This window comes from Streptomyces sp. 4F14, assembly GCF_048159485.1.
Taxonomy (GTDB): domain Bacteria; phylum Actinomycetota; class Actinomycetes; order Streptomycetales; family Streptomycetaceae; genus Streptomyces.
Genome location: NZ_JBLRVY010000002.1, coordinates 282,467 through 340,137 on the forward strand (window position 1 = coordinate 282,467; position 57,671 = coordinate 340,137).

The following is a 57,671-nucleotide window of genomic DNA, read 5'->3' on the forward strand; positions in this document are numbered from 1 at the left end:
GGGGGAGGAGCGGGACACCAGGCGGGCGGTGCGTTCGAGGCGGGACCAGAGGGCGTCCTGGAAGACGGGGTCCAGGGCGCGGGGCGTCCAGTCGGGCTGGGCGCGGCGGACGTCTTCCGTGTGGACGTAGAACTCGACCGTGTTGGCGGCCTCGTCGAGTTGCTTGAGGGCGAAGGGCGAGAAGCGCGGCGGGCCGGTGCGGATGAGGTGGATGAGCTCCTCGTACGGCTTCGCGGCGTATTCGTCCATCACCTTGTCCAGGCGGGACGCGAGTTGCTTGATGAGGGTGCCGCCCGCCGCGTCGGGACGGCGTTCGCGCACCACCACGTGCGCGGCGAGATCGCGGGTCCGCCAGCCCTCGCAGAGCGTCGGGGCGTCCGGACCGCAGGTCTCCAAGAGGTCGGCGAGGAGGAGCCGTTCACGCTTGGCGAAGGTCGACATGCCGCCAGCCTACGACCGCCGCGGACGTCCGCACAGTGGACACCGGACCGTCACTGTCAGTGGCAGGCGGCACAATGGCAGGCATGACCAGCACGACCGGCGACCCCCGGCCCAGCAGCCTCGATCCCGAGATCGCGGCCCGCCTCAAGCGCAGCCCCGACGGCCTCGTCCCCGCCATCGCCCAGCAGTTCGACACCGGCGAGGTGCTGATGCTGGGCTGGATGGACGACGAGGCGCTGCACAGGACGCTGACGACCGGCAGGTGCACGTACTGGTCGCGCAGCCGCAGCGAGTACTGGGTGAAGGGCGACACCTCGGGCCACTTCCAGTGGGTGAAGTCGGTGGCGCTGGACTGCGACGCGGACACGCTGCTCGTGAAGGTCGACCAGGTCGGCGCCGCCTGCCACACGGGCGCGCGCACCTGCTTCGACAAGGATGTGCTCCCGATCGCCTCAGGTCAGTAGGGTCGGCCGCCATGGACCTCGACACGTTCCGCAAGCTGGCCGTCGACCGGCGGGTCATCCCGGTCACCCGCAAGCTCCTCGCCGACGGCGACACCCCGGTCGCGCTCTACCGCAAGCTCGCCGCCGAGCGCTCCGGCACGTTCCTGCTGGAGTCCGCGGAGAACGGCCGGTCCTGGGCGCGGTACTCGTTCGTGGGCGTCCGCAGCGCCGCCACCCTCACGGCCCGCGACGGCCAGGCGCACTGGCTGGGCACACCCCCCGTGGGCGTCCCCGTCGACGGCGACCCCCTCGCGGCCCTGAGGGCGACGATCGAGACGCTGCACACCCCGCACACGCAGGACCTCCCGCCGTTCACCGGCGGCATGGTCGGCTACCTGGGCTACGACATCGTCCGCCGCCTGGAGAAGGTCGGCCCCGGCGAGCGCGACGACCTCCGGCTGCCCGAGCTGACGATGCTCCTCACCAGCGACCTCGCGGTGATGGACCACTGGGAGGGCTCGGTCCTCCTGATCGCCAACGCGATCAACCACAACGACCTCGACACGGGCGTCGACGAGGCGTACGCGGACGCGGTCGCGCGGCTCGACGCGATGGAGGCGGACCTCTCGCGCGCGGTCGCCCAGCCGCCCGCCGTCCTGCCGCCCTCGGAGCTGCCCGAGTACACGGCCCTGTGGGGCGGCCCCGACTTCATGGACGCCGTCGAGGACATCAAGGAGCGCATCCGCGCGGGCGAGGCGTTCCAGGTCGTGCCCTCGCAGCGGTTCGAGACGCCGTGCACGGCGAGCGCGCTGGACGTCTACCGCGTCCTGCGGGCCACCAACCCGTCGCCGTACATGTACCTGTTCCGGTTCGACGGGTTCGACGTCGTCGGCTCGTCCCCCGAGGCGCTCGTCAAGGTCGAGGACGGGCACGCGATGGTCCACCCCATCGCCGGGACCCGGCACCGAGGGGCGACCCCGCAGGAGGACCAGGCCCTCGCTGATGAGCTGCTCGCCGACCCCAAGGAGCGCGCCGAGCACCTGATGCTCGTCGACCTCGGGCGCAACGACCTGGGGCGCGTGTGCGAGCCCGGTTCGGTGGAGGTCGTCGACTTCATGTCCGTCGAGCGGTACTCCCACGTGATGCACATCGTGTCCACGGTCACCGGGCGCGTCGCCCCCGGCCGTACCGCCTTCGACGTCCTGACCGCCTGCTTCCCCGCGGGCACCCTCTCGGGCGCCCCGAAGCCCCGCGCGATGCAGATCATCGACGAACTGGAGCCCTCCCGGCGCGGGCTGTACGGCGGCTGCGTCGGCTACCTCGACTTCGCGGGCGACTCCGACACGGCCATCGCGATCCGGACGGCCCTGCTGCGCGACGGCACCGCGTACGTCCAGGCGGGCGCGGGCATCGTCGCCGACTCCGACCCCGTCGCCGAGGACCAGGAGTGCCGCAACAAGGCGGCGGCGGTCCTGCGCGCGGTCCACACGGCGAACCGGCTCGGCCGGCAGACGGGAGCGCGGTAGGGCGAGTGCGCCGGAAATGAACCCCGGGTGACGGAACGCCCGGGGTTCAGGCGATAGTGGGGTACGTGACTGCTGTGCCTCACCCCCGTCCCGAAGCCGGACCCGCGCGCTCCGGCCGCCGTAGCCTCGCCCTCACCCTGCTCAGCGGGGCGCTCGGCGCGGCCGTCGCGCTGCTGGCGACCCGGCAGCGCTGGTCGGAGGGGACCGCGTCGGTCGCGGGCGGCGCCTTCCGGCTCACCGCGAAGGGCAGCGACGTCACGGGCGTGCCCGCGGCGCTCGCGATAGTGGGCCTCGCCGCGCTCGTCGCCGTCTTCGCGGTCCGCAGAGCGGGCCGCCTCGCCGTCTCCGCCGTCCTCGCGCTCTCCGGCGCCGGGATCCTCTTCGCGGCCCTCTCCGGCGCGAACGACAGCTCCGCGCTCGACGAACAGGCCGCGAAGGCGTCCGGCGACACGTCCGCGACGGTCGCCGCGCTCTCCCACACGGCCTGGCCGTACGTCGCCGCGGCGGGCGGCGCGCTGCTGCTGCTCGCCGGGCTCCTCGCCCTGCGCTACGGCCGTCTGTGGCCCGGGATGTCGGGCCGGTACGAGCGCGACGGCACGCCGCGGCCCCGCCGTACGGTCAAGCCGGTGGACCCGGACCGGCCGGAGGACATGTGGAAGGCGCTGGACCGGGGCGAGGACCCCACCGGGGCGGATCCGGCCTGAGAGCCTGGGGACCGCCGGGGCGGTCCCGTTGTGGTGAATCGGGCGTGGCCGGGGGCCACCCCGGCGTCCCGCGCACGCGCGCGTGCGGGACAATGAGCGTGAGCGTCCGGGTCGGGCGCCACCTGGACAGCATGAGGAGCAAGTCATGGCGGGCAGCAGCCACGGTCACACTTTGGCCGCTTGGACCGGTGCAACCATCTGTTTCATCGGGTTCTGCGTCGCGGGCGCGTTCATGGTGATGGCGGAGCCGCTGGGCTTCTGGGCCGGCATGGTGATCGCGGTCCTCGGCGGCGGCGTCGGCCTGGTCATGAAGGGCATGGGCCTCGGCCAGCCCAAGGGCTTCCGCGACTTCCCCGACCACGTCACGTACGGCACCCCGGCCAAGGCCGACAGCTGAGACGGCTCTTCGGAGCGGCTTTCCCGACGACGGCCCGGCGCGAGAGCGTTCCGGGCCGTCGTCGTGCGTGCACAATGCGAACATGACGAAGGCCGACGCACAGGAGACCGGTACGCCCCTCGCCCGCCTCGCCGTCCCCGCCGGGATCATGGCGGCCGTCGTGGGCGCGTTCGGATACGTCGCGACCGTCGACCCCAACGAACCGGGCCACTACCCCGTCTGCCCGCTCTTCCAGATCACCGGCGTGTACTGCCCCGGCTGCGGCGGCCTGCGCAGCGCGCACGCCTTCGCGCACGGGGACGTCCTGGCCGCCCTCCAGGACAACGCCGCCGCGGTCGTCGCCTATGTGGGGTTCGCCGTCGTGTGGACTGTCTGGGTGGTCCGTACGGTGCGGGGACGGCCCGCGCGGGTGGTGCTCGGGACCGCGCACCTGTGGGCGATCGGCGCGTTCCTGCTGGTCTTCACGGTTGTCCGGAACCTGCCGGTCGGTGGCTGGCTACGTCCTTGATCATCAAGGGAATGTCCAGGTAGTGGGACCGGCGGCGGGCTGATGCGAGCCATGTCCGATACGGCGGATACCATCGCAGTCAAGGAAATGTCACCGCCCGGAAGGGGGCCGCTCGCGTGAGTGTGCTCGACGAGATCATCGACGGAGTCCGTGCCGACCTCGCGGAGCGGCAGGCGCGCGTCAGCCTCGACGAGCTGAAGGAGCGCGCGGCCAAGGCTCCGGCGGCCAAGGACGGCGTCGCCGCCCTCAGGGGTGACGGCGTCAAGGTCATCTGCGAGGTCAAGCGCTCCAGCCCCTCCAAGGGCGCGCTGGCCGCGATCGCCGACCCGGCGGGCCTCGCCGCCGACTACGAGGCGGGCGGCGCCGCCGCGATCTCCGTCCTCACCGAACAGCGCCGCTTCGGCGGCTCCCTGGCCGACCTGGACGCCGTCCGCGCGCGCGTGGACATCCCCGTCCTGCGCAAGGACTTCATCGTCACCTCGTACCAGCTGTGGGAGGCCCGCGCGCACGGCGCGGACATCGCGCTGCTGATCGTCGCCGCCCTCGACCAGCCCGCTCTGGAGTCCCTCATCGAGCGCGCCGAGTCCATCGGCCTCACGGCGCTCGTCGAGGTCCACGACGAGGACGAGGTCGAGCGTGCGGTCGCCGCGGGCGCGAAGGTCATCGGCGTCAACGCCCGCAACCTCAAGACCCTTGAGGTCGACCGCTCCACGTTCGAGCGCGTCGCCCCCGAGATCCCCGACCACATCGTCAAGATCGCCGAGTCCGGCGTCCGGGGCCCCCACGACCTCATCGCGTACGCCAACGCGGGCGCCGACGCCGTACTCGTCGGCGAGTCCCTCGTCACCGGCAAGGACCCGAAGACGGCGGTCGCGGACCTGGTCGCGGCGGGCGAGCACCCGGCGATCCGCAACAGCCGCGGCTGATCACCCGTTAGGCTTACGGCGATGACTCCCACTCCGGCCTCCCAGGAACGGCACGCACGCCTCGCGCGCGGGTGCCGTCCGCGGGGCTGCCGCGCGCCCGCGCGCAAGGTGCACGGCCGGAGGGTGCGGTACGTCATCGGAGACGAGCCGGGACAGGTCAACGGCCGTCGATGGCAGCGCCCCTCCAGGGGCGCGGGGAACTGCGCGATCAGCCACACATGGCCCGCAGTCGACAACTGATCCCTGCCCCCACGGCGAATAGTGTCTTTTCCACGCACTCACCGTGAGGTTTCCGCATGCCCAGCGAGTTCTTCATTCCCGACCCCGAAGGTCAAGTCCCCACCCCTGAGGGGTACTTCGGGGCCTTCGGCGGCAAGTTCATCCCCGAGGCCCTCGTCGCCGCGGTCGACGAGGTCGCCGTCGAGTACGACAAGGCCAAGCACGACCCGGAGTTCGCCCGCGAACTCGACGACCTCCTGGTCAACTACACCGGCCGCCCCAGCTCCCTCACGGAGGTGCCCCGCTTCGCGGAGCACGCGGGTGGCGCCCGGATCTTCCTCAAGCGCGAGGACCTCAACCACACCGGCTCCCACAAGATCAACAACGTCCTCGGCCAGGCCCTGCTGACCAAGCGCATGGGCAAGACCAGGGTCATCGCGGAGACCGGCGCCGGCCAGCACGGCGTCGCGACGGCCACCGCGTGCGCGCTGTTCGGCCTCGACTGCACGATCTACATGGGCGAGATCGACACCCAGCGCCAGGCGCTGAACGTCGCGCGCATGCGCATGCTCGGCGCCGAGGTCATCGCCGTGAAGTCCGGCAGCCGCACGCTGAAGGACGCGATCAACGAGGCGTTCCGCGACTGGGTCGCCAACGTCGACCGCACGCACTACCTGTTCGGCACGGTCGCGGGCCCGCACCCGTTCCCGGCGATGGTCCGCGACTTCCACCGCGTCATCGGCGTCGAGGCCCGCCGCCAGATCCTGGAGCGCGCGGGCCGCCTCCCCGACGCGGCGATCGCCTGCGTCGGCGGCGGCTCCAACGCGATCGGCCTCTTCCACGCCTTCATCCCCGACAGCGGCGTACGCCTCATCGGCTGCGAGCCGGCGGGCCACGGCGTCGAGACGGGCGAGCACGCGGCGACCCTGACGGCCGGGGAGCCCGGCATCCTGCACGGCTCGCGGTCGTACGTCCTCCAGGACGACGAGGGGCAGATCACCGAGCCGTACTCGATCTCGGCGGGGCTCGACTACCCCGGCATCGGGCCCGAGCACTCCTACCTCAAGGACAGCGGGCGCGGCGAGTACCGCGCAGTCACCGACGACGCGGCGATGCAGGCCCTGCGCCTGCTCTCGCGCACCGAGGGCATCATCCCGGCCATCGAGTCGGCACACGCCCTCGCGGGCGCGCTGGAGGTCGGTCAGGAGCTGGGCACGGACGGGCTGATCATCGTCAACCTGTCCGGGCGCGGCGACAAGGACATGGACACGGCGGCTCGCTACTTCGGCCTGTACGACACCGAGGGGGACTCCAAGTGAGCGGGAACATCCAACTGTTGAGTGACACCCTCGCCGCCGCGAAGGCCGAGAACCGGTCCGCGCTGATCGCCTACCTCCCGGCCGGTTTCCCGACCGTGGACGGCGGCATCGACGCCATCAAGGCCGTCTTCGACGGTGGCGCGGACGTCGTCGAGGTGGGGCTCCCGCACAGCGACCCGGTGCTCGACGGGCCGGTCATCCAGACCGCCGACGACATCGCCCTGCGCGGGGGCGTACGGATCGCGGACGTCATGCGGACGGTCCGTGAGGCGTACGAGGCGACCGGCAAGCCGGTGCTCGTCATGACGTACTGGAACCCCATCGACCGCTACGGCGTCGAGCGGTTCACCGCCGAACTCGCCCAGGCGGGCGGCGCGGGGTGCATCCTGCCCGACCTGCCCGTCCAGGAGGCCGGGCTGTGGAGGGAGCACGCGGCCAAGCACGGGCTCGCGACGGTCTTCGTCGTCGCGCCCAGCAGCAGGGACGCGCGGCTCGCGGAGATCACGGCGGCCGGCAGCGGGTTCGTGTACGCCGCCTCGCTGATGGGCGTGACGGGGACGCGCGAGTCGGTCGGCGCGCAGGCGCAGGACCTGGTCGAGCGGACCCGGGCGACCCGGGACGACCTGCCCGTCTGTGTCGGCCTCGGGGTGTCGAACGCCGAGCAGGCCGCCGAGGTGGCCGTCTTCGCGGACGGCGTGATCGTCGGGTCGGCGTTCGTGAAGCGGATGCTGGACGCGCCGGACGCGGCGGCCGGGATCGAGGCCGTGCGGGAGCTGGCGGCCGACCTGGCGAAGGGTGTGCGCCGGACGGCGTAGCGCCTGGAATGCCCGGTAAGGCCGCGTATGGGGCTTCTGTTCGGGCGTAACGGGTGAATCGGTCACTCGATCGAGTGGTCCTGGGACGGGGGAGGCGCACTGCGTCTCCCCCGTTCGTTTGCGGGGTGTGAGCGAGAAGAATCGAGTGGGAAAGCTGTCGGCGCGGGAGCGGCTGGCGGTCGAGCGTGAGAAGCAGAAGTCCGCGGAGAAGCGGCGCAAGGTGCTGATCGTCGGGGCGAGCATCGTCGCCGTGCTGGGGATCGCGGCGGGCATCGGGGTCGTCGCGGCCAACGCCGGCAAGGACGGCGGGGACAGCGCCGGGCCGGTCGTCGCGCCGTCCGGGGCCAACGGGAAGGATGCGCTGGCCATCCCCGTCGGCAAGGAGAGCGCCAAGTCGACGCTGACGGTGTGGGAGGACTTCCGGTGCCCCGCCTGCAAGTCCTTCGAGACGGCGTACCGCTCGGTGATCCACGAGCTGACCGGGGCGGGCAAGCTCAAGGTCGAGTACCACCTGGCCACGCTCATCGACGGGAACCTGCGCGGCAGCGGCTCCCGCAAGGCGGCCAACGCGGCGGCCTGCGCGCAGGACGTCGGCAAGTTCCCGGCGTACCACGACGTCCTGTACGAGAACCAGCCGCAGGAGACCGTCGACGCGTACGCCAAGGAGGCCAAGCTGATCGAGCTGGCCGGGAAGGTGGACGGGCTGGACACGCCGGCGTTCCGGGTGTGCGTGGAGAACGGGACGCACAACGCGTGGGTGAAGAAGTCCGCCGAGGCGTTCAGCAGCGGGGGGTTCGGGGGGACGCCGACCGTGCTGTTCAACGGGAAGAACATCTACCAGGACCAGTCGATGACCCCGGCGAAGCTGAAGCAGATGGTCGAGGACGCGGACAAGGGGTGAGGCATGGGTCGACAGGGGATCGACAGGAGTTCCCCCGCGTTTGACCCGCCCGTTATGCAGCCGTTGCCGGGCCGCCCGCCGTCGGTCCGGTCCGGCAGGGTAGCGTCGACCCTGCCATGGAACTTGCCTACATTCCCAGCCCGTCGCACGGGGTCTACCACCTCGGACCCATTCCGCTGCGCGGCTACGCGTTCTGCATCATCGTCGGCGTCTTCGTCGCGGTCTGGCTCGGCAACAAGCGGTGGCTTGCGCGGGGCGGCCAGGCGGGGACCATCGCCGACATCGCCGTCTGGGCGGTGCCGTTCGGGCTCGTCGGGGGGCGGCTGTACCACGTCATCACCGACTACGAGCTGTACTTCAGCGAGGGCCGGGACTGGGTCGACTCCTTCAAGGTCTGGGAGGGCGGCCTCGGGATCTGGGGGGCCATCGCGCTCGGCGCGGTCGGGGCGTGGATCGGATGCCGACGGCGGGGGATCCCGTTGCCCGCGTACGCCGACGCCATCGCTCCGGGCATCGCGCTCGCGCAGGCCGTCGGGCGCTGGGGGAACTGGTTCAACCAGGAGCTGTACGGGAAGGCGACGGACCTTCCGTGGGCCCTGCACATCACGTCCTCCGCGGACGGCCGTGTGCCGGGGTACTACCACCCCACCTTCCTGTACGAGTCCCTGTGGTGCGTCGGCGTCGCGCTCCTCGTCATCTGGGCGGACCGGCGCTTCACCCTCGGGCACGGGCGGGCGTTCGCCCTCTACGTCGCCGCGTACTGTGTCGGCCGGTTCTGGATCGAGTACCTCCGCGTCGACGACGCGCACCACGTCCTGGGCCTGCGCCTCAACAACTGGACCGCGCTGGTCGTGTTCCTCCTCGCGGTGGCCTACCTGGTGATCTCCGCGAAGAAGAAGCCCGGCCGCGAAGAGGTCGTCGAGCCGGGGGCACTGGAGGAGAAGGCCGAGGCGGACGCCGAGTCGGGGGAGACCGACGAGGCCGAGAAGGCCGACGACTCTGCGAAGGCTGACGCCGAGAGCGAGTCGGCGAGCAAGAAGAGCTAGCCGGTTCTACGACGGTGAGGGCGCCCAGGGTTTCCCGGGCGCCCTTCGTCGTCGTGGATGTCAGCGGGCGACCAGGGACAGGGTTCTGCGGGCCGCCTCCAGGATCGCTCTGTCGATGAACGTGCCGTCGGGGAGGGCTTGGGCTCCCTCGGTCGCTTCTGCCGCCTTGATGACCGACTCCGCCTTCTCGATCTCCTCCTGGGTGGGGAGGTAGGACTGCTCGATGACCGGGAGCTGGCGGGGGTGGATGGCCGCTCGGCCCAGGAAGCCCAGGGCCCGGCCCTGGGCGCTGGTGGTGGCCAAGGTGGTGAGGTCGCGGGTGTCGGGGTGGATCGATTGGGGTGGGGGCGGGAGAGAGGCGGCTCGGGCGGCGAGGATCGTGCGGGAGCGGGGATAGGCCAGGGCTTCGTCCGAGGTGGTGTTCAGGTCCGCTTTGAGGTCCGCTTCGCCCAGGGCGAGTCCTGCCAGGGCGGGGTGCGCGGTGGCGATGGCGTACGCGTTCTCGACGGCCAGGGCCGATTCCAGGAGGGCGTACAGAGGGATCTCGCGGGACAGCAGGTGCGTTGTCGCTGCGATGTCCTGGGGGGTGGTGACTTTGGGGAGGCGCAGGGCCGTGACGCCGGGGAGGGGGGAGAGGGCCGTGAGGTCGGTCCGGGACCAAGGGGTGTCCGGGGCGTTCACGCGGACGTGGATCCGGTGGGGGTGGGGGTCCGCGAGGCGTTCCGCTGTCGCCGCTCGGGCGTACTCCTTGCGGTCGGGGGAGACCGCGTCCTCCAGGTCGATGATGACGACGTCGGCGCCGGCGGACAGGGCCTTGGTGACGACTTCGGGGCGGTCGCCGGGGACGTAGAGCCAGGTCAGGGGGAACGTCCTCATACGGCGCCCTGTTCGCGGAGGGCGGCCGACTCCTGTGCGGTGAGGCCGAGTTCACGGAGGATCGCGTCCGTGTCGGCGCCGTGCGGGCGGCCGGTCCAGCGGATCGCGCCGGGGGTCGCGGAGAGGCGGAAGAGGACGTTCTGCATGAGGAGGGGACCCAGGTCGGGGTCGTCGACGCGGGTGAGGGTGCCCAGCGCCTCGTACTGCGGATCGTGGACCACGTCCCGGACGTCCTGGACGGGGGCGATCGCCGCCTGCGCCTTCTCGAAGGCGGTCAGGACCTCGTCGCGGGGGCGGGCCGCGATCCAGCGGGCGACCGCCTCGTCGAGGACGTCCGCGTGGGCCGCGCGCTGGGCGCCCGTCGCGAACCAGAGTTCGTCGATCAGGTCGGGGCGGCCGACCAGGCGCATCACGCGTTCCGCGACGGACTGGGCCGAGGTGGAGACGGCGACCCAGGTGCCGTCGGCCGTGCGGTACGTGTTGCGGGGCGCGTTGTTCGCGGAGCGGTTGCCGGTGCGCTGCTGGACGTGGCCCAGCTGGTCGTACCAGGTCGGCTGCGGGCCCAGGACCGTGAGGATGGGCTCGATGATCGCCATGTCGACGACCTGGCCCTCGCCGGTGCGGTCCCGGGCGGACAGGGCCGTCATCACCGCGTACGCCGTCGCCAGACCCGCGATCGAGTCGGCGAGGCCGAACGGCGGGAGCGTCGGGGGTCCGTCCGGCTCGCCGGTGACGGCGGCGAAACCGCTCAGCGCCTCCGCGAGGGTGCCGAAGCCGGGGCGGTGCGAGGCGGGGCCGAACTGGCCGAACGCGGTGACGCGGGTGAGGATCAACCGGGGGTTCACGGCGTGGAGTTCGTCCCAGCCGAGGTCCCACCGCTCCAGGGTGCCGGGGCGGAAGTTCTCGATGACCACGTCCGCCGTCCTTGCGAGCCGCAGGAGCGTCGAACGGCCGCCGGGTGTCGACAGGTCGAGGGTCATCGTGCGCTTGCCCCGGCCCAGGACCTTCCACCACAGGCCGACCCCGTTCTTCGACGGGCCGTGGCCCCGGGACGGGTCCGGCTTCGCCGGGTGCTCGACCTTGATGACCTCCGCGCCGAAGTCACCCAGAAGGGTGGCGGCCAGCGGGCCCGCGAAGAGGGTGGCCAGGTCCAGGACCCGTAGGCCCTGCAAGGGAGTTGACGTCATACGGCGTAACGCTCCTCGATCTCCTGGCGGTACGGCATCGACGCGGACGCGCCCGGGCGCTCCACCGACAGGGACGCCGCCGCCGTCGCCCAGCGGAGGGACTCGGGCAGGGGGCGTTCCTCGCCGAGGGCTGTCGCCAGGGCGCCGACGAACGTGTCCCCGGCGGCAGTTGAATCGACCGGGGTCGTCGGCGGGGGCGGGACCGTGATCGGGTCGGCGGTCCGGGAGACGTACAGGACTCCCGCCGCGCCCAGCGTGACGATCACCTCCGGGACCTGGGTGAGGAGGTGGCGGGCCGCGGCCAGGGGGTCCGTGCGGTCCGTGAGGGTGATCGCCTCGTACTCGCCCGCCACCAACAGGTCGGTGGCCGCGAGGAGTTCGGGCGGGAGGGGGCGGGCCGGGGACGGGGTGAGGATCGTGCGGACGCCGTGCGCCTTCGCCGCCTGCGCTCCCGCGATCACCGCCGGCAGCGGGATCTCCAGCTGGAGCAGCAGCGTGTCCGCCGAGGCGATCAACGTCTCGTCGCCCGGGGCGAGATGGTCGACCGTGCCGTTCGCGCCCGGGATGACGACGATCGCGCTGCCGCCGTCCGCGTCCACGGTGATGTGGGCCGTGCCGGACACCGTGTCCATCGTGCGGAGGTGGTCCGTGTTCACGCCCGCCGTGTCCAACGCCGTGCGCAGGTGCGGGCCGTGGGGGTCCGTGCCCACCGCGCCGATCATCGAGACCGCCGCGCCCGCCCTCGACGCGGCGATCGCCTGGTTCGCGCCCTTCCCTCCGGGGGTGGTGCGCAGGTCCCGGCCCGGCACCGTCTCGCCGGGGCGCGGGGGGTGGTCCACGTACGTGACCAGGTCCATGTTCGTGCTGCCCAGTACGACGATGTGGGTCATGGGCGGGTCGCCTCCACGTGGGTGAGGTGGGCGAGGGTGTCGAAGCCGGTGCCGTCGAAGTCGGCGATCGTCGTGGACAGGCGGTTCTTCAAGGGGGTCGTCCAGTGGGGTGGGGGTGGGCCGGTGAGGAGGGCGGCGATGCTGCCCGCTGTCGCGCCGTTGGAGTCCGTGTCCCAGCCTCCCGATACCGTGCGGCAGATGGACGCCGTGAAGTCGCCGTCGGCGTGGGTGAGGGCGGCTGCGATCAACGCGGTGTTCGGGATCGCGTGGACCCAGTGGTAGTGGCCGTGGGTCGCGTGGAGTTCGTCCACGATCCTGTCGAAGTCCCGTTCCGTTCGGGCCAGTTGGATGGCGCCCGTAACTGCCTTGTGCAGGCGGGACGTTGCGGGGATCACCCGCAGGGCTGTGCTGAGGCAGGTGTGGATGTCGTGCGTGCCTGTCGCTGCCGTCGCGATCGTCGCCGCGATGTACATCGCCGCGTAGACGCCGTTCGCCGTGTGCGTCAACGTGGCGTCCCTGTACGCCTGTTCTGCCGCCGCCTCCGGGTTTCCCGGGTTCGTCCAGCCGTGTACGTCCGCTCGGATCATCGCGCCGATCCACTCCCTGAACGGGTTGTTGTGGTGGGCCGTTCTCGGGGGGTCGATGCCGGTCAGGAGGTTGCGGTAGGCGATGCGTTCCGCGGTGAACGTGCGGCCCGCCGGGAGTTCGTCCAGCCACAGCCTCGCCACGTCGTCCGTCGTGAAGTTCCTGCCGTGGCGTTGGAGGAGGAGCAGGTTCAGGAGGGGGTAGTTCAGGTCGTCGTCCTCCGGCATGCCGTCGATGTTCTCGGCGAGGGAGGTCGTGGCCGAGCGGCGGTTCCAAGGGTGTTGGGCGAGGAGGGAGTCGGGGACGCCCTTCGCTGTGAAGTAGGTGGTCAGGGGCCAGTTGCCGGTGGACTTGGCCAGGGCTCGGATGGCGTGGAGGGGGAGTTTCTCGACGGGTTTGCCGAGGACACAGCCGACGGCTCTGCCGAGCCAGGCGGATTCGTAGGTTCGGGGGGTGGGGGGTGGTGTGGGGTTCGGTGCGGGTTGGTGGGTGGCTGGGGTGGGGGCGTTGTCGCTTGCCCGCGCTTGCGGGGTGCCGCTGCGCCCACCCGTGCCGCCCCATGGGGGTACCTCCCAGGCCCTTCGGGCACTGGGGGAGGCACGACTGCCCGCAGCTGGGGCGAGGGGGGAGGGCGGGTGCGGGTCCGCTGTGGTGCGGCTGCTCGCAGCTGGGTGAGCTGGGTGCGGGTGGTCGTCGCGTGTCCATGTGGCTTGGATCGCGTGCCAGGCCGTCGGTTCTGCTGTTGCCAACTTGCTTGGCTGGGATGCCAGTTCTGCCAGGAGCGTCGTTGCCACGTTGCGTAGGTGGGGTGGCGGTTGAGTGGGGGAGGCGCCTGCTCTTTCGGGGGCTTCTCTGCCGCCCGCGCTGTGCCAGCGGGCCGCGATGTCCCTCGTGTCTCTGCCGTCTTCCCTTGCCTGGCGGAGTTCGTGGCCCAGGAGGTCCTCCGGCTGGAGCCAGGTCAGGCGGAGCACAGGTGGGCTCCCAGGGCCGTGAAGGCTGACTCGTGGGTTCTGCGGCGGTCCATGTCCTTGACGAAGACTTCCCGTGTTACCTCCGCCAGGGTTTCCGCCGGTTCCCAGAGGTCCAACTTGCTTGCTTCTGATACCTCGTTGGACCACTCGGGTGGGGGTGCCGAGCCCAGTGCGCCAGCCAGGGCGCCGGTCATCGTCGCGATCGAGTCGCAGTCTCTGCCGTAGTTGACGGCGCCGAGGACTCCTTGTTCGTAGTCGCCGTTCGTGATCAGCAACATGGCCAGGGCGATGGGGAGTTCCTCGATCGCGTGGAGGCGGGAGGGGCGGCGGGCGTTGAGGGAAGGGGTGCGGTAGTCGGGGCCTACCGTGTCGTAGGGGGTGATCGTTTCTCGGAGGGGGGCCAGGGCTGATTCCGGGTCTGTGTGGTGTGCTGCCGTTTCCGCTACTTTCTCGATCGCCGTTCTTGTGCCGTCTTTTGCCAGGCTCAGGCAGGTCGTGATGACCGAGGTCGGGGTCGCGTCCGGGGTGCAGGCCGCTGCCACCGCCGCCGCGAAGACGCCCGCCGCCTCGCGGCCGTACGACGACTGGTGGGCGCCGGTGATGTCCAGGGCCTCGTTGTACGCGGCTCGGGGGTTGGCCGCGTTGATCAGGCCGACCGGGGTCATGTACATCGCCGCGCCGCAGTTGACGATGTTGCCGACGCCTGCTTCCCGGGGGTCCGCGTGGGCGTAGTGGAGGCGGGTGGCGAGCCATTTCTCCGCGAGGAAGAGGCGGTGCAGGAGGAGGGTCTCCGATTCGAGTTCCGGGATCCAGCGGGGGGTTGTCATCAGGTCCGGGACCAGGTGGTCGGCGATCGCGTGGGCGTCCAGGTGGTCGCGGACCTTCGCGTAGACCCGGATCAGGGCGTGCGTCATCAGGGTGTCGTCCGTGATGTGGCCGTTTCCCTTGTGGTACGGGGCGATCGGGCGGGCCGTACGCCAGTCGTCGCCGTTCCAGGGGCCCACGATGCCGGTGATCCTGCCGCCGTGGCGGGCGAGGATCTGGGCGGGGGAGTAGCCCTCGACCGGGCCGCCGAGTGCGTCGCCCACCGCCGCGCCCACCAGGGCGGCGGTGATGCGGTCCTCCAGGGGTGTTTGGGAGGTTTTGTCTGACATGGGGTGAATCATGCTCCTGTTGTTGCCGGTTGTGCGGCTTCCAGGAGTTCGGCGAGTTCCAGGAGGTCCGTGCCGGTGAGGCGGGGGAGGGTGCAGCCGGAGAGGGTGCGGGAGGTTGTGCGCCAGGGGGCGGGGATCGCGGATGCGCCGCCGATCGCGCCGGTCAGGGCGCCGGTCAGGGCGGGGGTGGAGTCGGCGACTCTGGAGAGGCAGGTCGCCGCTGGGACCGCCTCGGCGATACGGCCGTTCGCGGCGAGGGAGATCGCCAGGGTCACCGGGACCGTTTCCGCCGCCGCGATGCCGTAGCTGTAGACGTGGTCCACGATCTGGTGCTCCAGCAACGGGATCAGGGCGAAGGTGGAGTCCGTCGTCTGTGCCAGGTGGAGGGCGTGGCGGGCGTTTCTGCCGATCTCCGTTTCCGGGGGGAGTTGGGTGAGGGCTGCTTGTACGCACGTTTCGATCGGTTCGCCGGTCAGGGCCAGGGAGATCGCCGCCGCCATCGCTCTCGCGCCGTGGACTCCGTCGCCGTCCTGGGTGTAGCGGGCGTCGAACTCCGCGAGGTCCGCTGCGCGTTGCGGGTTTCCCGGGTGGGTTGTCGCCAGGACGCAGGCTCTTACGCAGGCCGCGTCGTCGAAGTAGTGGGGGTTGTCGTGGCCCGTCGCCGGGGGGCGTAGGCCCGCTGCGAGGTTGGTGAGGCCGGCTCTTACCGAGATGCGGGCGCGGAGGGGGAGTACCGCTGATTCGATCTCCGGGGCCTTTGTCGTCGCCGCGGCTACCTCTGCCGCGAGGGAGGTCCAGGTGAGGTCGATCGCCGTCCTTGTGCGGTGGTCTCTGCTCAGGTCGTTCAGGGTGGTGGGGTCGGTGGTGCGCAGGAGGGTCTGGGCGGTCAGGGCTGCCCATTCCGCGTCGTCCGAGGGGCCCAGGTGGAGGGGGGCCGGGGGTTGGTTCAGGGCGATGGGGACGGGGAGGGTGGTGGTGGCGTTCTGTTCCGCGAAGGTGTCCAGTTCGCGGGTGAGGCGGCGGGTCCAGTCGGGCATGCGGGAGGCTCTGTGGCGGGCTGAGGGCCAGCCGGTGGCGTCGCCGATGGCCAGGCCCAGGAGCATGCCGGTGATGGGGCGCCGGGCCTTGGCTTCGCCATCGGCCTGGTGTTTCCCGCCCGCACCACCCGTGCGGGTTGCGTTGTCGGGTGCGGGACTTTCCTGTGGGGGGTGCTCTTCGTCGGCGGCTTGCGGGGTGGGGTGGGGGCCGCTGTGGGGGGTGGTTGCGTTGTGGGGCGGGTGCGGGTTCGTCGGGGCTGGTCGCGCCCGAGCGGCGGTAGCCGCAGATTCAGTACGGTCCCGCGCCCCTGGGGGGGTTGGGGTTTGCGTTGGTTGGGGTGTGCCGTCTGCTGGTGTGGTTGCTCGCGCCCACGCGGCGGTAGCCGCAGATTCAGTACGGTCCCGCGCCCCTGGGGGGGTTGGGGTTTGCGTTGGTTGGGATGTGCCGTCTGCTGGTGTGGTTGCTCGCGCCCACGCGGCGGTAGCCGCAGATTCAATACGGCCCCGCGCCCCTGAGGGCGTTAGGGGCGCCCGGGGTTGGGATGTGCCGTCCGCTGGTGTCGCCGGGTGCGCCCCCGCAGTGGTGGCCCCAGGCTCAGTGCAGTCCCGCGTTCCTGTTGTCGCCGGGTGCGCCCCTGCCGCCGGGGGTGCCGGTTTCGGGCGGTTCTCCGTCCATGTCGGTGTCGGTCCTGCCGGGGGTTGCCATGCACCGTTCTTCCTTGGCATCACGTCCGCGTCCTGTTTCTCTCGTTCGGTTTCTCCTGCCTTCGGTTCCCCCCTCACCGCTCCTCCCCGCCCTCCGCCGCCAGCGCGAAGTCCGCCCTTGTCGGGGTCCACTTCGTGTCCTCCGTCTGGATCAGGAGTTCTGCCACGTCCAGGACGTGGTGGCCGGCCATCTCGGGGAGGCAGGAGCCCTTTGCCGGGCCGATGGCCTGGGCCCAGGTCGGGGGGATTGCCGAGACGCCCTGCGTTGCTCCGGAGAGGGCTCCGGCTACGGCCGCTGTCGTGTCCGCGTCTCTGCCCATGTTCACTGCCGTGAGGACCGAGTCGCGGAAGTCGGCGTTCGCGTAGGCGTAGGCGCCGAAGGCGAGGGCGACCGCTTCGGGGGCGAGGTCGGTCCAGGGGTAGCCGGGGATGATCACGGCGCTGCGGATGGCGCGTTCGCCCTGGTGGGCGTGGGCGACCGCGCGGCGTAGGGAGCGGGCGGTCCAGGAGTCGTCGGGGATGACCGCGAGGGCGGAGGCGATGACGGCGATGGGGGGTGCGCCGGTCATGGCGGTGGCCACGCCCGCGGCGACCGCCTGGCCGCCGTGGATGCCCTCGCCCTCGTGGCTGACCGAGCCGTCGATCGCCGCGAGGCGGGCCGCTTCGGCGGGGCGGCCCGCCGCGAAGACGCCGAAGACCGCGGCGCGCATCGCGAGGCCGTCGCTCCAGGCGTGGCGGTGCTGGGCCGTCACCGGAGGTGTCAGGCCGCGGCGGAGGTTCTCCAGCGTGCCGCGTTCGCTGAAGCCGGCGCCCCGGAAGGGGCCCTCGTCGCGGTCGGCGATCCAGGCGTGCCAGGCGGATTCGACGTGGGCCGGGGTGAGGGCGGAGCCGTGGCGGGCGAGGAGGAGGCCGGAGAGGATCGCGTACTCGGTGTCGTCGGTGCCGGCGGGGGTGTCGGTGACGTACCCGGTGATGCGGCCCCAGCGGGCGCGGATCTCGGAGGGTTTCAGGTTCTCCGCCGGGGCGCCGAGCGCGTCTCCCACGGCGAGGCCGAGGAGGGCGCCTCTCGCGCGTTCACGCAGCGCTGCGATCGATGCCATACGTGAACCTCCAGGAAGGGTGGGCAAGTGACAGATCTGTCCCACCGTTGGCGGTTGACCTTTGCCTCGGAGCCCTTTTTGTCACCCGGACGACTTTTGAGCGGCCTACTGGACGGATGAGCATTCGAGGGTAAAACCGCAGGTAAGCCCAGCCTTTCCTTGCTGGCGGGCCCGGAATGACCGACGTAACCTCGGTGTTGTAGAGATTTAGAATCAGTCCAAACTTAGCTTTGGCTTAGCTTGCCGGGGATGTAGGAACATGGCTCTCATCGATGTCCAGGCGCCGCTGCACGAGGCGCACCGCGACAACCACACCCACCGTGACGTCAACGGGGGCTGGCTCAGGCCGGCGGTGTTCGGGGCGATGGACGGGCTCGTGTCGAACCTCGCGCTGATGACCGGCGTCGCGGGCGGCGACCTGGGGCACCGGGCCGTCGTTCTCACCGGCCTCGCGGGCCTCGCGGCGGGCGCCTTCTCGATGGCGGCCGGCGAGTACACGTCGGTGGCCTCGCAGCGGGAGCTGGTGGAAGCGGAGCTGGACGTGGAGCGGGCGCAGCTGCGCCGGCACCCGGCGGACGAGGAAGCGGAGCTGGCCGCGCTGTACGAGGCGCGGGGCGTGGACGCGCCGCTCGCGAAGGAGGTCGCCCGGCAGTTGTCCCGCGACCCCGAGATGGCGCTGGAGATCCACGCGCGCGAGGAGCTGGGCATCGACCCCTCGGACCTGCCCTCGCCGCTGGTCGCCGCCGTCTCGTCGTTCGGGGCGTTCGCGGTGGGCGCGCTGCTGCCGGTGCTGCCGTATCTGCTGGGGGCGAGCGCGCTGTGGCCGGCCGTGCTGGTGGCGCTCGCCGGGCTCTTCCTGTGCGGGGCGGTCGTCGCCCGCGTGACCGCGCGGACCTGGTGGTACAGCGGGCTGCGGCAGTTGGCGCTGGGAGGCGCGGCGGCGGGTGTGACGTACGCCCTGGGCAGTTTGTTCGGTACGGCCGTAGGATAGGGAGGCCGCTAGGTATGCGAGGGACCGTATAAATAGCCGTTACCCGCTGGTTTCGAATGCATGACCACCGGGCATGAGCCGTAAGCGCTGTGGGCAACGACGCCCGCGGCGCACGCGCGGGATGGGTGAAGACGCCCCTTCCGTACTCCCCCAGGAAACGACGGACATCGATCTGTCCCGTTCGCTCCCACTCATTTTCAGCCGCCTCGCGCGGCACCCGCCGCGACCCCACGGCGTCCGCATGTTGGAACGGTTTATCCACTTCCCGAGAACCGCCCCATCATGTAACCTGCACGAAATTTTGCACTTAAGCAGAGGGCCAACGTCGTCCCTCGGCAACGCAGATATGCCACTTGAGACGACGACGGGAGAGCCGATGCGTACGCCGCGCCAGCCGTCCCAGCACTCCGCGAATGGCCAGAACTGGTCCTTCATGGATGCTCGCCCTGCCGCGCAGGGTATGTACGACCCCCGTAACGAGCACGACGCCTGTGGCGTCGGCTTCGTGGCCACCCTCACCGGTGAGGCGAGCCACACGCTGGTCGAGCAGGCGCTGACCGTTCTGCGCAACCTCGAACACCGCGGCGCGACCGGCTCCGAGCCCGACTCGGGTGACGGCGCGGGCATCCTGACCCAGGTCCCGGACGCCTTCTTCCGCGAGGTCACCGGCTTCGAGCTGCCCGCGGCCGGTTCGTACGCCGTCGGCATCGCCTTCCTCCCCGAGGACGGCACCGAGGACGCCGTCTCGCGGATCGAGACGATCGCCGGCGAGGAGGGCCTGACCGTCCTCGGGTGGCGTGAGGTCCCCGTCGCCCCCGGCCTGCTCGGCGCCACCGCCCGCTCCACGATGCCCGCCTTCCGCGAGGTCTTCGTCGCCGACGGCGAGAGCGAGGGCATCGTCCTCGACCGCAAGGCGTTCGCGCTGCGCAAGCGCGCCGAGCGCGAGGCCGGCGTCTACTTCCCGTCGCTGTCCGCGCGGACCATCGTCCACAAGGGCATGCTGACCACCGGCCAGCTGGAGCCCTTCTTCCCGGACCTCTCCGACCGCCGGTTCGCCTCGGCCGTCGCGCTCGTCCACTCCCGGTTCTCCACGAACACGTTCCCGTCCTGGCCGCTCGCCCACCCGTACCGCTTCGTCGCGCACAACGGCGAGATCAACACCGTCAAGGGCAACCGCAACTGGATGCGGGCGCGCGAGTCGCAGCTCGTCAGCGATTTGTTCGGCTCTGCCGACCATGGGCACAGCGGGGACAAGGGCATCGAGCGGATCTTCCCGATCTGCACCCCGGACGCCTCCGACTCCGCCTCCTTCGACGAGGTCCTGGAGCTGCTCCACCTCGGCGGGCGCTCCCTGCCGCACTCCGTGCTGATGATGATCCCGGAGGCGTGGGAGAACCACGACTCGATGGACCCGGCCCGGCGCGCGTTCTACCAGTTCCACTCCACGCTGATGGAGCCCTGGGACGGCCCCGCCTGCGTCACCTTCACCGACGGCACCCAGGTCGGCGCGGTCCTCGACCGCAACGGCCTGCGCCCCGGCCGCTACTGGGTCACCGACGACGGCCTCGTCGTCCTCGGCTCCGAGGTCGGCGTCCTGGACATCGACCCCTCGAAGGTCGTCCGCAAGGGCCGCCTCCAGCCCGGCAAGATGTTCCTCGTCGACACCGCCGAGCACCGCATCATCGAGGACGACGAGATCAAGGCCGCCCTCGCCGCCGAGGCGCCGTACGCGGAGTGGCTGGAGACCGGCGAGATCGAGCTCGGCGACCTGCCCGAGCGCGAGCACATCGTCCACACCCACGCCTCGGTCACCCGCCGCCAGCAGACCTTCGGGTACACCGAGGAGGAGCTGCGCGTCATCCTCGCCCCGATGGCGAAGGCCGGCGCCGAGCCGATCGGCTCCATGGGCACCGACTCGCCGATCGCGGCACTGTCCAGCCGCCCCCGGCTGCTGTTCGACTACTTCACGCAGCTCTTCGCGCAGGTCACGAACCCGCCGCTGGACGCGATCCGCGAGGAGCTCGTCACCTCCCTGCGCTCCTCGCTGGGCCCCCAGGGCAACCTGCTGGAGCCGAGCGCGGCCTCCTGTCGTACCGTCACCCTGCCGTTCCCGGTGATCGACAACGACGAGCTGGCCAAGCTCATCCACATCAACGCCGACGGCGACATGCCCGGCTTCAAGGCCGCGACCCTCTCCGGCCTGTACCGCGTCTCCGGCGGCGGCGACGCCCTCGCCGCCCGCATCGACGAGATCTGCGCCGAGGCCGACGCCGCGATCGAGAACGGCGCCCGCCTGATCGTCCTGTCGGACCGGCACTCCGACGCCGAGCACGCGCCGATCCCCTCGCTGCTGCTGACCGCCGCCGTCCACCACCACCTCATCCGCACCAAGCAGCGCACCCAGGTGGGCCTGCTGGTCGAGGCCGGGGACGTCCGCGAGGTCCACCACGTCGCCCTGCTGATCGGCTTCGGCGCCGCCGCCGTCAACCCGTACCTGGCGATGGAGTCCGTCGAGGACCTGGTCCGCGCCGGCACCTTCCTCTCGGACATCGAGGCCGAGCAGGCCATCCGCAACCTGATCTACGCGCTCGGCAAGGGCGTCCTCAAGGTCATGTCCAAGATGGGCATCTCGACCGTCGCCTCCTACCGGGGCGCCCAGGTCTTCGAGGCCGTCGGCCTGGACGACGCCTTCGTCGAGAAGTACTTCAACGGCACCGCCAGCAAGATCGGCGGCGTCGGCATCGACGTCGTCGCCCAGGAGGTCGCCGCCCGGCACGCCAAGGCGTACCCCGCCTCCGGCATCGCCCCGGCGCACCGCGCGCTGGAGATAGGCGGCGAGTACCAGTGGCGCCGCGAGGGCGAGCCGCACCTCTTCGACCCGGAGACGGTCTTCCGCCTCCAGCACTCGACGCGCTCCGGCCGCTACGACATCTTCAAGAAGTACACGGACCGCGTGAACGAGCAGTCCGAGCGCCTCATGACGCTGCGCGGGCTCTTCGGCTTCAAGTCGGACCGCGCGGCGATCTCGATCGACGAGGTCGAGTCCGTCGAGGACATCGTCAAGCGCTTCTCCACCGGCGCCATGTCCTACGGCTCCATCTCCCGCGAGGCCCACGAGACCCTCGCCATCGCCATGAACCAGCTGGGCGGCAAGTCCAACACCGGTGAGGGCGGCGAGGACGCGGACCGCCTGTACGACCCGGCGCGGCGCTCGTCGATCAAGCAGGTCGCCTCCGGCCGCTTCGGCGTGACGAGCGAGTACCTCGTCAACGCGGACGACATCCAGATCAAGATGGCCCAGGGCGCCAAGCCCGGCGAGGGCGGCCAGCTCCCCGGCCACAAGGTGTACCCGTGGGTCGCCAAGACGCGGCACTCCACCCCGGGTGTCGGTCTGATCTCCCCGCCGCCGCACCACGACATCTACTCGATCGAGGACCTGGCCCAGCTGATCCACGACCTCAAGAACGCGAACCCGCAGGCCCGCATCCACGTGAAGCTGGTCTCCGAGGTCGGCGTCGGCACGGTCGCGGCCGGTGTCTCCAAGGCGCACGCGGACGTCGTCCTCATCTCCGGCCACGACGGCGGTACGGGCGCCTCGCCGCTCACCTCGCTCAAGCACGCCGGCGGGCCCTGGGAGCTGGGCCTCGCCGAGACCCAGCAGACCCTGCTGCTCAACGGCCTGCGCGACCGGATCGTCGTCCAGACCGACGGGCAGCTCAAGACCGGCCGTGACGTCGTCATCGCCGCGCTGCTCGGCGCCGAGGAGTTCGGTTTCGCGACCGCGCCGCTCGTCGTCTCCGGCTGCGTCATGATGCGCGTCTGCCACCTCGACACCTGCCCCGTCGGCATCGCCACGCAGAACCCGGTCCTGCGCGACCGGTTCGCCGGCAAGGCCGAGTACGTCGTGAACTTCTTCCGGTTCATCGCCGAAGAGGTCCGCGAACTCCTTGCCGAGCTGGGCTTCCGCACGATCCAGGAGGCCGTCGGCCACGCCGAACTCCTCGACGTCGAGCGGGCCGTGGACCACTGGAAGGCGCAGGGCCTCGACCTGGCCCCGCTCTTCTACGTCCCCGAGCTGCCCGAGGGCGCCGTGCTGCACCAGACGGTCGCCCAGGACCACGGCCTGGAGAAGGCGCTCGACAACGAGCTGATCAAGCTCGCCGCCGACGCGCTCGCCGCCTCCGACGCGACCTCGGCCCAGCCGGTGCGCGCGCAGGTCAAGGTCCGCAACATCAACCGCACCGTCGGCACGATGCTCGGCCACGAGGTGACGAAGAAGTTCGGCGGGGCGGGTCTGCCCGACGACACCATCGACATCACCTTCACCGGCTCCGCGGGCCAGTCCTTCGGCGCCTTCCTGCCGCGCGGTGTCACGCTGCGCCTCGAAGGCGACGCGAACGACTACGTCGGCAAGGGCCTCTCCGGCGGCCGGGTCGTCGTCCGCCCCGACCGGGGCGCCGACCACCTCGCCGAGTACTCGACGATCGCGGGCAACACCATCGCGTACGGCGCGACCGGCGGGGAGCTGTTCCTGCGCGGGCGTACCGGTGAGCGGTTCTGCGTCCGCAACTCCGGGGCGCTGGTCGTCTCCGAGGGCGTCGGCGACCACGGCTGCGAGTACATGACCGGCGGTCACGCGGTCGTCCTCGGCGAGACCGGGCGCAACTTCGCGGCCGGCATGTCCGGTGGCATCGCGTACGTCATCGACCTGAACCGGGACAACGTCAACTCCGGGAACCTCGGCGCGATCGAGGAGCTGTCCGACGACGACAAGCGGTGGCTGCACGGCGTCGTGCGCCGCCACGCCGAGGAGACCGGGTCCACGGTCGCCGAGAAGCTGCTCGCCGACTGGGACGCCTCCGCCGAGCGCTTCACGAAGCTCATCCCCAGCACGTACAAGGCAGTGCTCGCCGCCAAGGACGCCGCCGAGCAGGCGGGACTCTCCGAGTCCGAGATCACCGAGAAGATGATGGAGGCGGCGACCAATGGCTGACCCGAAGGGCTTCCTGAACCACGGCCGTGAGGTCGCCAAGTCCCGCCCCGTGGACGTGCGTCTCAAGGACTGGAACGAGGTCTACGTCCCCGGCTCGCTGCTGCCGATCATCTCGAAGCAGGCGTCCCGCTGCATGGACTGCGGCATCCCGTTCTGCCACAACGGCTGTCCGCTGGGGAACCTCATCCCCGAGTGGAACGACTACGCGTACCGCGAGGACTGGTCGGCGGCCTCCGAGCGCCTGCACGCCACGAACAACTTCCCCGAGTTCACGGGGCGGTTGTGCCCGGCTCCCTGTGAGTCGGCGTGCGTCCTCGGCATCAACCAGCCCGCCGTCACCATCAAGAACGTCGAAGTCTCCATCATCGACAAGGCGTGGGACGCCGGTACGGTCGCCCCGCAGGCGCCCGAGCGGCTCTCCGGCAAGACCGTCGCCGTCATCGGCTCCGGCCCCGCCGGCCTCGCCGCCGCGCAGCAGCTCACCCGGGCCGGCCACACCGTCGCCGTGTACGAGCGCGCCGACCGCATCGGTGGTCTTCTCCGGTACGGCATCCCCGAGTTCAAGATGGAGAAGCGGCACATCAACCGGCGCATCGAGCAGATGCGCGCGGAAGGGACCCGCTTCCGTACGGGGATCGAGATCGGCCGCGACCTCAAGGCGACCGACCTGAAGAAGCGGTACGACGCCGTCGTCATCGCCGCCGGTGCCACCACCGCGCGCGATCTTCCCGTCCCCGGGCGGGAGTTGAAGGGCGTCTACCAGGCGATGGAGTACCTGCCCCTCGCCAACAAGGTGCAGGAGGGCGACTACGTGACGTCCCCCGTCACCGCCGAGGGCAAGCACGTCGTCGTCATCGGCGGTGGTGACACCGGGGCGGACTGCGTCGGCACCGCGCACCGTCAAGGCGCCGCGTCCGTCACGCAGTTGGAGATCATGCCGCGGCCCGGCGAGGACCGTGCGCCGAACCAGCCGTGGCCGACCTTCCCCATGCTGTACAAGGTCACCTCCGCGCACGAGGAGGGCGGCGAGCGGGTCTACTCCGTCTCCACCACCCACTTCGAGGGCGACGAGGAGGGCAACGTGCAGTGGCTGCACCTCGTCGAGGTCGAGTTCGTCGAGGGCAAGCTCACGCAGAAGCCGGGCACCGAGCGGAAGATCCCCGCCCAACTCGTCACGCTGGCCATGGGGTTCACCGGCACGGACCGCGAGAACGGGCTCGTCGAGCAGTTCGGCCTCGAACTGGACGAGCGCGGGAACGTCGCCCGTGACGCCGAGTTCCAGACGAACGTGCCGGGCGTGTTCGTGGCCGGTGACGCCGGGCGCGGCCAGTCCCTCATCGTGTGGGCCATCGCCGAGGGCCGCTCGGCCGCCCGCGGCTGCGACCGGTTCCTCACAGGGGCCAGCGACCTGCCGGCCCCCATCCGTCCGACGGACCGCTCACTGATGGTCTGACCTGACGGTCACCCCGAAGACGTCCCGTACAAAGGCGTACGGAACTGTAGACGACGCCTGCCCCACTGTCCCCGACCGGACGACCGGGCAGGCGTCGCCGTACGTCCTGGATAGGGTGGCCGGTATGGCAGCCATCAGCCTCACGAAGGTCCAGGAGACCGCGCCCGCGCTGGTCAGCCTCTACAAGCGGGCCGGGGAGTCGCTCGCCGAACACGGCCTGGAGGGGCAGCGGGCCGCCGTCTACCTGGTCGTCGACTACTCGGGGTCGATGAAGCCGTACTACAAGGACGGCACCGTACAGGCGCTGGCGGACCGGGTGTTGGGGCTCGCGGCGCATCTGGACGACGACGGTGAGGTTCCGGTCGTCGTCTTCTCCACCGAGATCGATGCCGTCACCGAGATCGTGCCGGCCGGTCACGAGGGCCGGATCGAGCGGATCGTGTCGGACCTCGGACACATGGGCCGGACCAACTACCACCTCGCCATGGACGCCGTCATCGATCACTACCTCGACAGCGGCGCCACCGACCCCGCGCTGGTCGTCTTCCAGACCGACGGCGGTCCGACCAGCAGACCCGCCGCCGAACGCTACCTGTGCAAGGCCGCCCGGCTGCCGCTGTTCTGGCAGTTCATCGGCTTCGGTGACGCCCGCAGCACGCAGTTCGACTTCCTGCGCAGACTCGACGAGCTTCCCGTGCCCGGCAGGCGCGTCGTCGACAACGCCGGTTTCTTCCATGCCGGTTCGGACCCTCGGCGGATGTCCGACGCCGAACTCTACGACCGGCTCCTGGGCGAGTTTCCGAAGTGGCTGACGGAGGCCCGGGTGAACGGGATCCTGGGCTGACGCGACATCAACTTCCCGCTCTGATCGCACTGTTGGCGTAGCCCGCCGCGCGTGCCACCCTGTGGTCCATGGCTGACGGGGTGCGTACGGACAGCAAGGGCAAGGGCGAGGCGTTCGCCGACTGGGCCGATGGGCGGCTCGGGATCTACGGGCTGGCCAAGGCCAACCTGCGCAAGGTGTTCCCGGACCACTGGTCGTTCATGCTGGGGGAGATCTGCCTCTACAGCTTTATCGTGCTGATCCTGACCGGGGTCTATCTGACGCTGTTCTTCGACCCCAGCAGCTCCGAGGTCATCTACCACGGCAGTTACACCCCGCTCAACGGGGTCAGCATGACCCAGGCGTACGAGTCGACGCTCGACATCAGCTTCGACGTACGCGGCGGTCTGCTGATCCGGCAGATCCACCACTGGGCGGCGCTGGTGTTCGTCGCCGGGATGCTCATCCACATGATGCGGGTGTTCTTCACCGGCGCGTTCAGGAAACCGCGCGAGCTGAACTGGGTGTTCGGGTGGACCCTGCTGTTCCTGGGGATCATGACCGGGCTGACCGGCTACTCGCTCCCGGACGACCTGCTGTCCGGCACCGGGCTGCGCTTCGCGGACGGGGCGATCCTGTCCATCCCGGTCGTCGGGACGTACATCTCGTTCTTCCTGTTCGGCGGCGAGTGGCCCGGCGTCGACTTCATCTCACGCCTCTACCCGATCCACATCCTGCTGCTGCCCGGCATCATGCTGGGCCTGGTCGTCGCCCACCTGATCCTGGTCTTCTACCACAAGCACACCCAGTACCCGGGGGCCGGGAAGACCGAGAAGTCCGTGGTCGGGATGCCGTTCATGCCGGTGTACATGGCGAAGGCGGGCGGCTTCTTCTTCCTCGTCTTCGGGGTCCTCGCGCTGATGGGCGGCATCGCGACCATCAACCCCGTGTGGGCGTTCGGCCCCTACCGCCCGGACCTCGTGACGACCGGCGCGCAGCCCGACTGGTACCTAGGGTTCTCCGAGGGCCTGATCCGCGTCATGCCGGCCTGGGAGATCAACGCCTGGGGCCACACACTCCAGCTGGGCGTCTTCATCCCCTTCACGCTCTTCCCGCTGATCCTTGTGGCGCTCGGCGTCTACCCCTTCATCGAGGCGTGGATCACGGGCGACAAACGCGAGCACCATCTCCTGGACCGGCCGCGAAACGTCCCCGTCCGTACGGGACTCGGTGTCGCCTGGCTGAGTCTGTACGGCGTCCTGCTGATCGGCGGCGGCAACGACATCGTCGCCACGCACCTGCACCTGTCGATCAACCACATCACCTGGTTCGTCCGCGTCGGCTCCTTCGTCGTCCCCGTCCTCGCCTTCGTCCTCACCAAACGCATCTGCATGGGCCTCCAGCGCGCCGACCGGGACAAGGTGCTGCACGGCAGGGAGACCGGCACCATCAAACGCCTCCCGCACGGCGAGTACGTCGAGGTCCACGAGCCCCTCGACCAGGCCCGGCTGCACACCCTCACCCAGCACGAACAGCCCGCGCCCTACGAGATCGGCGCGCGCGTCGACGCGAACGGCGTCCGGCGGAAGGTGACCGTGGTGCAGCGGGTGCGGGAGCGGCTCGCGAGGGCCATGTTCGGACCGGGAACCCAGATCGCGAAGCCCACGGAGAAGGAGTACAAGGAGCTCACACGAGGCCACTGAGCATGCCCCTTCCCTAGCAAGCGCTTGGTGGGTATGGTGCCTGCGCCCGCCGCACGCAGGGAAGTTCGCCAGGGAGTCGTCATGGCCGAGGCATACATCGTCGAAGCGGTCCGCACGCCGATCGGGAAGCGCAGAGGAGGGCTGGGCGCCGTTCACCCGGCGGATCTCGGGGCGCACGTCCTGAAGGCGCTGATGGGACGCGTCGACGTCGACCCCGCCGCCGTCGAGGACGTCGTCTTCGGCTGCCTCGACACCGTCGGACCCCAGGCCGGGGACATCGCCCGGACCTCCTGGCTCGCCGCCGGGCTCCCCGAGGAGGTGCCCGGCGTGACCGTCGACCGGCAGTGCGGATCCTCCCAGCAGGCCCTGCACTTCGCCGCGCAGGCCGTGCTGTCGGGGACGCAGGACCTGGTCGTCGCCGGGGGCGTGCAGAACATGACGCAGATCCCGATCGCCTACGCCACCCGGCAGGCGGCGGTCGAACTCGGCTTCACCGAAGGGCCGTTCGCGGGCAGCGAGGGCTGGCGGGAGCGGTACGGGAACCGGCCCGTCAACCAGTTCGCCGGGGCGGAGATGATCGCCGCGCAGTGGGGCATCGACCGCGAGGCGCAGGAGGAGTTCGCGCTCACCTCGCACCGGCGGGCCGTACGGGCCGTCGACGAGGGGCGGTTCGTGCGCGAGACCGTGCCCTGCAAGGAGGTCGACGTCGACGAAGGGCCCCGGCGGGACACCTCGCTGGAGAAGATGGCCGCGCTGAAACCCGTCATCGACGGCGGCACCGTCACCGCCGCCTGCTCCTCCCAGGTCTCCGACGGGGCCGCCGCACTGCTCATCGCCTCCGAACAGGCCGTACGGGACCACGGGTTGACGCCCCGCGCCCGGATCCACCACCTCTCCGTGCGCGGCGAGGACCCGATCAGGATGCTCACCGCGCCCATCCCGGCGACCGCGCACGCCCTCGGGAAGACCGGCCTGCGGCTCGACGAGATCGACCTCGTCGAGATCAACGAGGCGTTCGCGCCTGTGGTGTTGGCCTGGATGAAGGAGACCGGGGCCGACCCCGAGCGGGTCAACGTCAACGGCGGCGCCATCGCCCTCGGGCATCCGCTGGGCGCGAGCGGGGCCCGGCTCATGACGACCCTGCTGCACGAACTGGAGCGCGTTCAGGGGCGGTTCGGGCTCCAGACGATGTGCGAGGGCGGGGGACAGGCGAACGTGACGATCATCGAGCGGACGTAGACATATCAGGTGTCGCACTCCAGCACCGTCCGGCACAGCCCGCACCGCGCCCGCACCCGCCCCTTCACCGGCACCCGGATCCGCTGATGGCACGTCGGGCACGGGAAGCTCACCCGCAGGCGAGCCCCCGCAGCCCCCGCAGCCCCCGCAGTCCCCGGAGCCTCCTGTGAGAACGAGTACGGCGTGTCCGGCGCCGTCCGCACCTGCCGCCGGTCGCGGGCGTACCGGCGCCGCCCCGCCCAGCCCGCCGCCGTCAGCGGAGGCTGCCGCTCGTCGAGGCGGGCCCGGTCCAGGCCCGCCTCGTACGCCGTGTACGCCTGCGGGCTGGTGAACCACGGACGCGGGTCCTCGCCGAAGAACAGGGCGCGCTTGGCGAGGACGTACCCGAACTCCTCCGGGGTGAGGTAGCCGAGCTTCTGGGACGCCTCGCCGTGCTCGCGGTAGGCGTCCAGGAGGAGCCAGCCCGCGCCGAGGTAGGTGGCCGCCGTGTCCGTGAGGATCTCGTTGTCCCGGGTGCCGGGGAAGGAGAGGTCCAGGCGGTGCAGGTACACGTGCATGATCTCGTGCGCCAGGGCCGCGCCGATGTCCTCGCGGTGCGTGCGGAAGCGGTCGTTCAGCTCGACGAAGTACTCCGGGCCCGCCGTCAGCTCGATGTTCGCCGCGTGCTCCATCGCGCGGAAGCCGACGATCAGCCGGGCGTCCGGCAGCCGGTAGTGCCGGATCAGCTCGCGGGCCACCCGCTGGGCGCCCAGATGCAGGTCGTCGGTGTCGCAGAACGCCACGTCGGCCGGGGGCACGCTCGCCGCGAACGCGCACACCGTGTCGTACGACAGGCGCCGGTACAGGGCCGTCACCGCCGCGCGCACCGTCTCCAGGTGCGGGAACCCGTGCTCCACCGGGCCGCCGTCCGCCACGCCGCACCCCCTGCCCCCTGCTCCCTCTGACGTTCTGCGCCTTCCTTCCACTGTACGAGGGGTGGACACCCCGGTGCCCGTCGAGCGGGACGGATTAGGGTGAACGGCCATGACCACCAGCAACACCGTCGACCCCGAGGTCCAGGACGAGCTGACGCGCCTGCGCGACAGCATCGACAACATCGACGCCGCCGTCATCCACATGCTCGCCGAACGCTTCAAGGCGACCCAGCAGGTCGGCTACCTCAAGGCCCGCCACCACCTGCCCCCCGCCGACCCGGCCCGCGAGGCCCGCCAGATCAAACGGCTGCGCGGCCTCGCCGAGAGCGCGAGACTCGACCCCGCCTTCGCCGAGAAGTTCCTCAACTTCATCGTCGCCGAGGTGATCCGGCACCACGAACGCATCGCGGAGGACGAGGGGGTCTGAAGCGGGGCACCGCACAGAGGTGGACGAAAGGTGTGTACCGATCCGCCTCTGTGCCCCGTACCCCGAATCAGGCAGCATGGCCCCATGTCCGTACTGACGCGCGACGAAGCGCTGAGCCGTGCCGAACTCCTCGACGTCCTCGGCTATGCCGTCGACCTCGACCTCACCACCGGAGACGAGACCTTCGAGTCCCACACCGTCATCCGCTTCACCGCGCGCACGGGCGCGGACACCTTCGTCGAGCTGAAGCCGGCCGAACTGCGCTCCGTCACCCTCGACGGCAAGTCCCTCGACCCCGCGAAACTCTCCGGCAACCGCTTCCCCCTCAAGAAGCTCAAGGCCGGCGAGCACGAACTGCGGGTCGAGGCGACCATGCGCTACTCCCGCACCGGCGAGGGCATGCACCGCTTCACGGACCCCGCCGACGGCGAGACGTACGTCTACACGCAACTCTTCCTCGACGACGTCCAGCGCGTGTACGCCGCCTTCGACCAGCCCGACCTGAAGGCCGCCTTCGACGTCACCGTCAAGGCCCCCGAAGGCTGGACCGTCCTCGCGAACGGTGTCACCGAGGCCCTCGGCGAGGGCCGCTGGCGGGCCGCGACGACCCCGCCCATCTCGACGTACCTGATGGCCGTCGCCGCCGGCCCCTGGCACTCCCTGCGCACCGACCACCACGGCCTCCCCCTCGGCCTGCACTGCCGCCGCTCCCTCGCCGCACACCTGGAGGCGGACGCGGACGAACTCTTCGAGATCACCCGCCAGTGCTACGACCGCTACCACGAGCAGTTCACCGAGCCCTACCCCTTCGACTCCTACGACCAGGCGTTCGTCCCCGAGTTCAACGCCGGCGCCATGGAGAACCCCGGACTCGTCACCTTCCGCGACGAGTTCGTGTACCGCTCGGCCGTCACCGACACCGAACGCCAGACCCGCGCCATGGTCATGGCCCACGAGATGGCCCACATGTGGTTCGGCAACCTCGTCACCCTGCGCTGGTGGGACGACATCTGGCTGAACGAGTCCTTCGCCGAGTACATGGGCTACCGCACCACCGCCGACGCGACCCGCTTCACCGGCCCCTGGACCGAGTTCGGCGTCTCCCGCAAAGCCTGGGGCTACGACGCCGACCAGCGCCCCACCACCCACCCCGTCGCCCCCGACGCCGTCCCCGACACCGCCTCCGCGCTCCTCAACTTCGACGGCATCTCCTACGCCAAGGGGGCCTCCGCGCTACGGCAGCTGGTGGTCTGGCTCGGCGAGGACGACTTCCTCGCCGGCATCAACACCCACTTCACCCGGCACAAGTTCGCCAACGCGACCCTCGCCGACTTCATCGACTCCCTCGCCTCCGCCACCGACCGCGACGTCCACGCCTGGGCCGACGCCTGGCTGCGCACCACCGGCGTCGACACCCTCACGCCCGTCGTCGCAGGTGCCGGCAGCGCCCACACCCTCACCGTCGAACACGCGGGCACCCGGCCCCACCGCATCGCCGTCGGCGTGTACGACGACGACGCGGGCAGCCTCGTACCCCGGCCCCGCCTCGACCTCGACGTCCCCCAGAGCGCGCCCGGCGACCTCGGCAAGAAGCCCGCGCTGCTGCTCCTCAACGACGGCGACCTCACCTACGCGAAAGTCCGCTTCGACGCCGACTCCTTCGCCACGGTCCGGGCCCGACTCGGCACCCTGCCCGACCCGTTGACGCGGGCCGTCGTCTGGAACGCGCTGCGCGACGCCGTCCGCGACGGTGAACTCCCCGCCGGCGCCTACCTGGAGACCGCCCGCACCCACCTCCCGCGCGAGACCGACCTCGCCGTCACCGAGGCCGTCCTCACCTTCGCGGTGGGCGAGCTGGCGGGGCGCTACCTCACGCCCGAGGAGCGGCCCGGCGCGCTGACCTCGATCTGCCTGCTGTGCAAGGACATCGTCCGGCGCACCGAGGACGGGGACAGCCCGGGGCTTCGGCTCATCGCCGTGCGGCACTTCATCGACGTCGCGCAGCATCCCGACACCATCGCCGCGTGGCTCGCCGACGGGACGGTGCCCGGCGGGCCCGAGCTCGACCCCGACCTCCGCTGGCGCATCCTCGCCCGGCTCGCCGTGCTCGGCGCGACCGACGAGACCGCCATCGCCGGGGAACTGGAACGGGACCCCTCGGCGACCGGCGAGGAAGGCGCCGCGCGCTGCCGGGCCGCCCTGCCCGACGCCGACGCCAAGGAACGGGCCTGGGCGGCCATGTTCTCGTCCGACGACCTCTCCAACTACCTCCTCACCGCCACCGCACAGGGCTTCTGGCAGCCCGAACAGGCCGACCTCCTGCGCCCGTACGTCGCCCGCTTCTACACCGACGCCGTCCCCGTCGCCGAACGCCGGGGCCCCGCCATCGCCCAGGCCGTCGGCAGGTGGGCCTTCCCCGCGTACGCCGTCGACACGGAGAACCTGCGCCTCGGGGAGACGTGCCTCGCGGAAGGGGACCCGACGCCGGCGCTGCGCCGCAAGCTGGCCGACCAACTCGACGATCTGGGGAGGGTGTTGAAGGCACGCGGGGTGTGAACCGGCCCAGATCGTAGAAGCAGATTTTCTCCGGGCGCCCGTACCACTTTCGGGTCTGATCGCTCGGGTTTCCGGGTCCGGGCGCCTCCGGAGGGACATGCTGGGGGTCCCGCCCCGGAAGGACCCCGCATGAGCCTGCCGCCCCTCGCCTCGGGTCCCCACCAGGCCGACGCGCTACGGCCGTTGCTCGCGACGGTCCTCGACGCGCTCGACGCGGGGGCGCGGGGGAGGGGCGGCCCCCTTCCGGCGGGCGGGCCGGGGCCGGTCGCGGCGCGGGTGCGGGAGGCCGTGGGTGAACTGCTTCCGGAACAGGGCGACCCGGGCGCGCTCGCCGCGATCGTCCGAGCGATGGCGGAAGGCTCCGCCGACCCCGCCGACCCCCTCTGCGCGGCCCACCTCCACTGCCCACCGCTCGCACTCCCCGTGGCCGCCGACCTCGCGGCGTCCGCGCTGAACCCGTCCCTCGACTCGTGGGACCAGGCGCCCGCAGCCTCGGAGTTGGAGGCGCTGGTGGTGGGGGTGCTGGCGGGGGAGGTGTACGGGGGGAGCGGGGTCGGGGTGGCTGGCGTGTCCGGGGCTGGGGCGGCCCGTGTGCCCGGCGCTGTGGGAGCCGATGTCGGGCCTGGCGTTTTCGGAGCGGGTGCGCCGCCTGCCTCCGCCGGGCCTGCCGCCTCTGCCGGCCCCAGCTCCACCCCCACTCCCTCCCTCACCCCCGACGCCCTCGTCACCACCGGCGGTACCGAGTCCAACCACCTCGCTCTTCTCCTCGCCCGAGAAGCGCACGGCGCCGGAGTCCGGCTCGTCCACGGGGCCAACGCCCATCACTCCCTCCCCCGTGCCGCCTGGCTTCTCGGGCTTCCCGAGCCTCTCGTCGTGCCCGCTCCCGGAGGGGTCCTGGACCCCGTCGCCCTCGGCGAGGCCCTCGCCCGTCTCACCGGCCCCGTCATGGTCGCCGCCACCGCGGGCACCACGGACGCCGGTCTCATCGACCCCCTTCCCGAGATCGCCGCCCGCTGCGCGGCGCGCGGCGCGCGGCTGCATGTCGATGCCGCGTACGGCGGGGGCCTGTTGTTCAGCGCCCGGCACCGGGGGAAGCTCGCCGGGATACGGGACGCCCACACCGTCACCCTCGACCTGCACAAGATCGGCTGGCAGCCGGTCGCGGCGGGGCTGCTCGCCGTACGGGACGGGGCCGACCTCGACGTCCTGCGGCACACAGCCGACTATCTCAACGCCGACGACGACACCGAGGCGGGCCTTCCTGATCTGCTCGGACGGTCGCTGCGGACCACCCGACGGCCGGACGTCCTGAAGATCGCCGTCACCCTGAAGGCCCTGGGCCGGACGGGACTTGCCGAGCTGGTCGACCAAGTCTGCGGCCTGGCCCGGCAGTTCGCGGACCGCGTCGAGGCACACCCCCGTTTCGAGCTGCACGCCCGCCCGGTGATCAGCACGGTCCTGTTCCGGCCCGTGGCAGCGGACGTGGCGGCCGTCCGCCGCACGCTGCTGACACAGGGCCGCGCCGTCCTCGGCCGGGCCCGCACCGACGACGGCCGGCTCTGGCTGAAGGCCACCCTCCTCAACCCCCACACCAGGCCGGCCGACCTCGACCGCCTCTTGGACCTCGTGGAAGGAACCACCCCCACATGACCGACGCCCCCACACCCCCCGACACCCCGCGCGACCTCGTCGGGATCGGCATCGGCCCCGTCAACCTCTCCCTCGCCGCCCTCGCCCAGCCGCTCACCGAACTCGACGCCGTCTTCTACGAGCAGCGCCCCGGCTTCGACTGGCACCCCGGCCTCCTCATCGACGGCGCCCGCGTCCAGGTCCCCTTCCTGGCCGACCTGGTGACGCTGGCCGACCCCGCGAGCCCGTGGACGTTCCTCAACTACCTGAAGACCCGCGACCGCCTCTTCCCCTTCTACTTCGCCGAGCGCTCCCACATCCACCGCGCCGAGTACGACGCCTACTGCCGCTGGGTCGCCGGCAACCTCCCCGGCCTGCACTTCCGCCACCAGGTCGACGCCGTCCGCTGGAACCCCGAACGCGCCGTGTTCGAGGTCGACTTCACCCACCTCGACGCCGAGGGCGAGGCCGAGGCGCTCGGCCGGACGTACACCCGCAACGTCGTCCTCGGCGTCGGCACGGAACCCCACATCCCCGACGTCCTGCGCCCCCTCGTCGACGCCCCCGGCGTCCCGGTCGTGCACGCCGCCGACTACCTCGACCACCGGTCCGCGTTCCTCGCCGCCGACCACGTCACCGTCGTGGGCACCGGACAGTCGGGCGCCGAGGTCTTCCTCGACCTCCTGCGAGGCCGCCCCAGGGGACGCGAACGCCTGCACTGGATCGGCCGCAGCGAAGCCTTCGCCCCCATGGAGTACTCGAAGCTGGGCCTCGAACACTTCACCCCCGACCACACCCGCTACTTCCACGCCCTCCCCGAACCCGTCCGCGACGAACTCCTCGCGAGACAGGGCCACTTGCACAAGGCGATCGACTCCCGCACCCTCGCCGACATCCACGACGAGCTGTACGACCGCACCCTGCACGGCGGCTGGCCCGACACGGTCCTCACCCCGGGCGTCAAGGTCCGTACGGCGGGCCGGATCGCCACCACGAAGGTCGAACTCCACCTCGACCACGTCCAGCAGGGCACCCGCTCCCGCCTCACCACCGACGCCGTGGTCCTCGCCACCGGCTACCGGGAGCGCCCCCTCGACCGCCTCCTCGCCGGCCTCGACCCCTACCTGCGCCGCGACAACGCCGAACGCCCCCGTGTGGACGAGGAGTTCCGCCTCGTCCTCGACCCGGCCGTCACCGGCAACGTCTACGTCCAGAACGCCGAACGCCACACGCACGGCGTCGGCGCCCCCGACCTCGGCCTCACCGCCTGGCGCAGCGCCTCCATCCTCAACTCCCTGACGCAGAAGGAGCCGTACCCGCTGCCGTCCCGAACGGCGTTCACCACCTTCGGACTTGAGGCCGGGCACCGCGTACCCGCCGCACGTCAGCCGCGCACCCTCACCCCGCTCGTCGAACCCCGCTGACCCCACACCCCCGTGATGCAATGCTCCGGCAGACACGACATCACGGGGGAGCAGCACACTTGAACCGACGGCAGATACTCCTCGCGGCGACCGCCCTCGCCCTCACCCCGGCCGGCCCGGCGACCGCCGCCGTCCCCGCCACACCCCGCCTCGACCTCACCACCATCAAGCCCTGGCTCCACGAGATCACCCTCAGCGAGACCCGCGTCCTCCAGTCCTTCGCCTTCGACAACACCAACAAGCGCCTCTACACAGCCCAGTTGACGCAAGGCGGACGCACCCTCCCCGGCGAGAGCGCCCCCGTCCCCGGCGCCGACCGCTCCAGGAACGGCGACCTCTGCGTCACCCGCCTCGACTGGCAGGGCACCGTCACCGGCCGCATGTACCTCAAGGGCTTCGGCCACGGCGTCTCCATCGCCGCCGAACCCTTCGGCACCGGCACCTACCTGTGGACCGAGACCGACGCGGTCCCCGACAGTCAGGACAACGGCTACGGCACCCGTATCGCCCGCTTCCGCTTCACCGACGGCACCGTCCTCACCCCGGCCTCGACGCAGCTCCTGCGCTTCGAGCCCGCCCCCGGCTCCGACCACGACACCGTCGCCCTCGACCCCGTCAACAGCCGTATCGCGCACCGGAGTCGGACCGGGGGCGTATGGACGTACGCGCTCCACGACCTCACCACCTTCAAGGCGGGCATCTTCACCCCCCTCGCCACCCTCACCCAGCCCGCCGTCCTGACCGGGCCCGTCTTCCAGGGGTACGCGACCCTCGGCCGCCACCTCTACACCCTGGACGGAACCTCCTTCGGCGACGTCCACCTCACCGCGACCGACTGGAACACCGGAGCCGTACTCGACCGGCAACTCACCGGAGCCGGGGCGGACCTGTTCTACCGCGAGCCCGAGGGGATGGCGATCCAGCTCCCTGACGCCACGTCACCGGCCCGGCTGCACTTCGGACTCGCCTCGGAGAAGTCGCTGACCGAGACCGACAAGAAGGCGAGCTTCTACTACACGGACACGACCGTCTGACGTCTCGAAAAAGAGAGGCCGCACCGAGGCAGAACGGTGCGGCCCCCTCAACTCACGCTCAGAACACCGGCGTTCCGTTCCGCGTCAGCTTCCAGTCCACCGACGCGAAGTCCTTCGGGTCCAGCACGCCCTTCGCCGTCACCCACTCCGCGATCCGCGTCCGGATCTCCGTCGACTCCGCCCACAGCTCCTGCGCCGCCGCCACGTGCGGGAACGCGCCGCCGCCGTTGGCCCGGTAGTTGTTCACCGCGAACACGAACTGCTGAGCGTCGTCCAGCGCGGCGCCCTGGTAGGTGAGGTTCCTGATCCGCGAACCCGCCGGCTGCGCGATGTCGATGTCGTACGAGAGCCCCGACACGTAGTCGTAGTTGTAGTCGGGCCGCCCGCCCGCGTTCGTCAGCTTCTCCACGTCCACGGCCGCGTCCGGCGCCGTCTGGACGAAGTACTGCGCCGAGAACTCCAGGTACGCCCTGAGCTGCGCGCCCGTCATCAACTTCGCGACCAGCGTGTTGTCGTACACGTACAGGCTCGACAGGTCCCGGATCGTCACGTCGCCGGCCGGGATCTCCGAGGTGCGGGAGAACGGCGACGCCTGCGCGATCACCGGCAGCGCGGCGTGCGCCGTACCGGCCAGCGCGGCCTTCACGACGTCCTCCTGGACCTTCGTGATCAGGTCGATGATCGGGGCGTCCTTGTAGCGGGCCTCGACCGTCGTCAGGGTCGCGGTGGCGGTGCCGACGACCTGGTTGACGTACTTCACGACCTTCGCGTGCTCGTCGCTCAGCAGGCGCGTGATCTTCGGGTCGTCCGCGACGGTGTTGGAGTTCAGCACCTTCGACGAGACCGACTCGACGGCCCAGCGGCCCTTCTCGCGGACCAGCTCGATGTCGAACACCGACAGGCGCTCGGCGTACGCCAGGGGCTCCGAGAGGATCACCGTCCTGCCGGTCTTCTCGTTGACGACCTTCAGCTCGGGGATCTCCACGTGCGCGTGGCCGACCAGGATCGCGTCGATGCCCGGCACCAGCCGCGCCACGTTCGCCGCCGCGTTCTCGACGTACGGGAGCTGGTCGCCGTACGAGGACGTGCCCGAGGAGCCCGAGTGCGCCGACACGATCACGACGTCCGCGCCCAGCGACCGCAGCTTCGGGACGTACTTCGCGGCCTGCTCCTCAAGCCCCGGGAACGCCAGCTTGCCCTGCACGTACGCCTTGTCCCAGATCGCGATGCCCGGGTTGGTGAGACCGAGGATCGCGACCTTCACCGGCGGGGCGCCCTTCGGGCACACCGTCTTGATGACGTAGGGAGGGAACGCGGGCCGCAGGGTCTTCGCGTCGACCGCGTTCGCGCCCAGCAGCGGGAAGCGCAGCTGCGACTCGAACTTGCGCAGCGTCTCGATGCCGTAGTTGAACTCGTGGTTGCCGAGCGCCGCCGCGTCGTACCCGATCGCGTTCATCGCCTGCGCCATCGGGTGCACCGGGCCGCCCTTGGCGGTGATCGGGTCGACCTTCGCGTAGTAGTACGTCAGCGGGGTGCCCTGGATCGTGTCGCCCGCGTCGATCAGGAGCGTGTTGTGGCGGCCCTTCTCCGCGCGCAGCCGGTTGACCAGCGTCGAGATCCGGGCCAGGCCCTGGGCGTTGCCGGCCGCGTCCTTGTACTCCGCGTCCTTGAAGTAGTCCCAGTTGAAGACGTGGCCGTGCAGGTCGGTGGTGCCCATGACCGTCAGCGAGTAACGCTTCTTCTGCGGAGCCTTGGGGGGCTTGGGAGCGGCCTGTGCCGGAGCCGCCGCCGCACCCGCGATCGCCACCCCCGCCCCGGTCACGGCGGACTTCTTCAAAAACTTCCGGCGGTTCAACGGCATATCTCGTACTCCTCGGGGAATCGTCAACGACGCGCGTAGATTCTGACTCGTCCATGACCCTTCACAACAGGTCCGGAAGGTTGCGATCAGGTGACCTGACGGGATCGGACCCCGCATGCGAGAGTGTGCCCCATGACGAACGGCACGGCCGAGGCGCCGCTTGTGACGGTCCGGGGCGAGGCCCGGATCGAGACCGCCCCCGAGATCGCGCGGGTCTGGGTGACCGTCAGCGCGCGCGGCCGCGACCGCCGCCACGTCCTGGAGGACCTCACCCGCCGCAACGCCACCGCCCTCGACCTCATCGCCTCCTACGGCGACGCCGTCGAACGCGTCTCCAGCGGCTCCTTCTCCGTCGCCCCCGAACCCACCGCGTACGGCCGTGGCGAACGCGTCCGCGCCTACCACGGACGGGTCCGGATCGCCGCTCGCCTCACCGACTTCACCGCCCTCGGCGAACTCGTCACCCGCCTCGCCGACCTCGACCTCACCAGCGTCGAGGGCCCCGAATGGGAGCTGCGCGCCGACTCGCCCGTACCCGCCGAGGCCCGGCGCACCGCCGCCCGCGACGCCGTCCGGCGGGCCCGCGAGTACGCCGACGCGCTCGGCACCACCCTCGCCGCGCTCGTCTCCCTCACCGACGACGAACCCGGCCGTACGCCGCGCTCCCGCTCGAACTTCTCACGCAGCGTGATCCAGGTGTCCGCCGCCGCTGCCGAGAGCGCGCCCGCGCCCCTCGACCTCGAACCGCCCCAGCTCTCCGTCGAAGCCTCCGCCGTCGCCCGCTTCACCCTCCACCCGCCCGCCCTGAACACCTGACGAGATGCTCATCGGAGCGGCCGTGCGCACACTTCGCGTCTTGTCAATAACCCTTCACGCAAAGGTGGTTGAGTAGTCATTCGCCGCCAATGGGCTACCCGGCGGTAGGGCCTAGGCTCGACCCATGCGCCGAGCGAAGATCGTCTGCACCCTGGGGCCCGCCACCGACTCGTACGACCAGATCAAGGCCCTGGTCGACGCCGGGATGGACATCGCCCGCCTCAACCTCAGCCACGGCAGCCACGCGGAGCACGAGGACCGGCTGCACCGCGTCCGCAAGGCCGCCGAGGAGGCCGGGCGGGGCGTCGGCATCCTCGCCGACCTCCAAGGACCCAAGATCCGCCTCGGCACGTTCACCGAAGGCCCCGTCCTCCTGGAGCGCGGCGACACCTTCACGATCACCGTCGAGGAGGGCGCCCAGGGCGACGGCCACTCCTGCGGTACGACGTACGCCGGGCTCGCCGCCGACGTCACCCCCGGTGAGCGCGTCCTCGTCGACGACGGCAGGGTCTGCCTCGAAGTCACCGCCGTCGACGGGCCCCGTGTCCACACCCGGGTCGTCGAGGGCGGCATGGTCTCCGACCACAAGGGCCTCAACCTGCCCGGCGTCGCCGTCTCCGTCCCCGCGCTCTCCGACAAGGACGAGGCCGACCTGCGCTGGGCGCTGCGGAGCGGCGCCGACATCATCGCCCTCTCCTTCGTCCGCAGCGGCTCGGACATCGACGACGTCCACCGCATCATGGACGAGGAGCGGCGCCGGCTGCCCGTCATCGCCAAGGTCGAGAAGCCCCAGGCCGTCGACGCCATCGAGGACATCGTCGCCGCCTTCGACGGGATCATGGTCGCGCGCGGCGACCTCGGCGTCGAAATGCCCCTGGAGCAGGTCCCGCTGGTCCAGAAGCGCGCGATCAAACTCGCCAGGCGCAACGCCAAGCCGGTCATCGTGGCCACCCAGATGCTCGACTCGATGATCGAGAACTCCCGCCCGACCCGCGCCGAAGCCTCCGACGTCGCCAACGCCGTCATCGACGGCACCGACGCCGTGATGCTCTCCGGCGAGACCAGCGTCGGCAAGCACCCCATCGAGACGGTCCGCACGATGGCGAAGATCGTCGAGGCGGCGGAGGAAGACCTCCTAGCCAAGGGCCTCCCGCCCCTGACCGACCACAACAAGCCCCGCACCCAGGGCGGCGCGGTAGCCCGAGCGGCAGCGGAGATCGGCGACTTCCTGGGAGCCAAGTACCTGGTCGCCTTCACTCAAACCGGCGACACGGTCCGCCGCCTCTCCCGCTACCGCTCCCCGATCCCGGTCCTCGCCTTCACCCCGGTGGCCTCCACCAGGGCCCAGCTGAGCGTGAGTTGGGGCGTGGAAACCCTCCTGGGCCCCTGGGTCGACTCCACCGACGCGATGGTGGAACAGGTCGACGAACTGCTCCTGAAACACGGCCTCTGTCAACAGGGCGACGTCGTCGTCATCACGGCGGGCTCCCCGCCCGGGGTGTCCGGCTCGACGAACATGGTCCGCGTCCATCACATCGGTGAGGACGACAGTCCCCGCTAGGCGAAGACGGAAGAACGCAGACGAAAAAACGGAGGATCACCGGGAAGTGGTCCTCCGTCTCGCGTTCGCGACGCGACCTTGGAATCTAAGGAAAAGTACCCCGGGTCGGATTCGAACCGACGCTGGATGGTGTTTGAGACCATTGCCTCTACCGCTGGGCTACCGGGGCGCCTTGTAAACAAAGGTGGACGGTCACCCGCCGTGCCCCCACCTTACCGCAGCTAGGTACGCTCTTGTCAGCAGTACCCCTGCCCCGACCAAGGAGCCCCCGTGACCGCCGAGTCGCCCCAGCCCGTAGACGCGCCCGACGACGACAAGTCGCACGTGCCTCCGCTGACGACCCGGGTCGTCATCGCGGAGGACGAGGCGCTGATCCGTCTCGATCTGAAGGAGATGCTGGAGGAGGAGGGGTACGCGGTCGTCGGGGAGGCCGGGGACGGGGAGCAGGCCATCGAGCTGGCCCGCGAGCACCAGCCCGACCTGGTCATCCTGGACGTGAAGATGCCCAAGCTGGACGGGATCTCCGCCGCCGAGAAGATCGCCGAGGAGCGGATCGCGCCGGTGCTGATGCTGACCGCGTTCTCGCAGCGGGACCTGGTCGAGCGGGCCCGGGACGCCGGGGCCATGGCGTACCTGGTCAAGCCGTTCAGCAAGAGTGATGTGGTCCCGGCCATCGAGATGGCCGTCTCGCGGTTCAACGAGCTGAAGGAGCTGGAGAAGGAGATCGCCGACCTCTCCCAGCGCCTGGAGACCCGCAAGCTCGTCGACCGCGCGAAGTCGATCCTCCAGACCGAGTACGGCCTGACCGAGCCGGCCGCGTTCCGCTGGATCCAGAAGACCTCGATGGACCGCCGCATGTCGATGCAGCAGGTCGCCGAGGCGGTCATCCAGGACGCGGACGAGAAGAAGTCGGGCAAGAGCCAGGGCTAGACGGTACGACGATGGCGGGCACCCCCGGCGCCGGGGGTGCCCGCCATCGTCGTACCCGTGGTCAGTCCTCGCCGAGGTACGCCTTGCGGACGGACTCGTCGTGCAGGAGGTCCTGGCCCGTGCCCGAGAGGACGATGTTGCCGACCTCCATGACGTGGCCGTGGTCCGCGAGGGACAGGGCGGCCTGGGCGTTCTGCTCGACCAGGAGGATCGTCGTGCCCTGGGACTTCAGCTCGGCGATCGTGGCCATGATCTTCTGCATCATGATGGGGGAGAGCCCCATGGAGGGCTCGTCCAGCATCAGCAGCTTCGGCTGGGACATCAGGGCCCGGCCCATCGCCAGCATCTGCTGCTCACCGCCCGAGAGGGTGCCCGCCGCCTGCTTGCGGCGCTCGCCCAGGATCGGGAAGAGGTCGTAGGACCGCTGGATGTCCTGCTCGATGCCGGGTTTGTCGCTGCGCAGGAACGCCCCGAGGCGCAGGTTGTCCTCGATCGTCATGCGGGGGAAGATGTGCCGCCCCTCGGGGGAGTGCGCGAGCCCGAGGGAGACGATCTGGTGCGCGGGGGTCTTCTTCAGCGACTTGCCGTTGAAGCGGATCTGCCCGCCGACGGGCTTGAGGAGCCCGGAGAGGGTGCGCAGGGTGGTCGTCTTGCCGGCGCCGTTGGTGCCGATGAGGGTGACGACCTCCCCGGCGTCGACGGTGAAGGAGATGCCCTTGACGGCCTCGATCTTGCCGTAGGCGACGCGGAGGTCCTCGACTTCGAGCAGCGCGGTCACTTCGCGCCTCCTTCCGTGGTGCTGTGGGCCTCTGCGGCCTCGACCTCGGCCACCTCTTCCGCGCCGGGCGCGTCCTCGAAGGGTTCACCGAGGTACGCGGCGACGACCCGCTCGTCCCCCTGGACGGTGGCGCTGTCGCCCTCGACGAGCTTCTCGCCCTGGACGAGGACGGCGACCCGGTCGCAGAGGTTGAAGATGAACCGCATGTCGTGCTCGATGACGAGGACGGCGATGCCCTGGTCGCGGATGGCGAAGACGAGTTCCTCGGTGGCCCGGGTCTCCTGCGGGTTCATGCCGGCGGTCGGCTCGTCGAGGAGCAGCAGGCCCGGCTCGCTGGCCAGCGCCCGCGCGATCTCCAGCTTGCGCTGCTCGCCGTAGGGCAGGTTGCGCGCGAGGTGGTCGGCCTTCTCCGCGAGGCCGACGAACTGGAGGAGTTCCATGGCGCGTTCGCGGGAGGCGGCCTCGGCCTTGTGGAAGGCGGGCAACCGCAGGACGGCGGACCAGAACCCTTCCTTCGTACGGGTGTGGCGGCCGACGAGGACGTTCTCCAGGACGGTCATGTTGGCGAAGAGCCGGATGTTCTGGAAGGTCCGCGCGATACCGGCGGCGGTCACCTTGAACGACTTGGCCGGCAGGACGGTGTCCTTGTAGCGGACCTCGCCCTCGGTCGGGACGTACAGACCGGTCAGGCAGTTGAAGAAGGTGGTCTTGCCGGCCCCGTTGGGCCCGATGAGCCCGACGATCTCCCCGCTGTTGACGGTGAGGTCGACGCCTCGTACGGCGGTGAGGCCGCCGAAGCGCATGGTGACGCCGCGGGCGTCGAGAACGGTGTTCGTCATGGTCGTCAGGCCCCTGCCTTGGTGAGGACGGTGGGCGCTTCGGCCTCCTCGTGGAACTCCAACTGGCGGCGGCGGTTGGGGATGAGACCTTCGGGCCGGAAGCGCATGATGAGGATGAGGGCGACGCCGAAGGCGAAGAGCTGGTACTCGCCGAGGAACTGGAGCTTGTTGGGGATGAGGAAGAGCAGGGCGGCGCCGACGAGGGGCCCGCTGATGGTGCCCATGCCGCCGAGGACGACGGCGGCGAGGAGGAACGCCGAGTTGGGCGGCGCGGAGCTGGCGAAGACGTACTGGTCCGGGGTGACCGCGTAGCTGACGTGGGCCTGCACGGTGCCGGCCAGCCCGGCCAGGGTGGCGCCGACGGCGAACGCGATGAGCTTGACGCGGAAGCCGTTGATGCCCATGGCGAGGGCCGCGGTCTCGTCCTCGCGGATGGCGATCCAGGCGCGGCCGATCCGGGAGTCGCTGCTGCGCCGGAAGACGACGATGACGACCGCCGTGATCAGCAGCATCAGCAGGAAGTAGTTGGCGAAGCGGCCGATGGTGAACCCGGCGATGTCGTGCGGGGTGCCGAGGTCGAAGCCGAAGATCTTCAGGTCGGGGATGGAGACGACGCCGTTGGAGCCGTTGGTGACCTTGGGGCCCGAGGTGCCGTCGAGGTTGTTGACGGTGATGCGGAAGATCTCACCGAAGCCGAGGGTGACGATGGCGAGGTAGTCGCCGCGCAGCCGGAGCGTCGGGGCGCCGATGAGGACGCCGAAGATCAGGGAGGTCGCGGCACCGACGAGGACGGCTGCCCAGAACGGGAAGTGGACGTCGATGGGCGAGCTGGAGGTGCCGGAGACGAGGGCCGCGGCGTAGGCGCCGACGCCGAGGAAGGCGACGTACCCGAGGTCGAGGAGTCCGGCGAGGCCGACGACGATGTTCAGGCCGAGGGCGACGGTCGCGAAGATCAGGATCTGCACGCCGATGGTCGCGTACTGGTCGTCGGTCTGGGTGAAGGGGAACAGGGCGGCGGTGACGAAGGCGCCGGTGATGGTGATGTTCTGGTGGCGCGCGGTGATCTGGGAGGCGTGGGCGACGAGGCCGGCCCTGTTGAGCGCGGCGAAGGAGAACCCGGCCGTCAGCAGGAAGCCGATGAAGAGTTCGTCGTACTCGGTGCCGATGCCGTAGGTGAAGACGGTGAGGCCGAGGGCGAGGACGGCGATGACGATGAGGATCTCGGCGTACGGGGGGAGCGCGCCGACCGGCTTGGGGGCGTCGGCGGCGAAGGCCGCCTTGACGGTGGTCCCCTGGTGGCGGGCCCGGTGCCGGAACTGCTCCCAGCCGCTGTCGTCCGGGTCGGCCGGGTCGGGCTCGGGGTGGACGAAGGGCAGCGCGAGGGCGCCGGCCAGGGCGGTCAGGGTGGCCACGGCGGCGATGTACGCGCCGGGGTCCAGGTTGACGACGCCGCCGAGGTCGACGCTGATCGCGATGACCGTGTACCAGGTGGTGGCGAAGGTGGCGAGCGCGCCGAGCTTGACCGCCGCGTCCCCGCCGCCGGGCGTCAGCCAGGCCAGGCCCTTCACGCCGTACGTGGACAGGGTGAGCAGCGTGGTGAGGGCGGCGCCGACGAGGACGAGGACCTGGAGGCCGCCGGGGTAGCCGTAGACGGTGAGGTCGCCGGGGAAGTCGTCGGTCCAGGTCCAGGCGAGGAAGGTGGAGACGATCGCGAGCGCGCTGCCGCCGAGGGCGAGGGCGCGGCCGGTCTTCTCCGGGAGGGGGACGAGTCCGGCGGGCGCGGGCGCGGTGTCCGGTGTCTTCGGTGCGGTGGTCTGTGTCGTCATGGGTGTCACGCCCTGTCCGCGACGCGCTCGCCGAGCAGGCCCTGTGGCCTGAACAGCAGTACGAGGATGAGGAGTACGAAGGCCCAGACGTCGGCCCAGGACTGGCTGCCGAACTTGTCCATGCCGGGGATGTCGGCGACGTAGGCGGTGGTGAGGGTCTCGGCGATGCCGAGGACGACGCCGCCGATCATGGCGCCGTAGATGTTGCCGATGCCGCCGAGGACGGCCGCGGTGAACGCCTTGAGGCCGAGGAGGAAGCCCATCTTGAAGTCGATCTGGCCGTACTTCAGGCCGTAGGCGACGGCTCCGACGGCGGCGAAGGTCGCGCCGAGGGCGAAGGCGAGGACGATGATGCGGTCGGTGTTGACGCCCATCAGCTTCGCGGTGTCCGGGTCCTGGGCGGTGGCCTGCATCCCGCGGCCGGTGCGGGTCTTCATCACGAAGTAGGCGAGGAAGGCCATGGAGAGGGGGGCGGCGCAGAGCAGGAAGATGTCACCGGTCTGGATGGTGACGTCGCCCAGCTCGAAGGGGCCGCCTGGGATCTCCGGGAAGGGGCGGGCCGACTTGGCGTCGGGGTACCAGGCCCAGACCGCCTGCTGGAGGGCGAGCGAGAGGCCGATCGCGGTGATGAGCGGGGCGAGCCGGGGGCCGCCGCGCAGGGGCCGGTAGGCGAACCGCTCCGCGCCGACCGCGATGGTGACGGCGACGACGATCGCCCCGGCCATCATCAGGGGCAGCGCGAGCCACATGGTGGTGCCGCTCGGGAGCCAGAGCCAGACCGTGAGCGCGCCGAAGCCGCCGGTCATGAAGATCTCGCCGTGGGCGAAGTTGATGAGCTGGACGATGCCGTACACCATCGTGTAGCCGATGGCGACGAGCCCGTACATGGCTCCTAGAAGCAAGCCGTTGACCAGCTGCTGCGGCAGTTCGTTCACCGCATGTCCTCCGAGACGGTCGTGTTGACGGTGGCCGGATGCGCGAGCGCGCGGGGCGCTGGTGGAACAGCGCCCCGCGCGGCTCATGAAGGGGGTGTGGTCGGCGTCAGCCGCCGTTGTAGGTGCCGGAGGTGACGGTCTTCCAGGCGCCGGCCGTGACGGAGTAGACGGTGAGCTGCTTGTTGGTCGCGTCGCCGAACTCGTCGAAGGAGACCTTGCCGGTCACGCCGTCGAAGGAGACGTTCTGCATGGCGGCGACGATCTTCGCGCGGGCGTCGGAGGGGAGCTTGCCGCCGTTGTCGTCGACGACCTTCTTGACGGCCTCGATGATCGCCCAGGCGCTGTCGTACGAGTAGCCGCCGTAGGCCGAGAAGCCCTCGGAGTAGCCGCCGGCCTTGTAGTCCGCGACGAACTTCTTGGCCGAGGGGAGGTCCTCGACGGGGGCGCCGACGGAGGTCGCGACGTCGCCGTTGCCGGTGGCGCCGGCCAGCGAGATGAACTTGTCGTCCTTGATGCCGTCGCCGCCGACCAGCGGGATGTTCGCGCCGGACGCCTTGATCTGCTTGGAGAGCGGACCGGCCTGCGGGTACTCGCCGCCGTAGTAGACGACGTCGGCGCCGGAGGTCTTCACCTTGGTGGCGACGGACGCGTAGTCCTTGGTGTCGGGGTTGATGTGCTCGGTGCCGACGACCTGCCCGCCGAGCTTCTTGAACTCGGTGGTGAAGGTGCCCGCGAGGCCGGCGCCGTAGGTCTTCTTGTCGTCGATGACGAAGACCTTCTTCTTCTTCGCCGTGTTGAAGACGTACTGGGCGGCGTAGGGGCCCTGGATGGCGTCCGTGGTCGCGGTACGGAAGTACGACTTGAACTGGCGGACCTTCTTGGTCGCCCAGTCCGGGCCCTGGGTGAGGGCGGGGCCGGTGTTGGCCGGGGAGACCTCGACGAGGTTCGCGGCCTCGAAGACCTTCTGCATCGAGACGGCGACGCTGGAGTTCAGCGGGCCGACGACGCCGAGGACGTTCTTGTCGGCGACGAACTTCGTGGCGTTCTGCTGGCCGGGGGCGGACTGGCCCTGGTCGTCGAGGGCGTCGATCTTGAAGGTGATGCCCTTGACGTACTCCTGCTTGTTCGCGGTCTTGGCCGCGAGGTCGGCGGAGTTCTTGATGCCGAGGCCCATCGCGGACAGGTCGCCGGTGAGCGGGGCGTCCACGCCGATGGTGACGGTGGTGTTGCCGCTGCCCGAGTCGGACTTGTCACCGCTGTCGTCGCGCGAGCCACAGGCGGTCAGAGTGAGAGAGCCCGCCGCCAGTGCGGCGGTGATGGCGATGAACGAGCGTTGACGCACGATCCGGTCCTTTCGCTGGCACGGCCCTCCCCCCTGGAAGAGGCCGGGTCGGGCGCCGAGCCGAAGGGGTATTCCGGCCGCGCCGTGACTGGCCGTGACTCTAAGCGGGTGTGGATAGCTGGAGGAGAGTCTGACCAATGCTGTGACGCTCTTGTTATGACACGAGGTAATGCAGAGCGGTACTGGAAGGGTGGAACAGTGGAATTCGGGCCGATTCGCCCCGTCCGCATGCTGAGAACGCGCAGGACCCGGCGGGTGCCGTTCAGGAGTCTGGGGCGTTTTGGTAATGACGCGAATTCGGGGCCGCGCGTTCTGGTTGTATGTGCCCGTCATATTGCGGGCTCATTACACAGGGTTACAGTCGTGAAAGGGAATCCGGCGTTCCTGATCACTTTTCCGTATTCCGTCACCCGTATACCGATCGCGAAAAACGCCGCAGGCCCGCACCTCTGAGCGGGTGCGGGCCTGCATCGATATGCGGCGGACGGTGACCGGCTAGCGGACGGCGGGCGCCCCGTCACCGGCGCCGACGTCACGCAGGAGACACGTCAGCCGCGCCGTGCACACCCGCCGGCCCGCCTCGTCCGTGATCACGATCTCGTACGTCGCCGTCGTACGGCCCCGGTGCACGGGCGTCGCCACGCCGGTCACCAGGCCCGAGCGCACGCCCCGGTGGTGCGTGCAGTTCAGGTCCACGCCCACCGCGAGCTTCCCGCTCCCGCCGTGCAGCATCGCGCCGACCGAGCCCAGTGTCTCGGCCAGCACCGCCGAGGCGCCGCCGTGCAGCAGGCCGTACGGCTGGGTGTTGCCCTCCACCGGCATCGTCCCCACCACCTGCTCCGCGGACGCCTGGATGATCTCGACGCCCATCCGGCTGCCGAGATGCCCGGCGGAGAACAGGGACGGGAGATCGACGCCGAGTGCGGCGTACTCGTCTATGACCTCTTGCGGGAACGTCTGCTCGGCCATGGGACCCGGCTCTCGTCTCGTGGTGGGGTGCTGTCTCTGTGTGTCAGCTTCGGTGCGCTCCTGAGCAAACGCTCAGTCGGTCGCCGATTGTTCCAGACGCACCACCACGGACTTGCTGGCAGGGGTGTTGCTGGTGTCCGCCGTCGCGTCCAGCGGGACCAGGACGTTCGTCTCCGGGTAGTACGCCGCCGCGCACCCGCGCGCCGTCGGGTAGACCACGACCCGGAAGCCCGGCGCACGCCGCTCCACGCCGTCCTTCCACTCGCCGACCAGGTCGACGTACGCGCCGTCCGCCAGCTTCAGCCGCTCGGCGTCCTCAGGGTTGACCAGGACCACCCGGCGGCCGTTCTTGATGCCCCGGTAGCGGTCGTCCAGGCCGTAGATCGTGGTGTTGTACTGGTCGTGGCTGCGCAGCGTCTGGAGCAGGAGGCGGCCCTCCGGCAGCTCGGGGAACTCCACCGGCGCGGACGTGAAGTTGGCCTTGCCGGTCGCCGTCGGGAAGCGGCGCTCGTCGCGCGGTGCGTGCGGGAGCGCGAAGCCGTCGGGGTGCGCCACACGCGCGTTGAAGTCCTCGAAGCCGGGGATCACCCGGGCGATGCGGTCGCGGACCGTCGCGTAGTCCTTCTCGAACTCCTCCCACGGGGTGGCGCTGCTCTCGCCGAGTACCCGGCGGGCCAGGCGGCACACGATCGCCGGCTCCGACAGGAGCTGCGCGCTCGCCGGCTTCAGACGGCCCCGGGAGGCGTGCACCATGCCCATCGAGTCCTCGACGGTCACGAACTGCTCGCCGGAGCCCTGGAGATCGCGTTCCGTGCGGCCCAGGGTGGGCAGGATCAGCGCCCGCGCGCCCGTCACCACGTGCGAGCGGTTCAGCTTCGTCGACACGTGCACGGTCAGGCGGGCCTTGCGCATCGCCGCCTCCGTGACGTCCGTGTCCGGGGACGCCGAGACGAAGTTGCCGCCCATCGCGAAGAAGACCTTCGCCTCGCCGTCGCGCAGGGCGCGGATCGCCCGGACGACGTCGTAGCCGTGCCCGCGCGGGGGCGCGAAGCCGAACTCCCGCTCCAGGGCGTCCAGGAACGCGGGCGCGGGGCGCTCGAAGATGCCCATCGTGCGGTCGCCCTGCACGTTCGAGTGGCCGCGGACCGGGCACACGCCCGCGCCGGGGCGGCCGATGTTGCCGCGCAGCAGGAGGAAGTTGACGACCTCGCGGATCGTCGGCACCGAGTGCTTGTGCTGGGTCAGGCCCATCGCCCAGCAGACGATCGTCCGCTCCGAGGCGAGGACCAGGCGCAGGGCCTCCTCGATCTCCGCGCGGGTGAGGCCCGTCGCCGTGAGGGTCTCGTCCCAGTCGGCGGCGCGGGCGGCTGCCGCGAACTCCTCGAAGCCGTGGGTGTGTTCGGCGATGAAGTCGTCGTCCAGGGCATCGGGTGTGTCGAGGATCAGCTTGTTCAGCAGGCGGAACAGGGCCTGGTCGCCGCCCAGGCGGATCTGGAGGAACAGGTCCGTCAGCGCGGCGCCGGTCGCCATGCCCTTCGCGGTCTGCGGGTTCTTGAACTTCTCCAGGCCCGCCTCCGGCAGCGGGTTGACGCTGATGATCTTCGCGCCGGACGCCTTCGCCTTCTCCAGCGCGGAGAGCATGCGCGGGTGGTTCGTCCCCGGGTTCTGGCCCGCGACGATGATCAGGTCCGCGCGGTAGAGGTCCTCCAGGAGGACGCTGCCCTTGCCGATGCCGATCGTCTCCGAGAGGGCCGAACCGCTCGACTCGTGGCACATGTTCGAGCAGTCCGGGAGGTTGTTCGTGCCCAGCTCCCGCGCGAAGAGCTGGTACAGGAACGCGGCCTCGTTGCTGGTGCGGCCCGAGGTGTAGAACACCGCCTCGTCCGGCGAGTCGAGGCGGTCGAACTCCTCGCCCATGATGGCGAACGCGCGCTCCCAGGACACCGGTTCGTAGTGGTCGGCGCCCTCGGGGAGGTACATCGGGTGGGTCAGCCGGCCCTGCTGGCCCAGCCAGTACCCGCTGCGCGTCGCCAGGTCGTCGACACTGTGGTCCGCGAAGAACTCCGGGGTCACCCGGCGCAGCGTCGCCTCCTCGGCGACCGCCTTCGCGCCGTTCTCGCAGAACTCGGCGGCATGCCGGTGATCGGGCTCGGGCCAGGCGCACCCCGGGCAGTCGAACCCTTCCTTCTGGTTGACCCGCAGCAGCGTCAGCGCGGTCCGCCTGACCCCCATCTGCTGCTGGGCCATCCGCAGCGAATGCCCCACGGCGGGCAGCCCGGCCGCCGCGTGCTTGGGCCCACCGACCTGCGGCGCGTCCTGAACCGGATCACTCTTAGGCGCCTTCCCGGCCATCCCACACTCTCCTTCGCGACCGCAAGCGGAGTCCTTGTTCGATCCTCCCACGGAGGAGTGACAGTTGGGATCGGGCGGGGGACCGGGAGGGGTGGGTGGGGCTGAGGAGGGCTGTGGTGCGGGTGCGTCGCGGCCGGTTGTTCGGCTGCGGGTGCATCGTGGCTGGTCGCGCCCGCGTGACGGCAGTCGTCTATCGAGTACGGCCCCGCGCACCCGGGCCGGCATGCTCGCCCCGCTCGCCGAGGCGCCGTAGTGACGAGCCCCGGCGCAGCTCGTGGGAGCGGGCCGTGGCGGGGCGTTGTCAGTGGCGCGTGGCAGGATCGGGGGCGTGGCAGAGACAGCATCGAAGACGAACGAGACGGCAACCGGCGAGGGCAGGCCCCGGCTGATGCTCATGGACGGGCATTCGCTGGCGTACCGCGCGTTCTTCGCGCTGCCGGTGGAGAACTTCACGACGGCGGTGGGGCAGCCGACGAACGCGATCTACGGCTTCGCCTCGATGCTGGCGAACACGTTGCGTGACGAGGCGCCGACCCACTTCGCCGTGGCGTTCGACGTGTCCCGCAAGACCTGGCGCTCCGAGGAGTTCACGGAGTACAAGGCGAACCGCTCCAAGACACCGGACGAGTTCAAGGGCCAGGTGGAGCTGATCGGCGAACTGCTGGACGCGATGCACGTGTCCCGGTTCGCGGTCGACGGCTTCGAGGCGGACGACGTCATCGCGACCCTGGCGACCCAGGCGGAGGCCGCCGGGTACGACGTCCTGATCGTGACCGGCGACCGTGACTCCTTCCAGCTGGTCACGGACCGCACGACGGTCCTGTACCCCACGAAGGGCGTCTCGGAGCTGACCCGGTTCACCCCGGAGAAGGTCGTCGAGAAGTACGGGTTGACGCCCGCCCAGTACCCCGACTTCGCGGCCCTGCGCGGCGACCCGTCGGACAACCTCCCGGGCATCCCGGGCGTCGGCGAGAAGACCGCCGCGAAGTGGATCAACCAGTTCGGCTCGTTCGCGGAGCTGGTCGAGCGCGTCGAGGAGGTCAAGGGCAAGGCGGGCCAGAACCTCCGCGACCACCTGGACGCGGTGAAGCTGAACCGCCGCCTGACGGAGATGGTGCGCACGGTCGAGCTGGACAAGACCGTCCCCGACCTGGAGCGCGCCCCGTACGACCGCCAGGCCGTCGCCCTGGTCCTGGACACCCTGGAGATCCGCAACCCGTCCCTGCGCGAGCGCCTCCTCGCGGTCGACCCGGGCGGCGTGGAGGCCGACGCGGCCCCGGTCGCCTCGGCGGGCGTGGACGTGGACGGCACGGTGCTGGGCACGGGCGAGGTGGCCCCCTGGCTCGCGGAGCACGAGACCGGCACGCTGGGCGTGGCGACGGTCGACACCTGGACCCTGGGCGCGGGGAGCGTCACCGAGGTCGCCCTCGCCACCGCCGAGGGCCCGGCCGCCTGGTTCGACCCCGCCCAGCTCGACGAGGCCGACGAGCGCGCCTGGGCGGCCTGGCTCGCGGACCCCGCCCGCGCGAAGGTCTTCCACAACGCCAAGGGCGCGATGCGGGTCTTCGCCGAGCACGGCTGGACCATCGAGGGCGTCACGATGGACACCGCGCTCGCCGCGTACCTCGTGAAGCCGGGCCGCCGCTCCTTCGACCTGGACGCCCTCTCCCTGGAGTACCTGGGCCGCGAACTGGAGCCCGCCGCGGCGGCCGACGGCCAGCTCGCGTTCGGCGCTGACGACGGCGCCGAGAGCGAGGCCCTGATGATCCAGGCCCGCGCGATCCTCGACCTCGGCGAGGCGTTCCGCGCCCGCCTGGAGGAGGTCGGCGCGGCCGACCTGCTGCGGGACATGGAGCTGCCGACGTCCGCGATCCTGGCCCGCATGGAGCGCCACGGCATCGCGGCCGACCGCGCACACCTGCAGAGCATGGAGCAGATGTTCGCCGGAGCCGTCCAGCAGGCGGTGAAGGAGGCGCACGCGGCGGCGGGCCACGAGTTCAACCTCGGCTCCCCGAAGCAGCTCCAGGAGGTTCTGTTCGGCGAACTGGGCCTGCCGAAGACGAAGAAGACGAAGACGGGCTACACGACCGACGCGGACGCGCTGGCGTGGCTCGCCACCCAGACGGACAACGACCTGCCGGTCGTCATGCTCCGCCACCGCGAGCAGGCCAAGCTGCGCGTCACCGTCGAGGGCCTGATCAAGACGGTCGCGGCGGACGGCCGCATCCACACGACGTTCAACCAGACCGTCGCCGCGACCGGCCGCCTGTCCTCCGTCGACCCCAACCTCCAGAACATCCCGGTGCGCACGGAAGAGGGCCGCGCGATCCGGCGCGGGTTCGTCGTCGGCGAGGGCTTCGAGTCCCTCATGACCGCCGACTACAGCCAGATCGAGCTGCGCGTCATGGCCCACCTCTCCGAGGACCAGGGCCTCATCGACGCGTTCACCTCCGGCGAGGACCTCCACAACACGGTCGCCGCCCAGGTCTTCGCCGTCGACAAGGACGCCGTCGACGCGGAGATGCGCCGCAAGATCAAGGCCATGTCGTACGGCCTGGCGTACGGCCTGTCCGCGTTCGGCCTGTCCCAGCAGCTCAACATCGACGCCGGCGAGGCGCGGGCCCTGATGGACACGTACTTCGAGCGCTTCGGCGGCGTACGCGACTATCTGCACCGTGTGGTCGACGAGGCGCGCGCGACGGGCTACACGGAGACCCTCTTCGGCCGCCGCCGCTACCTCCCCGACCTCAACAGCGACAACCGCCAGCGCCGCGAGACGGCCGAGCGCATGGCCCTCAACGCGCCGATCCAGGGCACCGCGGCCGACATCGTGAAGATCGCGATGCTGAAGGTCGCGAGGGCGATGGAGGAGGCGGAGCTGACCTCACGCCTGCTGCTCCAGGTCCACGACGAAATCGTCCTGGAGATCGCGCCCGGCGAATCCGCGCGCGTGGAGGAGCTGGTCCGCCGCGAGATGGCCGACGCGGTCCACCTGCGGGCCCCGCTGGACGTGTCGGTCGGCTCCGGCCAGAACTGGGAGGCGGCGGCTCACTGAGAGACCGAGGAGTGCTCTCGTCCGGAGAGCACTCCTCGCTGCCCGTCCGGCCGCGCCACCCGTACGACCACGGCGTACACCACGACCCCCACGAGCAGCCCCGCCCCCGCCCCGAAGCACATCGTCGGGACGATCTCCCAGGGCTTGGCCCCTCGATCCCCCCAGTACGCCCACCACCGCGCCACCCGCAGCCCCGCCCCGACGGCCGCGCACCCGCCCAGCAGCGCCCCCGCGAGCCACCGGTCCCGGACCGACAGTACCGGCACCCCGCGCACCGCCCCCGAGGGCGCCCGGCGCAGCGCGTGCGTCAGGAACGCCCCGATGACGACGGCCGCGACCAGCGAACCCCCGTACTGGAGGTACCAGTACAGCGGCGACCCGGCGACCTCCTCGCCGAGGACCGGGAACAGGCGCGACCCCCACCGGTCGTGGTGCGTGAACGCGTCCCAGACGACGTGCGTGAGAGCGCCGGTGACGGCGGAGGCGTACCAGCGCAGCACCAGCGCGGCCCGCACCCGCGCGCGGGGGACGCCGCAGCGGGTGAGCGCGGCGACCCGGGGCCGCCCGGCGGCGGGCAGCAGCGCCACCAGCGGCTCGCGTACGAGCAGCCACAGCCCGACGAGCAGCCACGCGAGCAGCACGTCGACGGTGAGGACCCCGGCGAAGGAGTGCGTGACCTCCCCGAACCGCATCGCGTCCGGGGCGGCGCTCGCCGCGTAGTACGTGAGGTCCGGGGCGAAGGACCCGGCCACGAGAACGGCGGGAATCAGCCGACCCCGGCCCGTCCCGTCACCGCGCACACCGGGCAGCACGGCGGCCGCGTGGCTCAGGGTGAACGGCACACATGCTCCTCGGGCGGAAGACGATCACGGACGACCCGGGAAGACGCCCACGACGTGGGACGCGGTTCCCGGCCACCGGCACATGAGCGCCGGATGAAAACAGCCTCCTACGGGTGCCGGTGTCAAGGGAGTTGACGTAGGGTCGCCCTACCCGTCGGTACGTCCGGTGTCCGCGGGGCGCGCGATGACGGCGGGACGGAAATCGCCTGGAGGGGCAACCTCCCGGGCACCCCGTTCGTCAGACAGGTGAGCACGGCAGACAGAGACGGGACGCTCGGGCGTCCACGGGAGGGGTTCACTTCATGTCGGCGCAATTCGGCAGGAGGCTGCGCAAGAGCGCGGTCAACACCACCGTCGCGGCCGTCGCGGTCGCCGCCCTGGCCGCGTCGCAGGCTCCGGAGGTCGTCGCGGGCACGACCCAGGACAGACCCGCCGACACCCCCGCCTCGGCGGCCGACACCGGCTCGACGACCGGCGGCGCCACCGGCAACTCGCCGTACTACACGGACCTGCCGCCCCTCAACAGCCCGAGCCCGGTGCCGACCACGGGCACCGCCCCGATACCCGGCACCGGCGTGACCGGTACCGGAACCGTCTCGGAGGCGGGCATCCCCGCGACCGTCCTGGACGCCTACAAGCGGGCCGCGACGACCCTCGCGGGCAGCAAGCCCGGCTGCAACCTCCCCTGGGAACTCCTCGCCGCGATCGGCAAGGTCGAGTCGGGCCACGCGAGCGGCGGGAACGTCGCGGCGGACGGCACCACGATCACCCCGATCCTCGGCCCGCCCCTCAACGGCGTCGGCTTCGCCCACATCAGCGACACGGACGGCGGCGCCTTCGACGGCGACGCCACGTACGACCGCGCCGTGGGCCCCATGCAGTTCATCCCCTCGACCTGGGCCTGGGCCGGCCGCGACGGCAACGGCGACGGCAAGAAGGACCCCAACAACGTCTACGACGCCGCCCTCGCCGCCGCGCACTACCTGTGCCGCAACAACTGGGACATGAACACGCCCTCGGGCCTGCGCAGCGCGATCCTCAGCTACAACAACTCGACGGCGTACTACAACACCGTCACCTCGTGGCTGGAGTACTACCGCAAGGGCACGCACGAGATCCCGAACGGCACGGGCACCCTCCCGGGCAACCGCAGCGACAACCCGGTGTCGGGCTCGGGCGGCACGAAGACCACCCCGCCGAAGACGGGTACGCCCCCGAAGACCCCGGCGCCCCCCAGGACGGACCCGCCGAAGACCCCGCCCACCACCCCGCCGCCCGCCCAGACCCCGACGGACACCGTCCGCCGCCTGGAGGACGCCGGCACGGGCAAGCTGACCGCGACCGCCGGAAGCGCCTTCGCGCAGAAGATCGGCGCCCGCGCGGAGACCGCCGACGGCAAGGCCGTCGCCAAGGTCCGCGTCCGCTTCCTGATCGTCGGGGACACGGACACCACGTTCACCGGCGGCGAGAAGATCGCGACGGCCACCACCGACGCGAAGGGCGTCGCCACGCCGCCCGCGCTCCGGGCGGGCGAGAAGACGGGCTCGTTCCTGGTCCGCGCGCTGGTCGTCGGCCGCGCGCTCGACCCGGTCGACTACACGGCCACCGTCGAGGCCCGCTCCGCCGACCTGATCTCCAGCCTCCTGGGCGGTCTGCTGACCACCGTCGCGGGCGGCGAGTTCACCGACCAGGTCCAGGTCAAGGCCACCCTGAAGGGCGCCGCCGCCGGGAAGGTCGCCGCGACCGCCACCCTGGTCGCCGCCGCCGGCGACACCACGGCGAACGACAAGGGCCCGTACTTCAAGGACGCCGCCGGCAACCCCGTCCGCACCCTGACCGGCCTCACGACGGACGCGCTCGGCGTCCTGAAGCTGCCGAAGCTGTACGCGGACGACAACGCCGGCACGTTCCTGCTGAAGATCACGACGACGGGCGGCGCGAGCCTCACGGTCGAACTGACCGTCACGGCCGTCCCGACCGCCACCCCGGACCCGGAGCCCGAACCGAGCGACCCGCCGTCTGCGAGCCCCTCGCCGAGCGGGTCGACCGAAGCCTCACCCTCGGCCTCCTAGGCCCGCAAAGGCCCGTACAGCGGCCGCGGCGCCCCTCTCTCACGAGGAGCGCCGCGGCTGTTCTCATCTGCGCCGCCCGTTGCTACGGTGCCGACACCTGACAGACCGTCAGGTCCGGGAGGTCCGTATGCGCGCTCTGATCGCCGCCGCGGCCGGTCTGGCCGCCGCCCTCGCCCTCGTCCTGACGATCAGCGCCATCGGCACGCCCACCGGCAAGACCTCGCCGAAACCGCTGCTGACGACCGTGCCCGCGCACCCGTGAGGAGGGCGCGATGCGCCGCAGAGCCGCCCTGATCCTGCTCGCCCTCGCCGTGTTCTCCGCGTCCCTCGCCCCCCTCCTGCGCTGGTACGCCTTCCCCCGGCTCGCCAAGATCCCCGCGAACACCTACCAGGCGACCGTCCTGGAGGCGAGGAACGCGACCCTCCTCGACTACGGCACCCTGCGCGCGCGTACGGTCCCCAAGGTCACCATCGTCCAGACCCTCAAGGGCAACGTCGAGGAGTCCGAGCGGATCGAGAAGACCGTCGGCAAGGACGTCGTCGTCTGGGACGGCCTC

47 protein-coding genes and 1 tRNA gene (2 of these 48 running past the window's edge) are annotated in these 57,671 nt (G+C 70.8%); 29 read left to right on the forward strand and 19 right to left on the reverse strand.

Features of this window, described 5'->3' with window-relative positions:
* On the reverse strand, positions 1–441 hold the 5' portion of the coding sequence (locus ACLZOT_RS03580) for a TIGR03085 family metal-binding protein (protein WP_416967205.1). The gene continues 195 nt to the left of window position 1, outside the view; 441 of the gene's 636 nt are visible here — the first part of the coding sequence; its start codon is at positions 439–441; its stop codon lies beyond the left edge, outside the window.
* A 74-nt stretch (positions 442–515) separates the two neighbouring features.
* Here ACLZOT_RS03580 and hisI point away from each other — a divergent pair, with 74 nt between their 5' ends.
* From hisI to lgt, 11 genes are all read left to right on the forward strand, one after another.
* Positions 516–905 carry a phosphoribosyl-AMP cyclohydrolase gene (gene hisI / locus ACLZOT_RS03585; protein WP_416967206.1) on the forward strand — a complete coding sequence of 130 codons (390 nt, stop codon included), beginning with the start codon at positions 516–518 and terminating at the stop codon, positions 903–905.
* Between the two features lie 11 nt (positions 906–916).
* Entirely contained in the window at positions 917–2,410 is a 1,494-nt protein-coding gene (locus ACLZOT_RS03590) for an anthranilate synthase component I (protein WP_416967207.1), read from the forward strand.
* A gap of 56 nt (positions 2,411–2,466) precedes the next feature.
* The gene (locus tag ACLZOT_RS03595; protein ID WP_416967208.1) at positions 2,467–3,114 is read left to right on the forward strand and encodes a TIGR02234 family membrane protein; all 648 of its coding nucleotides are present in this window, start codon (positions 2,467–2,469) and stop codon (positions 3,112–3,114) included.
* Positions 3,115–3,259: 145 nt separating this feature from the next.
* The gene (locus tag ACLZOT_RS03600; protein ID WP_416967209.1) at positions 3,260–3,511 is read left to right on the forward strand and encodes an HGxxPAAW family protein; all 252 of its coding nucleotides are present in this window, start codon (positions 3,260–3,262) and stop codon (positions 3,509–3,511) included.
* An 82-nt stretch (positions 3,512–3,593) separates the two neighbouring features.
* The gene (locus tag ACLZOT_RS03605; protein WP_416967210.1) at positions 3,594–4,019 is read left to right on the forward strand and encodes a DUF2752 domain-containing protein; all 426 of its coding nucleotides are present in this window, start codon (positions 3,594–3,596) and stop codon (positions 4,017–4,019) included.
* 116 nt (positions 4,020–4,135) lie between these two features.
* Positions 4,136–4,945, forward strand: a complete 810-nt coding sequence (gene trpC / locus ACLZOT_RS03610; protein WP_416967211.1) for an indole-3-glycerol phosphate synthase TrpC — start codon at positions 4,136–4,138, stop codon at positions 4,943–4,945.
* A 21-nt stretch (positions 4,946–4,966) separates the two neighbouring features.
* Positions 4,967–5,185, forward strand: coding sequence for a tryptophan biosynthesis modulator TrpM (trpM, locus tag ACLZOT_RS03615; protein ID WP_416967212.1), 219 nt, complete (start codon positions 4,967–4,969; stop codon positions 5,183–5,185).
* 56 nt (positions 5,186–5,241) lie between these two features.
* The gene (gene trpB, locus ACLZOT_RS03620) at positions 5,242–6,483 is read left to right on the forward strand and encodes a tryptophan synthase subunit beta (RefSeq protein ID WP_416967213.1); all 1,242 of its coding nucleotides are present in this window, start codon (positions 5,242–5,244) and stop codon (positions 6,481–6,483) included.
* Positions 6,480–7,298, forward strand: a complete 819-nt coding sequence (trpA, locus tag ACLZOT_RS03625) for a tryptophan synthase subunit alpha (protein WP_416967214.1) — start codon at positions 6,480–6,482, stop codon at positions 7,296–7,298. Before trpB ends, trpA begins: the two co-directional genes overlap by 4 nt.
* Before the next feature lie 127 nt (positions 7,299–7,425).
* Positions 7,426–8,199 (forward strand): DsbA family protein, encoded by a 774-nt coding sequence (locus ACLZOT_RS03630; protein ID WP_416967215.1) that lies wholly within the window; start codon positions 7,426–7,428, stop codon positions 8,197–8,199.
* Between the two features lie 116 nt (positions 8,200–8,315).
* On the forward strand, positions 8,316–9,245 hold the full coding sequence (gene lgt / locus ACLZOT_RS03635) for a prolipoprotein diacylglyceryl transferase (protein ID WP_416967216.1): 930 nt from the start codon (positions 8,316–8,318) through the stop codon (positions 9,243–9,245).
* Positions 9,246–9,305: 60 nt separating this feature from the next.
* Here lgt and ACLZOT_RS03640 read toward each other — a convergent pair whose 3' ends face one another.
* The 7 genes from ACLZOT_RS03640 to ACLZOT_RS03670 form a co-directional block, all read right to left on the reverse strand.
* A complete protein-coding gene (locus tag ACLZOT_RS03640) occupies positions 9,306–10,121 on the reverse strand; it encodes an HpcH/HpaI aldolase/citrate lyase family protein (RefSeq protein WP_416967217.1) in 816 nt (271 codons plus the stop codon).
* Complete coding sequence (locus ACLZOT_RS03645; protein ID WP_416967218.1) at positions 10,118–11,308, reverse strand: CaiB/BaiF CoA transferase family protein; 1,191 nt, start codon at positions 11,306–11,308, stop codon at positions 10,118–10,120. The genes ACLZOT_RS03640 and ACLZOT_RS03645 overlap by 4 nt, the downstream gene beginning before the upstream one ends.
* A complete protein-coding gene (locus ACLZOT_RS03650; RefSeq protein ID WP_416967219.1) occupies positions 11,305–12,198 on the reverse strand; it encodes a ribokinase in 894 nt (297 codons plus the stop codon). Before ACLZOT_RS03650 ends, ACLZOT_RS03645 begins: the two co-directional genes overlap by 4 nt.
* Positions 12,195–13,754, reverse strand: coding sequence for an ADP-ribosylglycohydrolase family protein (locus ACLZOT_RS03655; RefSeq protein WP_416967220.1), 1,560 nt, complete (start codon positions 13,752–13,754; stop codon positions 12,195–12,197). Before ACLZOT_RS03655 ends, ACLZOT_RS03650 begins: the two co-directional genes overlap by 4 nt.
* Complete coding sequence (locus ACLZOT_RS03660; protein WP_416967221.1) at positions 13,742–14,908, reverse strand: ADP-ribosylglycohydrolase family protein; 1,167 nt, start codon at positions 14,906–14,908, stop codon at positions 13,742–13,744. The genes ACLZOT_RS03655 and ACLZOT_RS03660 overlap by 13 nt, the downstream gene beginning before the upstream one ends.
* 8 nt (positions 14,909–14,916) lie before the next feature.
* The gene (locus ACLZOT_RS03665) at positions 14,917–16,443 is read right to left on the reverse strand and encodes an ADP-ribosylglycohydrolase family protein (RefSeq protein ID WP_416967428.1); all 1,527 of its coding nucleotides are present in this window, start codon (positions 16,441–16,443) and stop codon (positions 14,917–14,919) included.
* Positions 16,444–16,724: 281 nt separating this feature from the next.
* The gene (locus tag ACLZOT_RS03670) at positions 16,725–17,750 is read right to left on the reverse strand and encodes an ADP-ribosylglycohydrolase family protein (protein WP_416967222.1); all 1,026 of its coding nucleotides are present in this window, start codon (positions 17,748–17,750) and stop codon (positions 16,725–16,727) included.
* Positions 17,751–18,009: 259 nt separating this feature from the next.
* On the opposite strand from ACLZOT_RS03670, the gene ACLZOT_RS03675 reads away from it, so the two are divergent.
* The 6 genes from ACLZOT_RS03675 to ACLZOT_RS03700 all read left to right on the forward strand — a co-directional run bounded on the left by ACLZOT_RS03675 (position 18,010) and on the right by ACLZOT_RS03700 (position 28,952).
* The gene (locus ACLZOT_RS03675) at positions 18,010–18,741 is read left to right on the forward strand and encodes a VIT1/CCC1 transporter family protein (RefSeq protein WP_416967223.1); all 732 of its coding nucleotides are present in this window, start codon (positions 18,010–18,012) and stop codon (positions 18,739–18,741) included.
* A gap of 376 nt (positions 18,742–19,117) precedes the next feature.
* Complete coding sequence (gltB, locus tag ACLZOT_RS03680) at positions 19,118–23,734, forward strand: glutamate synthase large subunit (protein WP_416967224.1); 4,617 nt, start codon at positions 19,118–19,120, stop codon at positions 23,732–23,734.
* Complete coding sequence (locus tag ACLZOT_RS03685; protein ID WP_416967225.1) at positions 23,727–25,187, forward strand: glutamate synthase subunit beta; 1,461 nt, start codon at positions 23,727–23,729, stop codon at positions 25,185–25,187. Before gltB ends, ACLZOT_RS03685 begins: the two co-directional genes overlap by 8 nt.
* A 124-nt stretch (positions 25,188–25,311) precedes the next feature.
* Positions 25,312–26,031, forward strand: a complete 720-nt coding sequence (locus ACLZOT_RS03690) for a vWA domain-containing protein (protein WP_416967226.1) — start codon at positions 25,312–25,314, stop codon at positions 26,029–26,031.
* A 68-nt stretch (positions 26,032–26,099) separates the two neighbouring features.
* On the forward strand, positions 26,100–27,713 hold the full coding sequence (locus tag ACLZOT_RS03695; RefSeq protein WP_416967227.1) for a cytochrome b: 1,614 nt from the start codon (positions 26,100–26,102) through the stop codon (positions 27,711–27,713).
* An 81-nt stretch (positions 27,714–27,794) separates the two neighbouring features.
* A complete protein-coding gene (locus tag ACLZOT_RS03700) occupies positions 27,795–28,952 on the forward strand; it encodes an acetyl-CoA C-acetyltransferase (RefSeq protein ID WP_416967228.1) in 1,158 nt (385 codons plus the stop codon).
* 5 nt (positions 28,953–28,957) lie between these two features.
* Here the strand turns inward: ACLZOT_RS03700 and ACLZOT_RS03705 are convergent, their stop codons facing one another.
* Positions 28,958–29,866 (reverse strand): hypothetical protein, encoded by a 909-nt coding sequence (locus tag ACLZOT_RS03705; RefSeq protein WP_416967229.1) that lies wholly within the window; start codon positions 29,864–29,866, stop codon positions 28,958–28,960.
* Positions 29,867–29,975: 109 nt separating this feature from the next.
* Here ACLZOT_RS03705 and ACLZOT_RS03710 point away from each other — a divergent pair, with 109 nt between their 5' ends.
* The 5 genes from ACLZOT_RS03710 (at position 29,976) to ACLZOT_RS03730 (ending at position 36,936) form a co-directional block, all read left to right on the forward strand.
* On the forward strand, positions 29,976–30,293 hold the full coding sequence (locus ACLZOT_RS03710; protein WP_416967230.1) for a chorismate mutase: 318 nt from the start codon (positions 29,976–29,978) through the stop codon (positions 30,291–30,293).
* 84 nt (positions 30,294–30,377) lie between these two features.
* Entirely contained in the window at positions 30,378–32,849 is a 2,472-nt protein-coding gene (gene pepN / locus ACLZOT_RS03715; protein ID WP_416967231.1) for an aminopeptidase N, read from the forward strand.
* 129 nt (positions 32,850–32,978) lie between these two features.
* On the forward strand, positions 32,979–34,499 hold the full coding sequence (locus tag ACLZOT_RS03720) for a pyridoxal phosphate-dependent decarboxylase family protein (RefSeq protein WP_416967232.1): 1,521 nt from the start codon (positions 32,979–32,981) through the stop codon (positions 34,497–34,499).
* Complete coding sequence (locus ACLZOT_RS03725; protein ID WP_416967233.1) at positions 34,496–35,902, forward strand: lysine N(6)-hydroxylase/L-ornithine N(5)-oxygenase family protein; 1,407 nt, start codon at positions 34,496–34,498, stop codon at positions 35,900–35,902. Before ACLZOT_RS03720 ends, ACLZOT_RS03725 begins: the two co-directional genes overlap by 4 nt.
* A gap of 59 nt (positions 35,903–35,961) precedes the next feature.
* Positions 35,962–36,936, forward strand: coding sequence for a Tat pathway signal sequence domain protein (locus ACLZOT_RS03730; RefSeq protein ID WP_416967234.1), 975 nt, complete (start codon positions 35,962–35,964; stop codon positions 36,934–36,936).
* Positions 36,937–36,994: 58 nt separating this feature from the next.
* On the opposite strand, the gene ACLZOT_RS03735 is transcribed toward ACLZOT_RS03730, so the two are convergent.
* Complete coding sequence (locus tag ACLZOT_RS03735) at positions 36,995–38,797, reverse strand: bifunctional metallophosphatase/5'-nucleotidase (RefSeq protein WP_416967235.1); 1,803 nt, start codon at positions 38,795–38,797, stop codon at positions 36,995–36,997.
* A gap of 132 nt (positions 38,798–38,929) precedes the next feature.
* On the opposite strand from ACLZOT_RS03735, the gene ACLZOT_RS03740 reads away from it, so the two are divergent.
* Positions 38,930–39,613 (forward strand): SIMPL domain-containing protein, encoded by a 684-nt coding sequence (locus ACLZOT_RS03740; protein WP_416967236.1) that lies wholly within the window; start codon positions 38,930–38,932, stop codon positions 39,611–39,613.
* Between the two features lie 124 nt (positions 39,614–39,737).
* On the forward strand, positions 39,738–41,174 hold the full coding sequence (gene pyk, locus ACLZOT_RS03745) for a pyruvate kinase (RefSeq protein ID WP_416967237.1): 1,437 nt from the start codon (positions 39,738–39,740) through the stop codon (positions 41,172–41,174).
* Between the two features lie 96 nt (positions 41,175–41,270).
* Here pyk and ACLZOT_RS03750 read toward each other — a convergent pair.
* A tRNA-Leu gene (locus tag ACLZOT_RS03750) sits at positions 41,271–41,343 on the reverse strand.
* Between the two features lie 101 nt (positions 41,344–41,444).
* Here ACLZOT_RS03750 and ACLZOT_RS03755 point away from each other — a divergent pair.
* Positions 41,445–42,104, forward strand: coding sequence for an ANTAR domain-containing response regulator (locus ACLZOT_RS03755; RefSeq protein ID WP_416967238.1), 660 nt, complete (start codon positions 41,445–41,447; stop codon positions 42,102–42,104).
* 61 nt (positions 42,105–42,165) lie between these two features.
* On the opposite strand, the gene ACLZOT_RS03760 is transcribed toward ACLZOT_RS03755, so the two are convergent.
* The 7 genes from ACLZOT_RS03760 to ACLZOT_RS03790 all read right to left on the reverse strand — a co-directional run bounded on the left by ACLZOT_RS03760 (position 42,166) and on the right by ACLZOT_RS03790 (position 51,145).
* Positions 42,166–42,882 (reverse strand): ABC transporter ATP-binding protein, encoded by a 717-nt coding sequence (locus tag ACLZOT_RS03760; RefSeq protein ID WP_416967239.1) that lies wholly within the window; start codon positions 42,880–42,882, stop codon positions 42,166–42,168.
* The gene (locus ACLZOT_RS03765; protein ID WP_416967240.1) at positions 42,879–43,721 is read right to left on the reverse strand and encodes an ABC transporter ATP-binding protein; all 843 of its coding nucleotides are present in this window, start codon (positions 43,719–43,721) and stop codon (positions 42,879–42,881) included. The genes ACLZOT_RS03760 and ACLZOT_RS03765 overlap by 4 nt, the downstream gene beginning before the upstream one ends.
* A 5-nt stretch (positions 43,722–43,726) precedes the next feature.
* Positions 43,727–45,547 carry a branched-chain amino acid ABC transporter permease gene (locus tag ACLZOT_RS03770; RefSeq protein ID WP_416967241.1) on the reverse strand — a complete coding sequence of 607 codons (1,821 nt, stop codon included), beginning with the start codon at positions 45,545–45,547 and terminating at the stop codon, positions 43,727–43,729.
* 5 nt (positions 45,548–45,552) lie between these two features.
* On the reverse strand, positions 45,553–46,482 hold the full coding sequence (locus ACLZOT_RS03775; RefSeq protein ID WP_416967242.1) for a branched-chain amino acid ABC transporter permease: 930 nt from the start codon (positions 46,480–46,482) through the stop codon (positions 45,553–45,555).
* Positions 46,483–46,588: 106 nt separating this feature from the next.
* Positions 46,589–47,824 carry an ABC transporter substrate-binding protein gene (locus tag ACLZOT_RS03780; protein ID WP_416967243.1) on the reverse strand — a complete coding sequence of 412 codons (1,236 nt, stop codon included), beginning with the start codon at positions 47,822–47,824 and terminating at the stop codon, positions 46,589–46,591.
* 495 nt (positions 47,825–48,319) lie between these two features.
* A complete protein-coding gene (locus tag ACLZOT_RS03785) occupies positions 48,320–48,793 on the reverse strand; it encodes a hotdog fold thioesterase (protein WP_416967244.1) in 474 nt (157 codons plus the stop codon).
* Between the two features lie 72 nt (positions 48,794–48,865).
* Positions 48,866–51,145: an FdhF/YdeP family oxidoreductase gene (locus ACLZOT_RS03790; RefSeq protein WP_416967245.1), complete on the reverse strand. Its 2,280-nt coding sequence runs from the start codon at positions 51,143–51,145 to the stop codon at positions 48,866–48,868.
* A gap of 328 nt (positions 51,146–51,473) precedes the next feature.
* Between ACLZOT_RS03790 and polA the strand changes: the two genes are divergently transcribed.
* The gene (gene polA, locus ACLZOT_RS03795; RefSeq protein ID WP_416967246.1) at positions 51,474–54,200 is read left to right on the forward strand and encodes a DNA polymerase I; all 2,727 of its coding nucleotides are present in this window, start codon (positions 51,474–51,476) and stop codon (positions 54,198–54,200) included.
* On the opposite strand, the gene ACLZOT_RS03800 is transcribed toward polA, so the two are convergent.
* The gene (locus ACLZOT_RS03800) at positions 54,194–55,042 is read right to left on the reverse strand and encodes a DUF4184 family protein (RefSeq protein WP_416967247.1); all 849 of its coding nucleotides are present in this window, start codon (positions 55,040–55,042) and stop codon (positions 54,194–54,196) included. The genes polA and ACLZOT_RS03800 overlap by 7 nt on opposite strands.
* A 302-nt stretch (positions 55,043–55,344) precedes the next feature.
* On the opposite strand from ACLZOT_RS03800, the gene ACLZOT_RS03805 reads away from it, so the two are divergent.
* From ACLZOT_RS03805 to ACLZOT_RS03815, 3 genes are all read left to right on the forward strand, one after another.
* The gene (locus ACLZOT_RS03805; RefSeq protein WP_416967248.1) at positions 55,345–57,114 is read left to right on the forward strand and encodes a lytic transglycosylase domain-containing protein; all 1,770 of its coding nucleotides are present in this window, start codon (positions 55,345–55,347) and stop codon (positions 57,112–57,114) included.
* Positions 57,115–57,241: 127 nt separating this feature from the next.
* Positions 57,242–57,376 carry an SPW_0924 family protein gene (locus ACLZOT_RS03810; protein WP_416967249.1) on the forward strand — a complete coding sequence of 45 codons (135 nt, stop codon included), beginning with the start codon at positions 57,242–57,244 and terminating at the stop codon, positions 57,374–57,376.
* A 10-nt stretch (positions 57,377–57,386) separates the two neighbouring features.
* A protein-coding gene (locus ACLZOT_RS03815) for a DUF3068 domain-containing protein (protein ID WP_416967250.1) crosses the window boundary here: on the forward strand, positions 57,387–57,671 show its 5' portion. 702 nt of this gene lie beyond the right edge of the window; only the first 285 of its 987 coding nucleotides appear in the window; the start codon lies at positions 57,387–57,389; the stop codon falls past the right edge of the window.

Excerpts from the sequence above, each read along its gene's own strand:
- hisI (WP_416967206.1), top strand. The coding sequence starts at position 516 with ATGGCAGGCATGACCAGCACGACCGGCGACCCCCGGCCCAGCAGCCTC.
- ACLZOT_RS03590 (WP_416967207.1), top strand. The coding sequence starts at position 917 with ATGGACCTCGACACGTTCCGCAAGCTGGCCGTCGACCGGCGGGTCATC.
- ACLZOT_RS03600 (WP_416967209.1), top strand. The coding sequence starts at position 3,260 with ATGGCGGGCAGCAGCCACGGTCACACTTTGGCCGCTTGGACCGGTGCA.
- ACLZOT_RS03605 (WP_416967210.1), top strand. The coding sequence starts at position 3,594 with ATGACGAAGGCCGACGCACAGGAGACCGGTACGCCCCTCGCCCGCCTC.
- trpM (WP_416967212.1), top strand. The coding sequence starts at position 4,967 with ATGACTCCCACTCCGGCCTCCCAGGAACGGCACGCACGCCTCGCGCGC.
- trpB (WP_416967213.1), top strand. The coding sequence starts at position 5,242 with ATGCCCAGCGAGTTCTTCATTCCCGACCCCGAAGGTCAAGTCCCCACC.
- lgt (WP_416967216.1), top strand. The coding sequence starts at position 8,316 with ATGGAACTTGCCTACATTCCCAGCCCGTCGCACGGGGTCTACCACCTC.
- ACLZOT_RS03640 (WP_416967217.1), bottom strand. The coding sequence starts at position 10,121 with ATGAGGACGTTCCCCCTGACCTGGCTCTACGTCCCCGGCGACCGCCCC.
- ACLZOT_RS03645 (WP_416967218.1), bottom strand. The coding sequence starts at position 11,308 with ATGACGTCAACTCCCTTGCAGGGCCTACGGGTCCTGGACCTGGCCACC.
- ACLZOT_RS03650 (WP_416967219.1), bottom strand. The coding sequence starts at position 12,198 with ATGACCCACATCGTCGTACTGGGCAGCACGAACATGGACCTGGTCACG.
- ACLZOT_RS03660 (WP_416967221.1), bottom strand. The coding sequence starts at position 14,908 with ATGTCAGACAAAACCTCCCAAACACCCCTGGAGGACCGCATCACCGCC.
- ACLZOT_RS03670 (WP_416967222.1), bottom strand. The coding sequence starts at position 17,750 with ATGGCATCGATCGCAGCGCTGCGTGAACGCGCGAGAGGCGCCCTCCTC.
- ACLZOT_RS03675 (WP_416967223.1), top strand. The coding sequence starts at position 18,010 with ATGGCTCTCATCGATGTCCAGGCGCCGCTGCACGAGGCGCACCGCGAC.
- gltB (WP_416967224.1), top strand. The coding sequence starts at position 19,118 with ATGCGTACGCCGCGCCAGCCGTCCCAGCACTCCGCGAATGGCCAGAAC.
- ACLZOT_RS03685 (WP_416967225.1), top strand. The coding sequence starts at position 23,727 with ATGGCTGACCCGAAGGGCTTCCTGAACCACGGCCGTGAGGTCGCCAAG.
- ACLZOT_RS03690 (WP_416967226.1), top strand. The coding sequence starts at position 25,312 with ATGGCAGCCATCAGCCTCACGAAGGTCCAGGAGACCGCGCCCGCGCTG.
- ACLZOT_RS03695 (WP_416967227.1), top strand. The coding sequence starts at position 26,100 with ATGGCTGACGGGGTGCGTACGGACAGCAAGGGCAAGGGCGAGGCGTTC.
- ACLZOT_RS03700 (WP_416967228.1), top strand. The coding sequence starts at position 27,795 with ATGGCCGAGGCATACATCGTCGAAGCGGTCCGCACGCCGATCGGGAAG.
- ACLZOT_RS03710 (WP_416967230.1), top strand. The coding sequence starts at position 29,976 with ATGACCACCAGCAACACCGTCGACCCCGAGGTCCAGGACGAGCTGACG.
- pepN (WP_416967231.1), top strand. The coding sequence starts at position 30,378 with ATGTCCGTACTGACGCGCGACGAAGCGCTGAGCCGTGCCGAACTCCTC.
- ACLZOT_RS03720 (WP_416967232.1), top strand. The coding sequence starts at position 32,979 with ATGAGCCTGCCGCCCCTCGCCTCGGGTCCCCACCAGGCCGACGCGCTA.
- ACLZOT_RS03725 (WP_416967233.1), top strand. The coding sequence starts at position 34,496 with ATGACCGACGCCCCCACACCCCCCGACACCCCGCGCGACCTCGTCGGG.
- ACLZOT_RS03735 (WP_416967235.1), bottom strand. The coding sequence starts at position 38,797 with ATGCCGTTGAACCGCCGGAAGTTTTTGAAGAAGTCCGCCGTGACCGGG.
- ACLZOT_RS03740 (WP_416967236.1), top strand. The coding sequence starts at position 38,930 with ATGACGAACGGCACGGCCGAGGCGCCGCTTGTGACGGTCCGGGGCGAG.
- pyk (WP_416967237.1), top strand. The coding sequence starts at position 39,738 with ATGCGCCGAGCGAAGATCGTCTGCACCCTGGGGCCCGCCACCGACTCG.
- ACLZOT_RS03765 (WP_416967240.1), bottom strand. The coding sequence starts at position 43,721 with ATGACGAACACCGTTCTCGACGCCCGCGGCGTCACCATGCGCTTCGGC.
- ACLZOT_RS03770 (WP_416967241.1), bottom strand. The coding sequence starts at position 45,547 with ATGACGACACAGACCACCGCACCGAAGACACCGGACACCGCGCCCGCG.
- ACLZOT_RS03785 (WP_416967244.1), bottom strand. The coding sequence starts at position 48,793 with ATGGCCGAGCAGACGTTCCCGCAAGAGGTCATAGACGAGTACGCCGCA.
- ACLZOT_RS03790 (WP_416967245.1), bottom strand. The coding sequence starts at position 51,145 with ATGGCCGGGAAGGCGCCTAAGAGTGATCCGGTTCAGGACGCGCCGCAG.
- ACLZOT_RS03805 (WP_416967248.1), top strand. The coding sequence starts at position 55,345 with ATGTCGGCGCAATTCGGCAGGAGGCTGCGCAAGAGCGCGGTCAACACC.
- ACLZOT_RS03810 (WP_416967249.1), top strand. The coding sequence starts at position 57,242 with ATGCGCGCTCTGATCGCCGCCGCGGCCGGTCTGGCCGCCGCCCTCGCC.